Here is a 57,114-nt window from a genome sequence, read left to right as displayed (position 1 = left end):
TCGCGACCAGTTGCTCGGTGGCCTCCTCGGAGAGCTTCTTGGACTCACGGATGCCGGCCAGGATGTCGCTCTCGGAGGCCCGGATGTGGTCGAGGAATTCGGATTCGAACCGGGCGACGTCCTCGACCGGCACCGAGTCCAGGTGCCCCTCGGTACCCAGGAACACCGCGACCACCTGCTCCTCGACCGGCATCGGCGCGTACTGCGGCTGCTTGAGCAGCTCGACGAGCCGAGCACCGCGCTCCAGCTGCGCCTTGCTGGTGGCGTCCAGGTCGGAGGCGAAGGCGGCGAACGCCTCCAGCTCGCGGTACTGCGACAGGTCCAGACGCAGCGAGCCGGCCACCTCCTTCATCGCCTTGATCTGCGCGGCGCCACCGACGCGGGACACCGACACACCGACGTTGATGGCCGGCCGGACACCCTGGTTGAACAGGTCGCTCTCCAGGAAGCACTGGCCGTCGGTGATCGAGATGACGTTGGTCGGGATGTAGGCCGAGATGTCGTTGGCCTTGGTCTCGATGATCGGCAGACCGGTCAGCGAACCACCGCCGAGCTCATCGGAGAGCTTCGCGCAGCGCTCCAGCAGCCGGGAGTGCAGGTAGAACACGTCGCCGGGGTAGGCCTCACGGCCAGGCGGGCGGCGCAGCAGCAGCGAGATGGCGCGGTAGGCCTCGGCCTGCTTGGTCAGGTCGTCGAACACGATCAGCACGTGCTTGCCCTGGTACATCCAGTGCTGGGCGATCGCCGAACCGGTGTACGGGGCCAGCCACTTGAAGCCGGCCGAGTCCGACGCCGGGGCGGCGACGATCGTGGTGTAGTCCATGGCGCCGCCCTCTTCCAGCGCGCGGCGCACGCTGGCGATGGTGGTGCCCTTCTGGCCGATCGCGACGTATACGCAGCGGACCTGCTGGTTGGGGTCGCCGGTCTCCCAGTTCTGGCGCTGGTTGAGGATGGTGTCCACACACAGGGCGGTCTTGCCGGTCTTGCGGTCGCCGATGATGAGCTGACGCTGGCCACGGCCGATCGGAGTCATGGCGTCGACGGCCTTGATACCGGTCTGCAGCGGCTCACTAACGCTCTGACGCTGCACCACCGAGGGCGCCTGCATCTCCAGCGGACGCCGGGTCTCGGACTCGATCTCGCCCCGGGCGTCGATCGGCTGACCCAGCGGGTTGACCACGCGACCGAGGAAGCCGTCGCCGACCGGCACCGAAAGCACCTCACCGGTGCGCTTGACCTGCTGGCCCTCTTCGATGTTCTCGAAGTTGCCCAGGATCACCGTGCCGACGTTGTGCTCGTCGAGGTTCAGGGCCACGCCCAGCACCCCGCCGGGGAACTCCAGGAGTTCCTGGGTCATCACCGAAGGCAGGCCCTCGACGTGTGCGATGCCGTCGCCGGCGTCGATGACGGTGCCGACCTCCTCGCGCGCGGTGTCGGCGCTGAAGGAGCTCACGTACTCCTCGATCGCCCCCTGAATGTCGTCAGAGGAGATTGTCAACTCTGCCATGGCTTTTCGTCTTCCTGCCTTCGAAATTGGGTTGTGGGCTCTGGGACCGGGTAGGTCTTGGTCAGTCGGGCAAGTGCGTCTTCGCAGCGGCCAGGCGCGAGGACAGCGTCCCGTCGATCACCTCGTCGCCGACCGAGATCGTCAACCCGCCCAGCAGTGCCGGGTCGATGCCGACCTGCACCCGCACCGGGTGGCTGTAGATCCGGCTCAGCACGGTGTTCAGCCGGGTGCGCTGGGCGTCGCTGAGTTCGGCGGCCGCGCCGACGTGCGCCACCACCTCACCGCGGCGTGCCACGGCGAGCTGGGCCAGGTCGGTCACCGCCTGATGCGCGGATTGACCGCGCAGCAACCGGACCGTCTGCTCCAGCAGCGCCGTCGTGATCGCATTGGTACCGCCGGCGTTTCCGATGACGTTGCGCAGCAGCCCGGCCCGGCCGGCCGCCGGCATCGCGGTGTCGCTGAGCAGGGTGTCCAGCCGGGGTTGGGCGTCGAGGATGCGGGAGAACCGGAACAGCTGGTCCTCCACCTCATCGACCTTGCCCGCGCGCTCGGCAGACAGCAGCAGTGCCTGGCGGGCGACGTGTTCGACGGCGGCGACCAGGTCGGCACCGTTGGACCACCGGGCCGACGCGGCGTCGGTCACCAATGTCAGCGCCGGGGCGCCGATCTTGTCGGCGAACAACCGCTGCGCCAGGCGCTCCTTCGGGGCGGCGTCTTCGGTCGGAACGGTCAGGTGTCGAGTCACCACCGTCTCGCGCTCCAACACCTCGGCGACCGCGGTGAGGTCACCGGCCAGCGTGGTCAGCCCCTGCTCATCGAGATCGCCGGCCACCTCACCGAACTTGTCCAGCAGGCCGTTGAGCGCCTCCCGGCTGGCCGAACGCAACCGGGCCAGGATGGGCGATTCCACCTCGACCGACTTGGGAGCCATGGCGTCGAGTTCGTCGAGGAACCGATCCACCGTCGCCGACTGCCGTCCCGGGTCGCTGACGTGATCACGCACCATTTCGCCGGCCCGACGCACGGATTCGTCACCGAGGTCGGCACGAAGCTCACGAACGAGCTGCGCACGCAGCAGTTGCACCTGGGCGGCGCCCTGCACCTTGATGCGTTCCACCTCGGCGTCGGCCTGGGTGCGCAACTGCGCACCGATGCGTTCGGCGTCGGCGTGGGCTTCCTCGGTGACCCGCTGTGCCTCCGTCTTCGCCCGTGCCACCGCGTCGGCGTGGGCTTGGTCGGCGGTGGCCAGCCGCTCGGCCGCGGCCGCCGCCTCTGCCAGCTGCTGGCGCACCGACTCCTGCTGGGCCGCCATCAGTCTGCGCACCGGCGGCACGACGAAACGCACCAGCAGGAAGACGATCAGCCCGAAACCGACGAGCTGTCCGAGGAAAATGCCGTCCATTGCCAGCTACCGTCCTACCGTCGATACGTCCACGCCGAGAATCCGGCCCGCCAGGGTCGCCGACAGGTCCTCGGCTTTGGCACGCAATTCCGCCGCCATGGCCTCGCCGTCCCGCTTGAGCTGTTCGTCAGCACTCTGCAGGGTGGCGGCCACTTCAGTGTCCGCTCGCCCGCGCATGTCGTCCAAGACCGCCCGGCCCTGGGCCCGTGCCTCGTCACGCACCGCCGAGGCCTCCACCCGAGCCGCCGCCATCTGCTGCTCGTAGTCGGCCTCGGCGGCCGCGGCCTGCTCGGCCGCCTGCCTGCTGTCGGCGAGAGTCTTGGTGACCATGTTCTCGCGCTCTCGCAGCACCTTCATGATCGGCGGCACCACGAAGGTGCTGATCACGGCGAGCACGATCAGGAAGATCGCGAGCACGACGAAGAAGGTGCCGTCGGGGAGAAGGAAGCTCTTCTTCGAGCCTTCCTCAGCCGCCTGGCTCACGGCCAGCACGACAACGCTCATGTCACCCATCTCGTGCGTTACTGCTGCGCGGCGATCGGGGTCGCGAAGACGAACAACGCCATGAAGGCCAGGTTGATGAAGTAGGCCGCCTCAACCAGACCAACGGTGATGAAGAACGGCGTGAACAGCCGACCCTGGGCCTCGGGCTGCCGAGCGATACCGGCGATCAACGCGTTACCGGCGATACCGTCACCGATACCGGCGCCGATGGCGCCACCGCCCATGATGAGACCGCCGCCGATGAGGGCACCGAGTCCGATCAGATTGGGATCTGCCATTTCTATCCTCCTTGCTTAGCTGGTAGGGCTCTACCAGGTCTGATGTGGTCGTGCAGGTCGTACTAGTGGTGGTCTTCTTCGAGCTCCATGGCCTGACTGAAGTACAGGATGGTCAGCAGCGCGAAGATGAACGCCTGGATCAGTCCGACGAACAGGTCGAAGGACTTCCAGATCGCGTTCGGCGCCACCATGTAAACGGGCCCCAGCAACGCGATCAGGCTGACCAGGATGCCGCCGGCGAAGATGTTGCCGAACAGACGAAGGGAGAGCGAGACCGGCTTGGCGATCTCCTCGACCAGGTTGATCGGCGCCAGGATCGCCACGTGGCCCTTGAGCACCCGCAGCGGGTGGCCCACCAGGCCGCGACGCCAGAACCCGGCCAGGTGATAACCGACGAAGACCAGCAGCGCGAGCGCCAGGACGAAGTTGATGTCGGCCGCAGCGGAGCTGAGCAATTCGTGGACTTCGCCGTCTTTGGAGTACTGCACCGGCAGCACGGACAGCCAGTTGCAGGTGAGGATGAAGACGAAAATGGTGACTGCCAGCGGCAGCACGAACGGCGCGATCCGCATCCCGATGGCGCCCTCGATCTGGTTGCGCATCTGGATGGTGATCGCCTCGAAGAACAGCTGCACGCCGCCGGGAACCCCGGTCGAGGTGACCTTGGCGCGCAGGAACAGCGCCAGGGCGATCACGATCGCCGCGGCGATCGCGGTGGAGGTGATGGTGTCGATGTTGACCTCACCGACCAGCGGCCATACCGCGGTCTCGTGGTGGCCGACCTCGATGCCACCCTCAGCCAGGATCGACTCAGTCATTTTCCGTCCCTTCAGCGCCGGACTCTGACGCTTGCGCGCGGAGCTTTTTTACCACTGGCAGCATGCTCGTCAGCACCAGCACCACCTCGAACAGCGCCAACCCGAACAGCGCACCGAGTCCCTCGGGCCGGAACTGGTAGGCGATCGCCAGGCCGATGGCGCTGATGACCAGCAGGCGGGACGCCGAATTCAGCGCCATCTTCTTCTTCAGCGGGTGGTCCTGGGCGGTGATTCTCAGCGCGGACCGGCGGATCAGCAGCGCATTGCCCAACCCGAGCGCCAGGCCCAGCCCGAAAAACACGCCGAACAGCGGGCGACCGAATTGAGCGGCCACGGCGATCGCAACACCGGTCAACGCGATACAGATCAGCAGCAGCCGAATCGGTTGGAATACCACCGACGGCAACACCAACGGCGCATCCTGCGCTGGTGTCGTCACCGCCTCACCCCAATCTTGAATTGCGCTGTGTCACTGTCGTGAAGTTGCCCGCCGAGCGTATCGGATACCCGATCGCGTTGCGGAACCACCTACAGCACCATCCTAGACGGTGCTACTACCGCGCGTCGTAGGGGCTGTCTTCCAGGCCGTTCTCCCGCCGCAGCAGCGGGATCAGCGTAACGACGATCGCGACGAGCATCGCCCCCAGCATCACCGCCCCGGTATAGCGCGGATCGAAGAAGATGGTGCCGGCGGTGCCGAACGCGACGATCGCCACCCACAGATAGATCAGCAACACCACCCGGCGATGCGAGTGGCCGATCTGCAACAGCCGGTGGTGCAGGTGCATCTTGTCGGGGCTGAACGGGCTGCGGCCGGCCCGGGTGCGCCGGATGATCGCCAGCAGCATGTCCAGTGCGGGCACGCACACCACGGCCGCCACCAGCAGGAAGGGCGAGAGCAGGGCAAAGACGTCGCGGGCGCCGTACGCGCTCTGCGAGATCGGGCCCGCCGCGGTCGTGGAGGCGGCGGCCAGCATCAGCCCGATCAACATCGATCCGGAATCGCCCATGAAGATCTTGGCGGGATGGAAGTTGTGCGGCAGGAAGCCCAGGCACGCCCCGGCGAGCACCACCGAGATCAGCGCCGGCGGGTAGAACAGCACGTCGCCCCCGTGATCGGAGAGCAGGCCGACGGAGAACATGCAGATCGCCAGTGCCGTGATCAGGCCCAGCCCGGCCGCCAGTCCGTCGAGTCCGTCAACGAAGTTCATCGCGTTGACCACCGACACCGTCAGCGCCAGGGTGAGCAGGATCGACGACACCTGGTCGAGCACCACGGTGCCGACCCCGCCGATCGGGATGTAGAGCACGCTCCAGGCGACGCCCATCGTGACCAGAACGCTGGCCGCGGTGATCTGGCCGGCGAACTTGGTCAGCGCATCCAGGCCCCACTTGTCGTCGAGCAGGCCGATGCCCATGATCACCCCGCCGGCCAGCACCACCGCCGGCATGCCGGTGGAGTAGACGAAGCCGCGGGTGAGCGCGGGCAACTGCGATGCCAAAAAGATCGCGGCGACGATGCCGACATACATCGCCAGCCCGCCCATCCGCGGGGTCGGCTGCACGTGCACGTCGCGCTCCCGCGGGTAGGCGACCGCACCGAGTCGGGTGGCCAGCCAACGGACGGGCCCGGTGCTGAAATAGGTGATGATCGCGGCGGTCAACCCGACCAGCGCGAGCTCCCGCAGCGGCACACCGGCGCCACGGTCGGCAAGCGCGAGCAGGCTGGTCACGGCGCCCCCGTCAGCGTGGCCGCGTCCAGGCCCAGCACCGCACCGATCTGCTCGGCCGAGACCGGCCCGGTCCGGACGATGCGGGGCGCGGGTCCGGTCAGATCGACGATCGTCGAGGCCTTCCCCTGTTCGGCCGGGCCCGCGTCGAGGTAGACGTCGACGGCCTCGCCGAGTTGGCGGCGCGCCTCTGCGGCGTCGACGGCCGGGGCGCCTCCGGAGACGTTGGCGCTCGACACGGCCATCGGGCCCACGGCTTTGAGTACCTCGAGGGCCACCGGGTGCAGCGGCATGCGCACCATGACCGTGCCGCGAGCTTCGCCGAGGTCCCACTGCAGCGACGGCGCCTGAGTGACGATGATGCTGAGGGCACCCGGCCAGCACGCCCGGATCAGCTGACGAGCGGCATCGGGTACCACCAGGGCCAGCCCGTCGATGGAGTTCCACGACCCGACCAGCACGCCCACCGGCATGTCGCGGCCACGTCTTTTGGCTGCCAGCAGCGCGGCCACCCCGGCGGCATTGAACGCATCGGCGCCGAGGCCGTAGACGGTGTCGGTGGGCAGCACCGCCAATCGGCCGCCGCGTACCGCATCGATCGCCGCCGCGATCCCGGCCGCGCGCTGGTCGGCATCGGCGCAGTCGAAAAACTGTCTCATGGTTGATCGTTCCTGACCGCTGTCACGAACCGGGGCCGGCCGGCCAGGTCCGGTCGAGACACCACATCTTCGAAAGATCCAGTGTCGCGCACGGTTTGGACCGTGGCCGCCGCGGTGGTGTCGTCATGTTCGACGGCGAACAGGCCGCCGGGACGCAGCAGGCGTGCGGCCAGGGCCGCCAGCGGGGTGATCACCGACATGCCGTCCGGGCCGCCGAACAGTGCATGCGCCGGATCATGCTGGGCCACTTCGGGGTCCAGCTCTGCGCCGTCGGGGATGTAGGGCGGATTGCTGACCATCAGGTCGACTCGTCCGTCCAGCTCCGACAGCAGGCCGGGCGCGGTGACATCGGCACAGATCAATTCCACCGCCGTGGCCGCGCAGTTGCGGTGCGCATAGCGCAGTGCGGTTTCGGAGTCGTCCACGGCGAGCACCCGGGCGCCGGGAAGACGCTGGGCCATCGCGAGCGCCAGGGCACCGGAGCCGGTGCAGGCGTCGACGATCACCGCAGCACCGGGAAGCTGTTGCCTGAGGGCCCAATCCAGCATCGCCTCGGTCTCCGGTCGCGGGACGAACACTCCCGGACCGACGTGGAGCGTCGCCGGACCGAACGGCGCGGTCCCGATCAGATGCTGCAGCGGGACCCGGGATCGGCGCGCGGCGACCAATTCCCGGTAGCGCCCGAAGAAGACGTCGCCGGGCGGGTCCAGCAGCGCCAGCCGGCCACGTTCGGTGCCGGCGGCATGCGCGGCGAGTTCTTCGGCGTCGTATCGGGCCGAGTCGATTCCGGCATCGGCGAAGACCGCTGTGGCGGAGTCGATCGCGTCCCGGAGTCTGCTGTGCTTGATGGTCCGCCTCCTCCTCATCGCTTCGTCCCCCTCGGCGCTGCGCGCCTGGGGGCACCCCCACTGCATCGTCGCCGGTGGCTACGCGGTCCCCTGCAACCGGGATTCCTTGTCGGCAGCGGCCAGCGCATCGAACATCGCGTCGAGGTCTCCGTCGAGGACCTGGTCGAGGTTGTGCGCCTTGTAACCGATGCGGTGGTCGGTGATCCGGTTCTCCGGGAAGTTGTAGGTGCGGATGCGCTCGCTGCGGTCCACGGTGCGGATCTGGCTGGCGCGATCGGCGGAGGCGTCGGCCTGCGCCTGCTCCTCGGCGACGGCCTGCAGCCGGGCCGCCAGGACCTGCAGCGCACGGGCCTTGTTCTGCAGCTGGGACCGCTCGTTCTGGCAGGTGACCACGATCCCGGTCGGCAGGTGGGTGATGCGCACCGCGGAGTCGGTGGTGTTGACGCCCTGGCCGCCTTTGCCCGAGGACCGGTAGACGTCGATGCGCAGGTCCGATTCGTCGATCTGTACCTCGGCGACCTCTTCCGGCTCGGGGTAGACGAGCACGCCGGCGGCGGAGGTGTGCACCCGACCCTGCGATTCGGTCACCGGGACCCGCTGTACGCGGTGGACCCCACCCTCGAACTTCATCTTCGACCAGACGCCGTCGGCGCTGTCGCCTTTGCTGGCGATGGTGATCGTCGCGTCCTTGTAGCCGCCGAGGTCCGAGGTGGTCTCGTCGAGCACCGTCACCGACCAGCCGTGCCGTTCGGCGTAGCGGATGTACATCCGGGCCAGGTCGGCGGCGAACAGCGCAGACTCCTCACCGCCCTCACCGGATTTGACCTCAAGCACGATGTCGTCGGCATCATGCGGGTCGCGGGGCGCGAGCATGTCGGTGAGCGCGCCGTCCAGTTCGGCGACGCGGGCCTCCAGTTCGGGCACCTCCGCGGCGAAGGACGCGTCGTCGGCGGCAAGCTCCCGGGCGGCCTCCAGGTCACCGCGGGCGGACTCGAGCTTGCGGTGGGTGGCGACGATGGGCGCCAACTGGGCGAAGCGGCGTCCGACTCGGCGGGCCTCGACCGGATTGTTGTGCAGTTCAGGATCGGAGAGTTGAGTTTCCAGCGCGGCGTGTTCGGCCAGCAGAGCCTCGATCGTCTGCATGCTGTGGGTCATCTCACCTCCATCCCCGAACGCAAGCCGACGCCCGGGTGACGTGCGGACACGTTCCGGGCGTCGGTGAGGACGCTACTTGTCGGCGGCTTCGGCTGCGTCGGCTGCGGCGCCGGACTTGCGCTTGCCGTAGCGCTTCTCGAAGCGGGCGACCCGGCCGCCGCTGTCGAGGATCTTCTGCTTACCGGTGTAGAACGGGTGGCACTGCGAGCAGACCTCGACCACGATGTGGCCGCTCTCCTTGGTGCTGCGGGTGGTGAAGCTGTTGCCACAACCGCAGACCACGGTGGTCTCGCCGTAGGCGGGGTGAATGCCAGTTTTCATGATGTCCTCTTCGATCGTGGGTCGCCGGGTCGCCCGCCTGTGGGCTGGACGTGAACCGGAACCTGAGGTGTTCGAGTATGCCAGCTACGCTGTCGCTCCCAAAAAACGGGTTCATTCGGCGGTCCCAGCTTCGGCTCTCCTCCGTCGAGCCTCGCTGAACCACCGGGTTCATTCGGCGGTCCCAGCTTCGGCTCTCCTCCGTCGAGCCTCGCTGAACCACCGGGCCGATCAGTCGTTGTCCATTCCCGGCGTGGTTTTGGAGACCTGGACCAGGAACTCGTAGTTGTTCTTGGTCTTACGCAGCTGGCTCATCAACAGGTCGATGGCCTGGTGCGAATCCAGCCCCGAGAGCAGGCGCCGCAGCTTGTGCACGATCGCGAACTCGTCCGGCGAGAGCAGCAGCTCGTCCTTGCGGGTGCCCGACGGGTTGACGTCGACGGCCGGGAAGACCCGGCGCTCGGCGATCTTGCGGTCCAGCTTGAGCTCGGCGTTACCGGTGCCCTTGAACTCCTCGAAGATCACCGTGTCACCGGTGGACCCGGTTTCCACCATCGCGGTGGCGATGATGGTCAGTGAGCCGCCGTCCTCGATGTTGCGGGCCGCGCCCAGGAACCGCTTGGGCGGATACAGCGCGGTGGAGTCCACACCACCGGACAGGATGCGGCCCGACGCCGGCGAGGCGTTGTTGTAGGCCCGCCCCAGCCGGGTGATCGAGTCCAGCAGCACCACGACGTCCTTGCCCTGCTCGACCAGGCGCTTGGCCCGCTCGATGGCCAGCTCGGCGGCCTGAGTGTGATCCGACGGCGGCCGGTCGAAGGTGGAGGCGATGACCTCACCCTTGACCGAGCGCTGCATGTCGGTGACTTCCTCGGGCCGCTCGTCGACCAGCACCACCATCAGGTGGCATTCGGGGTTGTTGCGGGTGATCGCGTTGGCGATGTCCTGCATGATCGTGGTCTTACCGGCCTTGGGCGGCGACACGATCAGCGCCCGCTGGCCCTTGCCGATCGGCATGATCAGGTCGATGATCCGGGTGGTCAGCTTGTCGCCCGAGGTCTCCAGCCGCAGCCGCTGGTTGGGGTACAGCGGGGTCAGCTTGTTGAAGTCGGGACGGTTCTTGGCGTCCTCGACGGGCCCGCCGTTGACGGAGTCCAGCCGCACCAGCGGGTTGAACTTCTGCCGCTGGTTGGGCTGCTCGCCGTCGCGGGGCACCCGCACAGCGCCGGTCACCGCGTCGCCGCGGCGCAGCCCGTTCTTGCGAACCATGTTCATCGACACGTAGACGTCGTTGGGACCGGCCAGGTAGCCGGAGGTCCGCACGAACGCGTAGTTGTCCAGCACGTCGAGGATGCCGGCGACCGGCTGCACGACGTCGTCGTCGCGCAGTTCGGCGTCTCCGCCCTCACCGCCCCGTTCGCCACGGCGGCGCCGGTCCCGGAAGCGCCGGCCGCGCCGGCCCCCGCGCCCGTCGTCGTCGTCGGAGCTCTGCTGGCCGCCCTGCTGGCCCCGGTTCTGGTCCCCGCCTTGTTCGCTGCCCTTGGCCTGAGCCGATTCCTCGGACTTGCCGCCTTCGCGGCGGCCGCCGGACTGCTCGGCCTTCTCTTCGGGCTTGTCCTGTTTGTCCTGCTTGCGGGCCTCGCCCTTGTCCTGCTCGCCGCCGTCGCCGGCGGGTGCGCCGCTGTCGCGGCGGACGCTACGCCGTTCGCGACGAGGCGGTGCATCCGTGGCCTCGCCCTCGGTGGCTTTGGCCGGCGCGGACTCGCCTTGAGCAGGCTCGGTTTGGGCGGACGCGGCCGGGCCGGGCTCGGCGCCGTTGGCAGCGCCGTTCGCGGGGGCCTCGGTTTTTGCAGCCTCGGCGTTCGGGGCCGCGGCGCTGCCGCCGTTGCCACCACTGCCGCCGACCTCGCGGATCGCTGCGATCAGCTCGCTCTTGCGCATCCCTGAGGCGCCTTTGACGCCGACGCGATTGGCCAGCGCCCGCAACTCGGGCAAAACCATCGCCGACAACTCCGGTTTGGCTGTCGCGGCACCGTTGTCCGGTGCCGCAGCGGAGGTCGACTCGGCGGCGGCAGGGGCCGAGGAGGCTTGCGCGTCGGACGCCGCGGTCACGTCGCCGCCGGCACTGGAGGCCTCCGGAGCGCTCTGGCTCGGGGTCTCGGGAGTGCTCGGGGGGGTCGACGGCGCATCCTGTGCGGTGCTGCCTTCAGCCGTGAAGAGGTCCGTTTCGGTCACGGATTTCCTTTCTTCCCTCGTCGGTTTTGTCACGCGAGGGGTTGGGTGCATCCAGCGGAATCGCCGAGTGCGTGTCACCGTCGACTGTTTAAACGGTGATACCCGTATCGACGGCGTCAAATCGCAAACCGTCAACTACGAGAAGAATTTGGTGGCATCCCAGTGACATCGCAGTCTGGTCAGGTGCTGATGCCGCGAATGCGGGACGGGACCGAGGATAACGCGCTTCGGAGCCGGACGCAAGAAGTGACGCGCGGTGTGCCTCAACTGGGCACCACGACCCCGGTAGTCCATTTGACCGCGTCGCCGGCCCGCATCTCGGTCACAGTGAACCCACGCGCCGCCGGAGCCTCAAGCACCTCAGCGGGCAATTCGGGCGCGGTGCTCAGCGCGATCACCGCGGGCCCGGCGCCCGAGAGCACACCGGCGATGCCGTGCCGGCGCAGCAGTTGCAGGTACTGCGCCGATTCGGGCTGCGCGGCGGCGCGCTGCGGCTGGTGCAGCAGATCCTCGGTCGCCACCATCAGCAGGTCGGGCCGCTCGGTCAGCGCCACCACCAGCAGCGCGGCACGGCTGACGTTGAAGCGCGCATCGCAGTGGCTGACCTGCTCGGGCAGCAGCATGCGGGTCTCCGCGGTCGAGGATCGCAGTTGCGGTATCGCCGGGAACAGATGGATGTCGGGATGCAGCCGCAACGGCGCCGCTGAATAGTCGGCCCCGCCATCGGCCTTGCTCGCGGTCCAGGAGACCACCGCCCCGCCCAGCACGGCAGCGGCGGCGTTGTCGGGGTGACCCTCGAACTCCGAAGCCAGCTGGATCAATTGGGCTTCGGACAGCCGGGGCCGGTCGATCTGCGCGACAAGGCCGTTGACCGCAGCCAAGCCGCCGACTACCGCGGCCGCGGACGAGCCCAGTCCACGCTGGTGCGGGATGGCGTTGCGGCAGCGCACCACCATCCCGGGAACATCGACGCCGACTTCCCGGAGCCCTCGCCGGATACTTTGGACCACAAGGTGATCCGACGTCAGCGGGACCTGGCCGGCGCCCTCCCCCTCGACCTGCACCACCAGCCCGGAGTCGACCGTCTCGACGATGATTTCGTCGTAGAGGCCCAGCGCCAGGCCGAGGCTGTCGAAGCCGGGGCCCAGGTTGGCGCTCGACGCCGCCACCGCGACGCTAGCCGTCAACCCGGTCGGCAACAAGTGGACCACTAGGCCAGCCCCAATTCGGCGGCCACCGTGGCCGCGTCGACGGGAACAGCGGTGACCTCGGGCAGATCCCTCAGCGCGGTGTCGGGGTCCTTGAGCCCGTTTCCGGTCACGGTGCATACGACGGTCGAACCGCGTGGCACCCAGCCGTCTTCGACTGACTTGAGCAGCCCCGCGATGCTGGCTGCCGAGGCCGGCTCGACGAACACGCCCTCGGACTCCGCCACCAGGTGGTAAGCAGCCAGAATCTCGTCGTCGGTGGCGGCCAGGAACCGCCCACCCGAATCCACCTGCGCTTCGACGGCCTGCGTCCAGGAGGCCGGCGACCCGATGCGGATCGCGGTGGCGATGGTCTCCGGGTTCTTGACCGGCTCACCGCGCACCAGCGGCGCCGCCCCGGCGGCCTGGGTGCCCAGCATCTTCGGCAGCGTCTCGGTCAGACCGTCGGCGAAGTACTCGCGATAGCCCTTCCAGTACGCGGTGATGTTGCCGGCGTTGCCGACCGGCAGCGAGTGGATGTCGGGGGCGGTGCCCAGCGCGTCGACGATCTCGAACGCCGCGGTCTTCTGGCCTTCGATGCGCACCGGGTTCACCGAGTTCACCAGGGAGATGGTCGGGAAGTCGGTGGCCATCTTGCGGGCCAGCTCCAGGCAGTCGTCGAAGTTGCCGTCGATCTGGATGATCTTGGCGCCGTGCATGACCGCCTGCGCCAGCTTGCCCATCGCGATCTTGCCCTGCGGGATCAGCACCGCGCAGGTGATCCCGGCCCGCGCGGCGTAGGCCGCCGCCGAGGCCGAGGTGTTGCCGGTCGAGGCGCACAGCACCACTTCTTGACCGCGGGCGACCGCGTCGGTGACGGCCATCGTCATGCCGCGGTCCTTGAACGAACCGGTCGGGTTGAGCCCCTCCACCTTCAGGTGGACGGTGCAGCCGGTCTGTTCGGAGATCCGCTTGGCGTGGATCAGCGGGGTACCGCCCTCGTGCAAGGTGATCGGTGTCCAGTCGTCGCCGATGGGAAGCCGATCGCGGTAGGCGCCGATCAGGCCCGGCCACGGTTGATGGATCGGTGTCCGGGTGGCGCTCACTGGTCTGTTCCTTCCAGTCGTAGCACGCTGGCGACCTGCTGGACCGCATCCAGTTCGGCCAGCGCCGCAACGGTCTCCGACAGCGCAGATTCGGCGGCCCGGTGGGTGACCACCACGATCCGGGCACCGATCAGTTGGCCCTCTTCGTCGGTCACGCCTTCCTGGCGCACCTCGGCGATGCTGACCTCGTGGGCGGCGAATTCGGCTGCCACGGTGGACAACACACCCGGCTTGTCGGTGACGTCCATGCTCACGTAGTAGCGGGTCTGGACGTCGCCGATCGGTGCGATGGCCAGTTGGGCGTACTTGGACTCGCGCGGCCCGCGGCCACCCTGCACCCGGTTGCGGGCGGCCATCACCAGATCACCCATGACCGCCGAGGCGGTCGGCGCGCCGCCGGCGCCCTGCCCGTAGAACATCAACCGGCCGGCCGCCTCCGCCTCGACCACCACGGCGTTGAATGCGCCGTTGACGGTGGCCAGCGGGTGCTCCAGCGGCACCAGTGCCGGGTAGACCCGGGCCGAAACCCGCTGTTGGCCATCGCGGGTGGTGATGCGTTCACAGATGGCCAGCAGTTTGATCGTGCACCCCAACGCGCGTGCCGCGATGAAATCCTCCGGGGTGATGTTGGTGATGCCCTCGCGGTGGACGTCGTCGGCGGTCACCCGGGTGTGGAAGGCGATCGACGCCAGGATCGCCGCCTTGGCGGCGGCGTCGTAGCCCTCCACGTCGGCGGTGGGGTCGGCCTCGGCGTAGCCCAGCGCGCTCGCGTCGGCCAGCGCGCTGGCATAGTCGGCGCCGGTGGAGTCCATTTCGGACAGGATGTAGTTGGTGGTGCCGTTGACGATGCCGGCCACCCGCAGCACGGTGTCCCCGGCCAGTGACTGGGTTAGCGGCCGGATCACCGGGATCGCGCCGGCGACGCTGGCCTCGAAGTACATGTCCACCCGCGCGGTCTCGGCGGCCTCGGCCAACGCACCGGTGGACCGGGACAGCAACGCCTTGTTGGCGGTGACGACGGACTTGCCGTGCGTGATCGCCCCCAGAATCGCCTTACGGGCGGGCTCGACGGGGCCCATCAACTCCACGACGATGTCGACGTCGCTGCGCGATACCAGGCTGTCGATGTCGTCGGTGAGCAACTCGACCGGCACGCCGCGGTCAGCCGCCACCCGGCGCACGCCGATGCCGCGCAGCACCAGCGGAGCACCGATCCGGGCCGCCAGGTCATCAGCGCTGGCCTCGATGATGCGGACGACTTCACTGCCGACGTTGCCCAATCCGAGGACTGCGACGCCCACCGGACTCGCGGATTCGGACACGCTTACCTCACCTCCAGGCTGATCAGGTCATCGACGGTTTCCCGGCGCAGCATAAGGCGAGCCTTCCCGTCGCGCACCGCCACCACCGCGGGACGGGTGAGCAGGTTGTAGCGGCTCGACATCGAGTAGCAGTAGGCGCCGGTGGCGGCCACGGCGATCAGATCACCGGGAACCAGGTCTTCGGGTACCCAGGTGTCGCGGACGATGATGTCGCCGGTCTCGCAGTGCTTGCCGACGATGCGCGCCGGTACCGGGCCGGCGTTTCCGGTCCGCGAAACCAACCGCGCGTCGTAGTGCGCGTCATAGAGCGCGGGGCGGATGTTGTCGCTCATGCCGCCGTCGACGCTGACGTAGCGGCGATGCGCGGTGGCGCTGACGTCGACGTCCTTGACGGTGCCGACCTCATAGAGCGTGACCGTGCCCGGCCCGGCGATGGCGCGGCCGGGCTCGACGACCAGCCGCGGGGTGGGCAGACCCACCGCGGCCGACTCCTCGCGCACGATCGCGGTGAGTTTGGCGGCCAATTCGGCCATCGGCGGCGGGTCGTCCTGCGGCAGATAGGAAATGCCCAGTCCCCCGCCCAGGTCGATGACCGACAGCTGGGCGGTCTTGTCGACGCCGAACTCGGTGACCACCTCACGCAGCAGGCCGATGACCCGGTGGGCGGCCAGCTCGAAGCCGGCCACGTCGAAGATCTGCGACCCGATGTGGCTGTGCAGGCCGACCAGCCGCAGGTGCCCGGTGGCGAAGACCTTTCTGATGGCCTCCATCGCCGCACCGCTGGCCAGCGACAGGCCGAACTTCTGATCTTCGTGTGCGGTGGAGATGAATTCGTGGGTGTGGGCCTCCACGCCGACGGTGACCCGAACCAGCACATCTTGGGTGACACCGGCCTCAGCCGCCACCGCTTCAAGGCGTTCGATCTCGATCAGCGAGTCGAGCACGATGTGGCCCACACCGGCCTTGACCGCGGTTGTGAGTTCGGCGACCGATTTGTTGTTGCCGTGCAACGTGATCCGCTGGGCGGGGAAGCCGGCGTGCAGGGCGACGGCCAACTCGCCCCCGGTCGCCACATCCAAGCTCAGGCCCTCCTGGTCGATCCAGCGAGCGATCTCACTGCACAGGAAGGCCTTGGCGGCGTAGTGCACGTTGTCGCCGCCGCCGAACGCCTCGGCGATCTCGCGGCAGCGGCTACGGAAGTCGTCCTCGTCGATGACGAACAGCGGGGTGCCGTACTGCTCGGCTAGGTCGGTGACCTTCACTCCGGCGATGCTCACTTGGCCGTCGTCGCCGCGAACAGCGTTGCGCGGCCACACATTCGGCGCCAGTTCCAGCAGCTGCTGCGGGGTTTGCGGCCTCGGCGGCAGACCGTCGTGGTGGATCTCCTCGGCGTGGCGTGGCCCGGCGGGGTGGACGTTCACATCCGCTCCGGTGCGCTCACGCCCAGGATGCCCAGGCCGTTGGCGACGACCTGGCGGGCGGCCTGACACAACGCCAACCGCGCGGTGTGCAGATCGCTCGGCTGCTCGTCGCCCTGCGGCAGCACCCGGCAGCTGTCGTAGAACCGGTGGTAGTCACCGGCGAGGTCTTCCAGATACCGGCAGACCCGGTGCGGTTCCCTCAGTGCCGCAGCGGTTTTGAGCACCCGGGGGAACTCGCCCAGGCTGCGGATCAGCGCGCCCTCTTTCTCATGGCTGAGCAGCCCGAGGTTGGCGGTGTCGGCGGTCATGCCGAGTTCGGCGGCGTTGCGGGCCAGCGCCGAGAGTCGGGCGTGGGCGTATTGCACGTAGTAGACCGGGTTTTCGTTACTGGCCGAGGACCACAGCGCCAGGTCGATGTCGATCGGGCTGTCCACCGAGGAGCGGATCAGACTATAGCGGGCGGCGTCCACGCCGATGGCCTCGACCAGGTCGTCGAGGGTGATCACGGTGCCGGCGCGCTTGCTCATCTTGACCGGCTGACCGTCGCGCACCAGGTTGACCATCTGGCCGATCAGCACCTCGACTCCTGCCGGGTCGTCGCCGAAGGCGGCGGCGGCGGCCTTGAGCCGGGCGATGTAGCCGTGGTGGTCGGCGCCGAGCATGTAGATGCACAGGTTGAAGCCGCGCTCGCGCTTGTCCAGGTAGTAGGCCAGGTCGCCGGCGATGTAGGCGGGCTTGCCGTCGCTCTTGATCACGACACGGTCCTTGTCATCGCCGTAGGCGCTGGTGCGCAGCCAGGTGGCGCCGTCCTTTTCGTAGATGTTGCCGTTGGCGCGCAGCCGCTCGATGGCCTGCTCGACGCGGCCGGAGGTGTGCATCGAGTCTTCGTGGGTGTAGACGTCGAAGTCGGTGCCGAACTCGTGCAGCGACTCTTTGATGTGGGTGAACATCAGGTCCACACCGATCGAGCGGAACGTCTCCTGCGCGTCGGGGCCGTTCAGGGCGTCGGGAACCTTCGCCTGGATCTGTGCCGCGATGTCGGTGATGTAGGCCCCGGCGTAGCCGTCCTCGGGGGCCGGCTCGCCCTTGGCGGCGGCGATCAACGAGTTGGCGAACCGGTCGATCTGGGCGCCGTGGTCGTTGAAGTAGTACTCGCGGGTGACCGCGGCGCCCTGGGTGGACAGCAACCGGCCCAAGGCGTCACCGACGGCAGCCCAACGGGTGCCGCCGATATGGATGGGGCCGGTGGGGTTGGCCGAGACGAACTCCAGGTTGACGTTGAGCCCGTCGAACTCGTGGGAGTGGCCGTAGTTTGCACCGGTGTCCACGATGTTGGCCACGATGGTGCCTTGCGCCGAGGCGTCCAGGCGGATGTTGACGAAGCCGGGGCCCGCGGTCTCGGCCGAGGCGATCCCGTCGGCCTCGGCCAGCGCGGCGGCCAGCCAGCCGGCCAGCTCGCGGGGGTTGACGCCGACCTTCTTGCCCAGCTGAAGGGCCAGGTTGGTGGCGTAGTCGCCGTGCTCGGGGTTTCGGGGCCGCTCGACGGTGACCGCCGCGGGCAGTGCGGCGGGGTCCAGGTCGTGCTCGGCCAGCACCGCGGCGGCGGTGGTCTTGAGCAATTCGGCCAGATCGGCGGGGGTCACGGTGCCCCATCCTAGGGTCTTCCGTGGTCAGGACCCGAATCCGTCCGGTTCTTTGGCATACGTCGCGATGCGTTAGTCTGTCAAAGCCCACATGGCGCCCGTGGTACGTGCGCCCCCGTAGCTCAGGGGATAGAGCGTCTGCCTCCGGAGCAGAAGGCCGCAGGTTCGAATCCTGCCGGGGGCACTTTAGCTAGAATGACCTCCGTACCAGGTCGGAGCGGTTTTTCAAGCTTGCTACCGCGGTCGGCAAAATCGGCCTACCTATGCGCTACCTATCCGGTTGGCCGTGGTCAGGGCCGAAACTGTTTGCTGGACACGGCCCCACACCACCGCCCTGGCGGTTCGCGCAGTTAGCGCAATTGACTAGAAATTACTCAAGTGGCGTAGGTCACACTGGCCGGTAATGTCTCGCGCAGATCGGTAATATCGGTGATGTCGCTTAGCCCGCGACATTCGGCCCTACGTGAGCGCCGAATACTGTTCGCAAGTATTCAAGTCACGAACAAAATGCCAGAGGTAAAGGTCATCCCTCGTAAGTGCGTTGGCTATTCAATTGTCAACCGCAACAGAGGGATAGATACGATGCCTAGACGGCAACTAATCTCGACAACCAAGGCAGCCGAACGCCTGAACGTCTCGCCCAACACAATCCGACAGTTCATCGCTGACGGAAAGCTCAAGGGCTACAAGGTCGGTCGCTTGGTAAAAGTTGACGCCGCAGAAATTGAGGCATATCTAGACAAGGTGGCGACAGAATGACTACGCCAACGTATCTAGGTGACGGCCTGTACGTCACGCATGACGGTTACCAGGTTGAACTTTACGCACACAACGGCCTAGAGAAAACGAACAGCGTCTACCTGGCACCGGCGGAGATTCAGTCTTTCCTGAACTACCTCAAAAAGATAGGATTACATGATGCGCCTACTAGCTAGCTCAATGTTGTTGTGTGCCTTCGCGTTTGCGCCTACTGCACACGCTGACCCTGCGCCGTCGCCGTTTGACCCGCACGTACCCAACGTCAATGTGCAGAACTGCCCCGGCGGTAACGGTGGTTTTGTGTTCGGGTACTGCGATGGCGAAAGATACCCTGACGGTTCGTACTGGCATCAGGTTTTCACCGCCGGTAACTTTGCGCCGATCAGTTACACGTGCGTCATTGACGACGGTAGCCCTACGCCACCGCCTGCACCGCCTGGCGGCTGTGACGGCAAGGTTCAAGCACCGGCAGAGTAACCGCCCATATCATTCTTTAATGCGGATCGCGTTGTGAAACATGCTGAAATCCAAACGAACCGGATTCTTGAACGCCTTGCCGTTGCTGTCCTTGTAGGTGACTTGCCCTGATCCGATCGCGGTGTCCTTTAGCTCACGTAACCCTACCTGCGGTAAAAGATTACGAACGAACTCGTATTCTGACCGGCTAACGACGGAATCCCATACAGTGCGCCATTCCTGACCGGGTGCAAGCACAACGATTTTCGAAGGCAGGTACACCGTGCCGATTCCCTCGCTTGCACCAGTTTCAGATGTACGCTCTAGCGGTTCGACGTCGGGAATGATGTCGTAGGCCGGCGTTTGTCCAAAGTTTTTGATTACCAAGTCAACAAACTGCGGCTTGACTCGGTTGAAGTCTGCGAAAATGACGACGTTGGGTTGCGCCACCTCTTCGCGTGTCTTGCGAGCTTCGCCAACTTGGCGGTATGCGAACCATGCCGCACCGCCAGCGATGACCACAGTCACCCACTGGGCTATCGCGGCCCAAGTATCAGCATCGATCAATCCGCAGGCGCAGGTAGTCATCCGTTCAATCTGCCAGATTGAATCGCCCAACCGCGCTCAACACACCGCCCGCTGGTCTGGGCGTGACCCGCTGGGATAGCCGTAGACCCGCCTGTACGCCCCGCAGAGCGGCGAACATGCCCGCCCGGTGTCATTGCCCTGGCCGCGACCGCGCTGGCGTTCTCTAGAGAACGGTTCGCCGATTCAACAGACCAGGTTGAACCGTTGACCCCGGTAGAATGGAAGTAGGACAAACTACAGCTAGAAACGGACTGAAATGACCTCTCGTATTAAACCAAAAACTTATACGATTGCTGATGAGAAGAAAATTTTTGAAGCTGCCTTGAAAGATGCTGTGGAGCTTGGTCTTCGACCATCTCCAATGACAGTGCTGGGAAACAACATTCAGGACTGTTTGGCCGAGGTCGCCGCTGCCTACCCGCGCACCGACGCGCCCGCAGTCGCCAAGGCCCGCAAGGCATTTGCCGCCTACGCGGCGCGCTACAGGTCATGACCGGTACAGAATGGCACTCATAACCGTTCGGTCAATCATTACGATGCAAGAGCACACGCGAGAAATCGATGCTGACCCTGAATTGATTGATAGGTTCCGAAAGCGGTTGATACCAGGCTTAGTTCAGGACAACTTTCCTGATCTCTCGCCGGAAGATCGTGAATTCATTTTTACCGGCATCACGCCGGAAGAATGGAAAAAGTACATGGCACCGCCGTGGTATCGAAAGCTGCTCAAAAGTCGAAACCCGCGCTAACGGGTACATCGTAGTTGCTTGAAAGTTGTTCGACCACAGCGTTTCTCGCGTAGACTCTTTCCGCGGTGTAGCTCGCGCAAATCATCGAACCGATACGCGGCATGTCAGGGTCACGAACAAACGGCCCGATTACTGCGCCGAAACTGATAGCGGGTTCATACCAACCGCGATCCTTGATGTAGGCAAGCATGGATCGAATCTCATTGATGCCGGGTACAAAGTAGGCATTTTCTAGAACTCCGTTACGGGCCAGCTCTAGAGGGTACGGCGACAACGGCGACAACAACTTGCCACCTTGCACACGATACCAGCGCCAACCGTGCGTAAGATTATCAATGTCTGCCGGATAGCGAACCGTCATAACCCGATAATTTTCTCACTGGCCGGCGTTTTGCCGTGGTAATCCGTTGGATCGCAATAGGTTTCAGGCAAACCGAATTCGCTTGCTTGTTTTGAGCGTTCAAACGCTACGCCGATCTCATCACCTGACACGTAGCCGATGCCAACTTTGCCATCACCAGATATCATTTTTGAATCCTCTTGTCTACGAACGTACTTCGCGTACTTTTCCGCACCGCTGGCTTTAGATAGCGATAGTTGGCGTGGCGTAATTGCCGCTGGCTTTGATCTGCATGACACACGCTGCGCCACGGTGCCGCGTGCCGACGCCGATAGCCCTGGCCCAAAAAGATTCTTGGATCGGGTAGCCGGGAGTCTTGCCAGGAATCGAACGCAAACCCTGATAGGCCGTATTGACGTGCTGACGCACGCTTACCACGTTGTTGTCACTGTTAGCGCCATCGGTGGCGACAACGGCAAAGTAGCCCGACGGGATATATTGACTGCGAACGATCCACAGCGGGCCGTATGACCCGTCAATCTTCAATCCGTTGATTTCCTTTGGTGCAACCTCACCCACGATATTATCGGGTTGCAAATAGGCCGGTGCGCCTGCGCTGGGAATGTAATCATGATGTGCAACAACCGAATTCGTCTCAATTCCTGCCCGAAAGCAGGCGACGGTATCCGCCAGGGCGGGCGGCATGAAAGCCAGCAATCGAGACGTTGCCTCAACACCATAACCGTGCTCGGTTACGTGTTCGATGGCGCTTTCAAGGTCACCGGGGTCAATCGAATCATTGCCGCTCACAAGGTAGTGCGTGTGGTTGGACTCGAAAACTCTGCCCAAGTGCGGCGGCGGCGTCAAACCATCAGTGCCCGTCCACAATCCATAGCAATTGTGGTTGAACTCATTGTGTTCGATTGCCGGGTCGAACAACCTTTTTAGAATCAAACCGTTGGTCAGCTTATTATCGGCTGCCAGCGCGTAGTTGGTGACTGCGCGGACCTGCTCGGCTGTCGAGTCACGTAGGAAGCGCCAGCTAAAACGGCCCGCTTTGTCGTAGTCTTCCAAAGTGTTGCCGAGCAAAAGGGCAGTGCCTGGCGAGCGGATACCTTCAGGCTCACCGAATTCGCTTGCCCGATCAAAGCTTTCATCCTGCATTGCTTGCGGAACCGCATCAGCAGCATTGATAGTCAAACGCGACAACAACTGACCAATTGCCGATCTTTCGGCGTTCCAAACCGATAGCGCCTCTTGTACCTCTGACCACAAAACGTAAAGGGCAACGCCGTCTGCCGTTACATTGACCAAAGCATCAGATTCAGCCGCAATACCGCCCTCGGCGCCATAGGGCAAAATCGCCGGCCAATGTTGTTGATCACTCATCATTTTCAAGCCTTCCGCGTTTGTGTATGAAATCCGTCATATGCTCAAGAGTTTTAGGGAAAAGGTAGGACAAAACCCAAAACCCTTGAGCGACGGCGGTTCACACTCGCGCCTGCGGTGCGTTGACCTCGGGGAGACTTACGACGGCTGGCTACGCTGCCCGTATTCCCAGTGTGCCCGCCGATGGCGAGCCGGTCAAGAGCGAATAGGCAGCAACGCGCCGATAACCCGTTGCACGCCAGCACAATTCGACATACCCTTATGGTGGGCCGTCGCAATTCGGCCCGATCAAGGCCGAACCATTCTCTTGCTGAACAGTTAATTAGGCCGTAAACCCTTGAAAAAGTGAGGTTTTAAGCATGTCTAGGGTCACATCACCTACTTTGATACCTGACACGAAAATACTGCTAGACCGTGATGAAGCGGCAAAATATTTGACTGACAAAGGTAAACGAACGTCACGACACGGAATCTTGCGCCTACGGGAAAAAGGCTTGAGTCCCGTAGATATGAAAAAGACTGACGGTAAAGCCTACTGGCGTCGCTCTGACCTAGACGCATGGATTGAGTCACTGTGACCGATTATGACCCGTTCGCAGGTTTTGACGACAACCGCGAGCTGCACCAACGGCTAGAGCAAGTTGCTTCCCAATCAGGGCAACCGGCCATCTTGGATTATGACCAGATAGACCGCCTGGCCGATCAAATCGACCAGCTGGCTCAAACGCGCAACCATGACCTACGCCGATTGGCGGCTAAGACTGTAGACGAATACCGCTGGCATCTGCGCAATGATGGACCACTGACCGGCGTTACCGGGCCGTGTGTCCTACTAGGCTTTGACCCACGAGTCGCTTTTGATATGTCAGAATACACAAACGAAAAGCTTGCTGCCAAATACCTTGCCAGACACAACCGCTGCGGCGTTGGCGCGGTTCATGACCGGACAATCTTTGCAGGCAAGGCAGAACACGCCATCAAAGTTGTTTACGGCGAATACGTCTGCCTATACAAGGCTTGTGTTGATTGCCTTGTTTGGTGCAACGGTCTAGATGATACGCCAGAATGCCTTGATTTCTCGCTGACCAAACCTGTTGCCGCATCGATCTATTCGACCCACGTTGCTACCTGAAGACGCGAATACCGGCGAGGGATGGCCGTCTCGCCGGTATCGCTATGGCCTGACCCGCTGAGGATTTGAGGTTGACCAATGACCACTGTAGCAGCGACTCGCGCTGTGCCGCAATCGCTTTCACCAGATAAATGGTTGTCCTACGCCGACCATCTGGCTATGAACGGTTGGCATCCAATCCCTACGGGCCGCGTTCCCTCGGGTGATTTATCGCCGAGCTATAAAGTTCCCTGGTTGTCGGGCATCACCGGCGATGACGCTGATTTTCCTACCGCCGATCAATATCCGTTGTGGCTAGAGCGCATAGCAGAGATGAAACGCGATGGTGTACAGGGCATTTTGTCGATTGCAGCTAGATGTCCGCAGGATCGAATCGGCATCGATATCGACAACTACGCCAACAAGGTCGGCCTAGAATCACTCGCCGAACTTGAGCGCAAATTTGGACCACTGCCACCCGCCCCGGTTGTCACTGCTAGAGGTTTTGAGAGCGGCAGTGGTATACGGCTGTTTAGAATCAAACCCGGTTGGATCGGTCAACCTAACCCCGCTGACGGGATTGAACTTATCCAGTGGTGGCACCGTTATATCCAAGCGCCGCCATCGTGGCATCATTCGGGTCGAATTGTCCAGTGCTACGCCGAAAATGGTAAGCAGCTCAATATGCCGGCCAAATTGCCAATGTTACCCGATTCCTGGCATGACGGTCTACGCTACGAACGCAAAATCAACCAGGGCGGTGGTGCGTGTTCGGATGATGATTTCGAGCAACAGTATTCAGATGGCCCGCAACCCAACGTAATCGATGGCCTGATACAGGCAAAGTTGGGCGACGATTGCGACAATACGCATACGCCGACCTTTATTCTGCTCAATGTAGCGGCACGTGAGGCTAGAGGACATCGCTACGGTTGGGCCGTTGCGCGTGACAAAGTACGCGCCGCCAGTGAGCAAGCGTACAAGCGTCGCGGCAAGCGGTTTCCGGCCGAAGATTTTGAGCGCATGACCAAAGCTGCTATCGGCAACGCTCTAGCAATCAGTGAGCAAGCGTGTTACGACCGTTGGCAATCGGCTACACCTGACAGGCAACCCGAAACGTCACGTGACGACCAACTAGGCAAGTTGGTAGAGAAGAAACTACTTGAGCGCCAAGCTCTGCAAATCGTCAAAGAGCGCGAAGCGCAAAGCCTTTTGGCATCATCTGAGAACAAGGCACTTGATGGCCTGGCGTTTCTAGAGTCCCGTCAAGCGGGCGAGCCGATTTGGGGGAGCGGTTCTCATGTGCTTTGGGCCAAAGAGCAGGGATTGATGCTGTTTGGCAGCGATGGCACCGGGAAGTCAACACTCATTCAACAGATTGCGTTGGCACGGGCCGGATTACGCGCCCCTGACGTGCTCGGGTTCCCTGTCGCGCCCGATGACCGCGTGACCGTCTATCTTGCTCTAGACCGACCTGCGAACATCCATGAGTCAATTATGCGGATGGTCGATTTGAATGATCCTGCCATCCGAGACGGCTTGAAGCGTCGATTTGTGTTCTGGCCCGGTCCTGTGCCGTTCCAATGTGACGATGATCCAAAACTGTTCGCACAGTGGGTGTTACGTCTAGGTGGCGACAACGTCGGTATGGTGATCGTTGACAGTGTGAAAGACATGCTGTCGAATCCAAACGACAACGACGCCGGTATCGGCTTTAACGACGCCATGCAACGCGTGATTGGTGAAGGTGTCGAATTCGGTTGTTGTCATCACAACCGCAAAGCGCAGCAACAGAATTCCAAACCGCGCAACTTGTCAGATGTCTACGGTTCGCGGTTCCTGGTGGCTGGCCTTGGTTCGGTCTGCAATATTTGGGCCGATAATTCCTACGATTCCCTGCGCGAGCTGACGCAGCTCAAGGCACCGTATGGCAACCCGATTAGACCGCTTGAATACCGCGACGAGCTGCTTAGCGGAACGTCCAAGGCTGCGGCAGATTGGCGAGATTTGATCGTGTCGAAGCTGGCAGGCGCTGGCGTGGACGGCTTGACCGACGCAGAGATTGTATACGGCGTCTTTGAATCGACAGCGAAAGACGCTGGCTATGAGGCGAATCGACAAAAGATTACTCGCCAGCTCGCCAGATGGGTTAAAGACGGCTGCGCCTATGAACGCATTGGTTCCGAGCGCGGCAAGATATGGCGTCTTAAGTCTGATGACTACCCAACCGCCCGCAAACCCAACCGGCAAGCACTGGACAAGAGAACTAAGGCGCAACGCGAGCTTGCCGAGATTGATGCACGGCTCAAGGATTTGGACGATGGTACCGAATGACGAATCATTGTGTGCCCGACGGGATTTGTACGCGTACAAAGTACGCGAGCTTGTACGCGCTTGTACGCGGCACGTGGTCGGCGGCCATCGGCACAGGTCAGCGCGTTGTACGCGGGGTTGTACGGGGTTGTACGGCCTACTTGTACGCGCCCCTCTTACTAAGGGGCGTACAAACGTACAAATGGATTTTTGATTTTCGATGATTGAATAGAAAGGTAATAGAAGATGGCTTTACGCAAGAGCATGATTAAATGTTCTATCCGAACGCCGGATAACGGATTCAATGCTGATGCTGTGGTAGACCGTGATGAGATCGCTTTAGCATGGGAACAATCGAACTCTTACGGCGACTATGTGTTTGTTGTATTGAAGTCTGGACTTCAATTGACATTGCGGGCAATGAATCTGGACAAGCTTTGGCGCGGGTATACGTCGTGAGTATTCAAAGTGTGACGTACAGCGAAAGCGGTAGGCGAACGCTAGCGGTTGATTGTTCGCGGTGCGGTTGTGTCCATGATGTTGATTGGCCGGCTGGAGTACGTAGAGTCGAAACATGTTGCGGTATCGAGGTTGTCGTACCTGCGTGGTGCTTTGCACCCGGTAGTTACAGGAACCGCAAGGTTAAGGTTGGTAAATAGAATGAGTGTGCGAGTCAACGTAGTTGGGGAGCAACAGAAATGAGTACGTGGGAAGAGTATTCAAAATCTACGGTTGGTGAGAACGCGCAAAGAGCGCGTGCCGAGTACAAGCGGCGGCGAACGGTGGCGATCAAGAAACTTCGCGAAGCCGGCTTGAGTGAGGAAGAAATACAGGATGAATTAGCCAAGATTCGTGAACACTTGGGCATTAGTAGTGGGGAGGCTAAAGCACGTGATTCTGTTGCGAACTTACCGGCGGTCATTGATCCGGTAGACGGGCATGGACGTGCGCGACGCAAGAAAGAGGGCTACCCAAAGAAGCCGAACCGCGACGAACGCGGTAATTCTACGATCAAAGAAAATGTCGAATACTATGATTCGGTACTCGCTAATCACGCCGAAAGACGCTGCGTAGCAACAAATGCCAAAGGTGAGCGATGCCGACGTTTTGCGATACCTGGCGGTCGGGTCTGCAAGACGCACGGCGGTGCAACACGTCATGTTGTTAGCAAGGCGCGAGTACGGCTAGAGATGGCCGCAAATCGGTTGATAGGCAAGGAATTAGAGATAGCCTTTGATGACGACAGACCGTCGGCTGTACAGCTAGACGCCATCAAAGACTCACTCAACCGTGCTGGCTTGAAACCGCGTGAACAGGTTGAAATTGGACCGATCAAGCCATATGAAGAAATTTTTGACGACATCACGCACCAACGACCGGATAGCGTTGGTAGCGGCCATGATTCAGACGGTTTGTATGGCGGTGGTCAATATGACCAAATTAATTACGGCGTACCTGACCAGGCCGAACGCCCCCGCCCTGGTCGCGAGCACGTGAGCGGGTGCAGCTCGCGAGCGCATGGCGATTACGACCGCCCACGTGGCCCGCAGAGCCGTGACCAGGTGCCGCCGGATAGAAACTACCGGGACGGCTACCACGTGACCGGCGATGACGCCATACGGGCAGCCAACGCGGTCAACGCGGAGATTGGCGCGCTGCGCGCACTGCCGCCCGGTCGGTCAGGCTGCTAGCGCGAGGTCCGCAAATGGTAAACCTGCCGGGGTTAGACCGTTGACCTGGGTTGGTACGCTGACTGGTCGTTGGTCTACCCATCCATTACCTATGCCGCTAGACAAGTAGGTGAAAATGCTCCAAAGCTAGGCCGACGCCATCTTTCGCCAGTTGAGATAGGGCACCGCCAACGATGGCCGTTGTTACCCGTTCAAGTGCCCGCGAACGACGTTTGATCTTCTCGGGTTTCGGGTCACTCTCCGACACCGCCTCGTCAAAATCATCGATTGCTTGCTCGGCATCCGCTCGCTGTTCAGGATCGTTGATGTCTGCCAACGCTTCCCGCATTTTGATGATGACGTCAGTCAATTCCGTTGGGACAGTGTTGTTTTGAATCTGCGTCGATCCTGCACCCTGACCGATGACGCCCGTATTATCTCCGGCAACGTTGATGCTGTTGTTGTCGTTCGAATTGATGTGCACCTGTACCGCCGAATCTACTTTGGCCTTGCTCGGAAGGCTGTCTAGGGGAACATCTTTCGCCAGATCAATGACGATTTCGACCAACGTTGTTCTGACCGTGCTGACGATGCCAGCGACGGCTGACCTAGCAACCTTGTAATAGAGCGCCGTAATATCTTGGAACATTGGGAGCTTCGCGCTCCATTTTGCAGCAACCAGGGCAAATGTTCCGTAACCCATTGATTGATAGTCTTTTTCGCCTGTGGCAGTCTGGATTATCTCCTCAATCGGCTGCCTGAAGTCAATCGCCTCGGGGACTCCCCCAAGCAGTTCGTCCGGAATCTGCATCCGGCTAATTTGTTGATTCTTGGAATGGAATCGACCGCTTACGGTGTCAACGAACAACGGAGCGGTGATTGTCCGGTAGGTCGGTAGCGGCGCATCGTCGTCGTAGCCCTTTAATTCGTTCGTTGCCCAAGCGCGCAGATCGTCTGAGCCTGTGACAGCACCGAGGGCGAGGCACTTGCGGAGCAAGCTCACCAATGATTCTGACTCGTCTAGAACCTGCTCACGTAGGTCTCTCAAAATGTCCGCATCCGACATAGATGCGATGATCTCACACCGCGCCGTTCAATTCTGCCAAAGCCAGCACCGACAGGTCAGCAGCTAGTTTTTTGCCGCTATCGTCGTAATCGTGCTGATAGAGCAGCGATGCCTTAGCCGTCTTGTGTCCAAGGCGGCGCATGTTCTCTGTGAGCGTTGCGCCAGCTTGCGCGTTCTTTGAGCCGGCGAACCGTCGCAAGTCATGAGCTGACAAGTCTTCGCGGCCAACGTCTTTCGCTGCCTTTTGGAACACGTCTTTGTTGAACACGCGGTCATTGAGGTGACAGCCGCCCCGCGACGGTTTGAACAGCAGATCATCGGGATTGCTCGAAACATACTCTGCTAGATGATCTTTCACGTCTTGCTGGATGTGCGGCGGAATCTCCACCTTGCGCCGCTCCCCCGTCTTTGTCGGCCCAAGTATGCACTCGCCGTTTCGGTGCCCAACCGCCCGCGTGATCGAAACGACCGTGCAACCGGCATCGAAGTCTTTCCGGCGTAGTTCGGATACCTCGCCGTAGCGTAGTCCGCACCAACCGGCCAACAAAACCAGAGCTTTGAACTTCGCGTGATTCGGTTCAGCGCCGAGCTTGTCAGCGATTGCGTGTAGCTCTGTCGTCGTCGGAATCTTGACGTTGGCTTTTGCCTTGGTGTTCATCGCGCCTTGGATCATGCAAGGGTTGCGTTGCAACAGACCATCTTTCACGGCGGTATTGCAGATCATGTTAAGAACGCCGTAGGCATGGCTGTTACGACGTTCCTTAGTTGCGTCAAGTGACGAAAACCAAGCACGTACCGCCGTAGGGTTCATATCGGCTACTGGCACCTTGCCGAACGTCGGTTCGATGAGCTGTGCCCACTTGGCCTCATACTCAATGCGAGTACGTTGCGACAACTTGCGCTGATCTATCACTTGCTTGCCGTAGACGCCGAACAGTAGAACCTCTGCTTTTTTCTCGGTTGCGCGTTCCGCTGGCGGTTTCCACTGCTCGCCGCTACCGGCGCAGCGGTCCCGGTAGTCACGTTCACGCACTAGCCAAGCTTCGGCGTTCATCTTCGATGAAAACGTGTGCGGTGCGTAGTGCCGGCATAGGTCAGGGCCGATGAAACTGGCCTGATAGCTCGGCGTCTTCGTGCGCTGCTTTTTGATGTGACCCCATGCCCGGTGACCTGATTTACCGGCCATGATTCAAACCGCCCCGATGATTGGCAAACATTCAATTCCTTACCTTGTTCCTGCCGACTAGGCCGGTGAGCAGCGGGGTAGCTGGCGCGTACCTATCCGTTACCCATGCGAGTACATACTACCCGCGTGGACTGCGCGAGGTTAGCGAACGCGGTGGGCCGGAAAGCCGTTGTGCGGCAACATCCTTGCAGTCCAGAACGGTGGTTTGCTCAAACCGCCCCGGCAAATTCGAATCCTGCCGGGGGCACCAGGTCAAATATCCGGCCATCGTGTCATGCATTGCCTCTGGACTGTGGGGAATTTCGCTGGCCGTGATCCTCTAATACAGTTCCCCCATGACTTCCCCCGGCCTACGGGTGACCCCGGCCAGTCTGCGTGAGTTGGCTCGGCGCTGCGGAACGCTCGCGGATGGGATCGCACCGCCTGTGCCGGCGGTGAGCGCGTCGGCCTGGCAGGCCAGCGGCGCGGCGGCCGGCAGCATCAATGCCGGCAGTAGCAACGCCTCGGCGGCGATGCGCGGGCGGATGGCGGCGAGCTCGCGCAGGCTCACAATCGCCGCCCACGAGTACGAGGCGATGGACAACGGCGGCGCCGCCGCCCTGGCCGCAGTCCCCCAGGGCGGAGCTGGCATCACCCCCATGGCCCCGCGCGGATCGGGCGCCGACGGCGGTACTGCCGGCGGATTCGGGATACCGAGGTAGCCCGCGATGACTTTCCCGACGCTGACGCAGATCGAGGACGCGAACGGGACTACCTCAAAACGAACGCCACCGCCTGGACCTCCCTAGCCGACGCTTGGGAAGCCGCATTCACCGAAATCCGCGACGCCTCGGTGAGCCCCGGCGGAGCCCCGTGGACCGGCTCCGGCGCCGAAGCCTTCCAACACTGCACCGCCGCCGATGTGGTGAAAGTCCATGACCCCGCCGACATGCTGCGCAACGCCGCCGGGATCGCCACCCGCGGCGCCGAGGCGCAGGTAGCCAACAAAGGACTGGTGCTGTCTGCCGTCGACGCCGCCGAACGCGAAGACTTCCGGGTCGGTGACGACTACTCAGTCACCGACACCTACACCTACTACAGCTCCGCCGCAGAGCAGGCGGAGCGTGAACAAGCCGCCCAAGGCCACTCCAGCTTCATCAAATCCCGCGCCACCAGCCTGGTCGACAACGAACATGAGATCGCCCGCCAACTCACCACCGCCACCGCAGGACTGCACGAGTTCGGATTCCCTGACGAAGGGGCCGCCGACGGCGGGGGCGGGAACGGCGAGCAACCGCGGGCCAGTACCGATTTCGTTGATGCGGCACGGCAACGTGATCAGGCGATTGCCAATGATCCCGACGCGGACCCAACCGCGCGGCAGCTAGCGCAGGAGCGTCTTGACGACTTGCGGAACTCTCAGTTCATCGGTCCGCTGCCAACCGACCCGGTTCTCGGAGGCGACGCGCGTAGCCGCGCCCAAGCCAGACGTCAGTTTCAGGATTTCTTCGAATCCGGGCAAGCCTTTCCAGACCGGCCACCTCTATCACCGGATCACGCTACCGAGATGCTCGACAGGTTTGAGGCCCAGGGCCGGGAACTGATTCTTCGCGGTTTCGCCGACCAGTTGAACGCGGCAGGCGTGTCGCCGCCGGGGATCCAGCGTGCGCTCGGAGAAATTCAAAGCGGAAAGTCGCCCGGGCAGGTAATCCACGAGGCGGCAGCCGGAATCGCCGGCTGGGGCGGCGCATTGGGCGGCGGCGCCGAGTCCCATGGCGCGGCGCTGCCAAACGGCAGGCATTGGGGCGGCACTCCGGTGTGGTCGAAGGCGGATGCCCAAGCCCTTGAGGTTTTCGGCCGAAGGCTTGGCTACGCCGGCATCGGTCTCGACGCTCTCTTGACGTACGACAACATCGCGCATGGGTCGCCGAAAGGCGAAGAGATAGCCAAGCTTGGTGGACGCAGCCTCGGTGGAATCGCTGACGGGTTTGCTGCCGGGGCGGCGTGGGGCTCGCTGGTAGGACCGGAGGGTACGTTGATCGTCGGGCTTCTGGGTGCGGTCGCAGGCGGTATTGGCGGGGAGAAGCTGGTGACGTTGGGCCTAGGCGGTTAGTGATGAGCGATTTGCTTTTCTGGGTTGTGGCCCTGTGTTTCGTTGCCGGATTTATGCTGTCATTCCTCAAGATCAGCAGGAGTGCCCAGCGGCGCCTCTACTGGACTTGTGCTTGCGTCGCGGGAGTGTCTGGCGCCCTGTCGACGTATCCGACGTGGGACGGCGCAGCGGCGCTGGGCATTCTGCCCGTGGCGGCGATGGTGGTGATGGGGTATGTGGCCACGCCCTATATCAAGATCGGCGGAAAGATCTATTCACTGACAGTTGGTGCCCGACGCCCCGACCCTGATGATGTGCGCGACGCTGAAAGCGTTTCCGCGAATCAAGGATCCGGTTCCACTCACGACTCCTACAGCGGGCTCCTCACCGCCGCAACGATGTGGTGGATGCTCGTGGTGATAGCGGTAATCAGCGCCGGAAACGTATGTGGTCTCGTCGTCGGAAAAGGGGATGCTTGGGCTGCAGTCGCGGCGGCCACGCTTCTTGCACTGTTGGCGATCGGCACCGGATACGGAGACGCTAGTTGGTGTCATCGCGTAGCCCGCGGACAGTATGTACAGTTCGGTGTCGCGACGGCGCTCACGGCGGGCGGCTTCGCCCTGGTGTACTTGACCGCCTTCTACATCGCCCAGCGCCGACCCTTGAGACACAAGCAGTCAATGGAACACCGGGCACACCCGCGCCATTGAAAGAGTGGGCCTTACAAGCTTCCTCGTGATCCACGCTTCCTCACCGGGACAACTTCAAGTGAGCGAACACGGGTGCGGTAACCGGAATAGAGGTCATTGGCGTTGATCACCTGCGTTTTGTCTCGTAACGCAGGAGGACCGTGCCACCGGGAAAGGTCCGATTCTCCAACAGTCGCAGCGAGATCCACGACGGCAGGGTCGGAAAGAACGGGGTGCCACCGCCCACGACGGTAGGCGCGACCACGATCCGGTATTCGTCCACCAGTCCCGCCTGCACGATCGGTGCGGCCAGCGGCGCGCTGGCCACTTCCAGGTTGCCGTCGGTTTCGGCCTTCAGCCTCGTCACCACCTCGACCGGGTCGCCGCGTTCCAGGCGGAGTTCCAGTCGACCGACTCCAGGGTGTGCGAGAAAATAACCTCGGGCATCGCGCACCAGATGCGGGCGAAGTCAATGATCAACGAGGTGGCATCCGGGGCCTTGTCGGCGGTCGGCCAGTATGCGGACATCAGTTCGTAGAGTCGCCGCCCGTAGAGCGACAGCGCGGTCTCCCGCTCGAAGTTGTTCCAGTACTGCTGCAGTTCGTCGCTCGGTTCGCTCCAGTCGATGTTGCCGTGGGCGTCGGCGATGTACCCATCCACCGACAGGTTGAAGCCATAGATCAGTTTGCCCATGTGGATGAGACCCCGAGAATTTCGCTTAACGCGAAGCGTAATCGCCGGGTATGAGCTCCCACGCCCCTTAGGCTCAACCGAGTGACGATTCGCCTTGGCTTCCAGATCCCCAACTTCTCCTACGGCACCGACGTTTCGGAGCTGTTCCCCACCGTCATCGCCCAGGCCAAAGAGGCCGAGGCCGCCGGGTTCGACGCGGTGTTCGTGATGGACCACTTCTACCAACTGCCCATGCTGGGCTCCCCCGACCAGCCCATGCTCGAGGCCTACACGACCCTCGGCGCGCTGGCCACCGCCACCGAACGCGTCCAGCTGGGTACGCTGGTCACCGGCAACACCTACCGCAACCCGACCCTGCTGGCCAAGATCATCACCACGCTGGATGTCGTCAGCGCCGGCCGCGCGATTCTGGGTATCGGCACCGGGTGGTTCGAGCTCGAACACGACCAGCTGGGTTTTGAGTTCGGCACCTTCACCGACCGGTTCAACCGGCTCGACGAGGCGCTGCAGATCATCCTGCCGATGCTCAAAGGTGAACGGCCGACCTTCGAGGGCAAGTGGTATCGCGCCCGCGAGGCGATGGCCGAACCCCGCTTCCGCGACCACATTCCGCTGCTGATCGGCGGCAGCGGCGAGAAGAAGACGATCCCATTGGCGGCGCGCCACTTCGATCACCTCAACATCATCGCCGGATTCGACGAGCTACCCGCGAAGGTGGCCGCGGTGCAGCGCAGCTGCGAGGAGATTGGCCGCGATCCGGCCACCCTCGAGACCAGCCACTTGCTCACCGTGCTGGCCGGCCCCAACGTCACCGCCGATCAGATCCCCGCCGAGATGAGCCAGCGCATGGTGGCCGGCAGCACCGAATCGATCGCCGAGCAGGTCAAGACCAAGGTGCTCGATGCCGGAGTCGGCGGCGTGATCATCAACATGCCCGCCTACACCCCCGGGATTGTCGCCGAAACCGGTGCGGCGTTGCGGACGGTGCTCGACAGCTGAGCCGGGCCTCAGCCCAGCACGGTGCGCATCAGCATCACGTCGTAGGCGTTCCACAGCGACAACGTGAAGTACACCTCTTTGCCCGTCGACCAGGGATGCATGTACGGCGCGTAGATGCCGCCGGGAATCTGGCCGGTGGGAATCAGCGTCTGCTCGGCGCTCCACGGGCCCTGCGGCGCGGGAGCGGTTCGGGCTACGACGTCATTGCCGCCGTTACCGTACAGCGCCAAATACTGCCGCAGATAGGTGTTGTACTGCACCGACATCTCGCCCACTGGTCCGGGGATCACCGGCGTGGCCGCAGCCGGGTTGTTGGGCACCCACGATCCGCTGTCGCCATTCCAGTACTGGTACTGCGCGACGTCGGGAATGGCGCGCTCGGGCACCCGCGACAGGTACGCCGAGCCGCCGCGGCCCGATGGGGTTCCGTAGGAGTACAGGTAGCCATCGCCCCCACGCAGGAACGCGCCCATCTGGAAATTCTCGTTACCGGGGACGAAGCGCGCCCGGGGAACGTTCTCCGGCGACGTCGAACGCACGGTGCCCGGATAGACGCCCCACGTTTCGCCGTTGTCGTTGGAGACCGCGATCGCCGAGTAGTTGGTGGACCATTCGCCGTCGCGGCCCCACTGCTTGATGGACATGAAGTTCATGTACTGGCTGCCGGCGATCCCGATGGCGGCGGTGGGGATCATGCCCTCCTGGTGCCGTGCCAGTCGGACGGCGGGCAGGATCTGCTTGGAGAAGTTCGCTTGGCGCAGTGGCGAACCCGAGTACTTGTTGCCGACGGCTCCAGGGCCCACCGTGATGCCGTCGGCCAGGTTGTTGTCCGGACTGCGGAACAGCACGTTCTGCCGCCACTGCTTGCCTTGGATGCGGCAGTAGCCGAAGGTGTCGCCGAACGCGTAGAGGACTTGGCGGTTGGCGGGATCGCCGTTGTCCCAAGGGATTCCGAGGTCGGTGCCGGAGATACCGAAGCGTTGCAGGGTTTGGTTGGGGCTGTTGGGCCCGGTCATCCACTCCACCAGCGACGTCTGCGAACCCGCGATCGCCCCGGCGGCGTCGGCGGTCGACAGGCCTGGATCTGCGCCGGCGTTGGGAACGGGCTGAACCGGTTGGGCGGCGTTCGGCGCGACCTGACCATCCGGGGACGGCGCCGGGGGCACCACCGCGGCCTGCTGCTTGATGGTTCCGTTGGGGTTGATCAGGGCGGCGATCAGCGGTCCCAGTTTGGGAAGTGGCGCTTGGTCATTGGTGCCGCGGGGCCGCCGCCCACTGGGCATCTGACCGGCTCCGGTCGAGGGCGAACCCGGCGGCGGGTCGATATTGGCCTCGGGGGCATTGCAGGTCGCCGCCATCGCCGGCGGCGCGAACTCGGTGGCGAGAATCATCCCGAGCACGACCGCCGGCACCATCGCTGCCGAGACGATTCGACGCGTCGCCGACATGTCACACCTTTCCGGGACCGCTCCGGGCCTCGCCTGCTGTGACGATAGTTGCCGGTGAGGCGGTTGTGACCAGCGAGTTGTTGATAGAGACGCTTCCGTAACCGTGTCGCAACGGCTGTTAGCGGCGATAGCTGGGCTTCAGCGGCGAAACTCGGCGACCACCTCCGCGGCGCGCCGCAGCTGGTCACGGTCGGAACTCGTTGGAATCAGGTGGATCTCGTCGGCACCCACCGCCTGGAAGCTGCGCAGCACCTCAAGGAGTTCGTCCTCGCTGCCGGCCCAGCCGGTGGTCGGGGCCATCGCCTCGACGTACTCGGCGGGAATCCAGTTCATGTAGCGCAGCAGATGCTCGCGCACCTGGTTGCGCGCGGCGTCGCGCTCACCCAGCGCGAACCAGAACGACGTCGCCAGATAGGGCTCGGCCTTGCCGGCCTGCCGCCAGGCCTGCCGGGCGACGTCGAACAACTCGTTCTGCTTGGCTACGTCGAGGTCCATCGTGATGCCGGCCAGGCCTTCGGCCCACGTCGCCGCACTGCGCAGGGTTTTCGGGCCGATGGTGCCGACCACCAGTGGCGGCCCGCCGGGTTGGGTCGGCGGCGGCCCGACCGGCAGCACCGACTCGGTGAGCTTCTCCCCCGCCCAGACCCGCTTCATGATCGCGATCCGCTCGGCCATCTCCCGCATCGTCTGCGACGCCGGATCAGCGCCCACGGCGCAGTAGTCCTCATGGCGGCCCCCCACCCCGATGCCGACGGTCAGCCGCCCGCCGCTGAGCAGGTCCGCGGTAACCAGCGCCTTGGCCAGCATGACCGGATCGTGCAGTTGGGGGACGATGACCGTCGTCACCAGCCGCACCCGCTCGGTCCACGCCGACAACGCGCCCAACAGCGTCAGGCTGTCGGGGTTGGTGAAGGCGATCCGCTCGCCCCAGCTCAGCGACGAGAACGGCCCCTCGTCTACCGCGCGCGCCCAATCCCGCAGCAGCGTTGCATCCAGATCCGGCTCCATCACCGGCATCGTCATTCCGACCTGCATGTCGGCGATTGTGGCATGAGCGCCGAGCGCGGCCGACACTTGGGGAATGAGTATTTCCTTCAATCACACGATCGTCGCCGCCCGCGACAAACAGGCCTCCGCGGCGTTTCTGGCGGAGCTGTTCGGCCTGCCTGATCCGCAGCCGTTCGGCCCTTTCATGGTCGTCGGGCTCGACCACGACGCCAGCCTCGATTACGCCGACGTGCCGCCTACCGAGGAGATCCGGCCCCAGCACTACGCGTTCTTGGTGTCCGAGGAGGACTTCGACGCCATCTACGGCAAGATCTCCGCGCGCGGCATCCAGCATTGGGCCGACCCGCGCGCCGAACGCCCCGGCGAGATCAACCACCGCGACGGCGGCCGCGGCGTGTATTTCCGCGATCCCGACGGTCATGCCATGGAGATCCTCACCCGGCCCTACGGCTCGGGTTCCTAACACTCAGCCCCGGCGGTTAGCGAGGCTCGACGAAGGAGAGCCGAAGCTGGACCACCGAATCAGCTGCCGTGGCCGCGCTGGCGTTCCTGGGTGCGGTAGTCGGTGGCAAACTCGGCGACATGCGCGGGCAATTCACCGGAGGCCACGTCGGCCAGGCTGGTCTGCTCGAGCACCGACCGCATGCTGGCCCGCAACGCCCGCCACACGTCGGTCAGCGCGGCAGTCGGGCCCGCATAGGGCAGATCACCCAGGCCGATGTCACGGACGCTGGCCAGCGGGCCGTCGATGCTGCGCAGCACGTCGGCGACGCTGATCTCGGTGGCCGCGCGGGCCAGTTCGTAGCCGCCGTCACGGCCGCGCTGGCTGCGCACCAGCCGGTCGGTGCGCAGATCCGACAGGATGTCGACCAGGAACTGCGCCGGGATGCCCTGAGCAGCGGCAATGTCGTCGGTCTTGACCAAGGTGCCCGGCTCGGCGGTGGCGAGTTGGACCATCGCCCGCACCGCGTACTCCGCCTTGGCCGACATCCGCATCATGGCGATTCTGCCATCTGCGCCCGGCGACGATGCAGACCGAAGCGATGAGGAGAAGGCGGGCGGTCGATTTTCCGGCGCCCTCAGCCGATCGCGGCGAGCACTGCTTGGGCGTATTCGGGGCGGCAGACCACCAGGTCGGGCAGCAGCGGATCGGGCCGGTTGTAGGCCAGCGGCGAGCCGTCGATGCGCGAGGTGTGCAGGCCGGCGGCCCGGGCGACGGCCACCGGCGCGGCCGAGTCCCACTCGTACTGCCCGCCGGCGTGGACGTAGACATCAGCGGCGCCCTGCACGACGGCGGCGACCTTGACCCCTGCCGAGCCCATCGGCACCAGGACACCGTCGAGGCGCTCACGCACGGTTTCGGCGATCGCCGGCGGGCGGCTGCGCGACACCGCGATCCGAGGCTGGCCGGTATACGCGGAGGGAGCGGTGACGGTCGGAGTGGCCAGGGTGATGCCGCGCGCGGGCATTGCCACCGCCCCGGCGGCCAACTCTCCGGCCTGCCACAGCGCGACGTGCACAGCCCAGTCGTCACGGTCCAGCTCGGAGAATTCCCGGGTGCCGTCCAGGGGGTCGACGATCCACACCCGCTCGGTGTTGAGCCGGACGGGGTTGTCCGCGCCCTCCTCCGACAGCACCGCGTCGTCGGGGCGTTCGGCGGCCAGCGCCGTCATCAAATAATCGTGAGAGCGCTTGTCTCCGGCGGCTTTCCGCTCGGCTGGTGGGGCATCGGCCAGTTCCTCGCGGACTGCCAGCAGCAGCCGGCCCGCGTCGGCGGCGAGCTGGGCGGCCAGCTGGTGGTCGTTCACTTGCGGCCGTCGATCGCGGCGATGACCTGGCGGGCCTGCTCGTCGACGCTGTTCTGCGAGCTCAACCGCACGTCGGGGTTGCGCGGGCGCTGATACGGGCTGTCGATGCCAGTGAAGTGGGTGATCAGCCCCGCTCGCGCTTTCGCGTACAGCCCCTTGGGGTCGCGCTGCTCGCACTCTTCGAGCGGGGTATCGCAGAACACTTCGATGAAATCGAAACCGGCGTCGGTGTGCACCTGACGGGCCAGCTGGCGGTGTTCGATCAGCGGACTGATCGCCGGCACCAGCACGATCTGCCCGGAATCGGCCAGCAGGGTCGCCACGTGCGCCAGCCGTCGCAGGTTCTCGGCGCGGTCGGCCATCGAGAAGCCGAGGTCGGCGTTGAGCCCGTGCCGCAGGTTGTCGCCGTCGAGAACGTAGGCGGGCGTTCCCCTTTCGAGCAGCAGCTGCTCGACGCGCATGGCGACCGACGACTTACCGGCGCCGGACAGCCCGGTCAACCACACCGTGCGGCCCTTCGACAACCGGTCGGCCGCGGTGACCAGCGAGTCGTGGCGCACCGTGTTGGGGCTGGCGGCACGGCCCGACACGTCACGCAGCACCATGCCGGCCGCCACCGTTCCATTGGTGACCTGGTCGATGAGGATGAACGATCCGGTGGCGTCGTTGTGGCTGAATTCGTCCAGCATCAGCGGAACTTGGGCGCGCAACGAGACACGACCGAGTTCGTTGAGCTGCAACGCGTTCGCTTCCTTGTCCCGGTGCAGGGTGTTGACGTCGAGGCGGTAGTCCAGCGCCATCACCTTCACCCGGGTGGTGCGGGTGGTGTGCTTGATGATGTAGTCGTTGCCCGGCTGCAACGTCGCGCCGTCGGCCATCCAGCACACCGTGGCGTCGAAGTCCTGGGCGATGCGCGGCTGGTTGTTGGTGCGGGCGATCATGTCGCCGCGGGAGATGTCGATGTCGTCGGTGAGGCTGACCGAGACCGCCATCGGCGGAAACGCTTCGGCCACCGCGCCATTGGGGCCCTCGATCGCCGCGACGCGGGTCGGTTTGCCCGACGGCAGCACCACCACGTCGTCACCGGGACGCAGCACACCGCTGGCTACCGTGCCGGCGTAGCTGCGGTGATCGGCGTGTTCATGGGTCTGAGGGCGGATCACGTACTGCACCGGGAAGCGCACGTCGACCAGGTTGCGGTCACCGGCGATGTAGACGTCCTCCAGGTGCGACAGCAGTGCCGGGCCGTCGTAGTAGGGAGTCTTGTCGGACTTGGTCACCACGTTGTCGCCGAGCAGGGCTGAGATCGGGATGGTCGTCACGTCGTGCACGTCCAGGCGGGTGGCGAACGAGTGGAAGTCGTCGCGGATCGCCTCGAATCGTTCGGCGTCCCAGTCGATCAGGTCCATCTTGTTCACGGCGAGCACGATGTGCCGGATTCCCAGCAGCGACGCCAGGAAGGTGTGCCGGCGAGACTGCTCCTGCAAACCGTGGCGCGCGTCGACCAGCACGATCGCCAGCTGGGCGGTCGAGGCACCGGTGACCATGTTGCGGGTGTACTGGATGTGCCCGGGTGTGTCGGCGATGATGAATTTCCGCTTGGGCGTGGCGAAGTAGCGGTAGGCGACGTCGATGGTGATGCCCTGCTCGCGCTCGGCGCGCAAGCCGTCGGTGACCAGCGCCAGGTCGGTGTAGTCGTGACCGCGCTCGCGCGAGGTGCGCTCGACCGAGGCCAGCTGGTCCTCCATCACGGCCTTGGAGTCGAATAGCAGCCGCCCGATCAGGGTGGACTTGCCGTCGTCGACCGAGCCGGCCGTCGCGATACGAAGCAGCGTGGTTGCCGCGCTCATCAGAAATACCCCTGCCTCTTGCGGTCTTCCATGCCGGCTTCGGAGATCCGGTCGTCGGCGCGGGTGGCCCCGCGCTCGGTCAGCCGCGACACCGCGGTCTCGGCGATCACCGCCTCCACGGTGTCCGCCGTCGACTCCACGCACCCGGTGCAGGTGACGTCGCCGACGGTACGGAAGCGCACCGAGGTCTCGAACACCTCTTCACCGTCGACGGGCCGCAGGAATTCGTGGTCGGCCAGCAGCATCCCGTCGCGCTGGAACACCTTGCGCTGATGCGCGAAATAGATTGACGGCAGGGTGATTTCCTCGGCGCCGATGTAGGACCAGATGTCGAACTCGGTCCAGTTCGACAGCGGGAAGACCCGGATGTGCTCGCCGGCGCGGTGCCTGCCGTTGTAGAGGTTCCACAGCTCGGGACGTTGCGCCTTGGGGTCCCACTGGCCGAACTCGTCGCGGAAGCTGAACACCCGCTCCTTGGCGCGGGCCTTCTCCTCGTCGCGGCGGGCACCGCCGAACGCCGCGTCGAACTTGTTCTCCCGGATGGCCCGCAGCAAGGTGACGGTCTGCAGCGGGTTGCGCGATGGCCCGTCGTCAATCACCCGTCCGGCGTCGATATCGTCCTGCACGCTGGCGACCACCAGTCGCACGCCGGTCCGCTCGACCAACTCGTCGCGGGCGGCGATGACCTCGTCGAAGTTGTGGCCGGTGTCGACGTGCATCACCGGGAACGGCAACCGGCCCGGCGCGAACGCCTTGACCGCCAGGTGCAGCATGACGATGGAGTCCTTGCCGCCGGAGAACAGCAGCACCGGCCGCTCGAACTCCGCGGCCACCTCCCGGATGATGTGGATGGCCTCGGCCTCCAGCGTGCGCAGATGCGTCAGCTGATAGTGGCCGGCCGTGGTTGGCGCGGTGACGTTGCTGGTCATGAGTCCTCGGCTGCTTCCCGATAATCTTGGTGAGACTTACCAGATTTATTGGTTATAGGCGGTTATGTAACCAGCCCGGCCAGCCGGCTGTCAACGTGATCTGGGCCCTCCCCGCGGGATTCTTCCCCGACGAGGGTGCGCACCTGTACGCAATTCGACGGCGTGTCGCGTACCGACACGCACCCTCGCGAAACCAGGCGGGGCTAGACGGTGATTTCGTCGAGCTTGCCGGTGGCGACGTCGAAGACGAACCCGCGCAGCGACGTGGTCTGGGTAATGAACGGGCTGGCCTTGACCCTGCGCAACGACTGCTTGACGTCTTCGGCCGGGTCGGGGAATGCCTCGGCCGCCCAGCCGGGCCGGATGCCGGTCTCCTCCAGAATGGAGCGCTTGAACTCGTCGTCGGTGAAGGTGAGCATCCCGCAGTCGGTGTGGTGAATCAGGATGATCTCGCGGGTGCCCAACAGACGCTGGCTGATCGCCAGCGACCGGATCGCGTCGTCGGAGATGACGCCGCCGGCGTTGCGGATCGCGTGCGCTTCGCCTTCATTGATACCCAGCACGCGATACACGTCCAGCCGGGCGTCCATGCAGGCGACGATCGCGACGTGTTTGCTCGGCGGCATGGGCAGCGGACCCTTGAAGGTCTTCGCATACTCCGCGTTGTTGGCCAGGTAGTCGTCGGTAACGGTCACAGGGTTTCTCCATCTGTCGCAGTCCGCATGCCGAGCCTAATAAAAGTCCCCCGGGAATCCACGGATAAAAATCATTGGAATCAAAGCGTTGTGCGCAGCGGCTCCCCCGGCTCACCCAGACGACAGCGCCCACCCTCTACCCTGTGCTGATGCCGCACGTCTGGGAGGCCGCGCCGTGATGCGGTTCCTGGCCGGCCGGGCGCTGAACTACCTGGTGCTGCTGGGCCTCGCATCGTTCCTGACGTTCTGCCTGACCTCGCTGGCGTTCGCCCCGCTGGACAGCCTGATGCAGCGCAACCCGCGCCCGCCGCAGGCCGTCATCGACGCCAAGGCCGCGGAACTGGGCCTGGACAAGCCCATTCCGCTGCGCTACGCCCACTGGGCCTCACACGCCGTCCGCGGCGATTTCGGCGTCACGGTCACCGGCCAGCCGGTCTCGGGGGAATTGGGCCGGCGCATCGGGGTCAGCCTGCGCCTGCTGGTCGTCGGCTCCCTGGCCGGCACCGTCATCGGGGTGGTGGCCGGCGCCTGGGGAGCGGTGCGCCAGTATCGGTTCTCCGACCGGGTCATCACCATGGCGGCACTGCTGGTGCTGTCGGTGCCTACCTTCGTGCTGGCCAACCTGGTGATTTTGAGCGCGCTGCGGGTGAACTGGGCGCTGGGGGCGCAGCTGTTCGACTACACCGGGGAGACGTCGCCCGGGCTGGTCACCGGCTTCTGGCCGGGGCTGGCCGATCGGCTGCAGCACCTGGTGTTGCCGTCGCTGACGCTGGCGCTGGGCGCCGCGGCCGGCTTCAGCCGCTACCAGCGCAACGCGATGCTCGACGTACTGGGCCAGGACTTCATCCGCACCGCCCGCGCCAAGGGCCTGACCCGGCGACGCGCCCTGTTCAAACACGGGCTGCGTACCGCGTTGATCCCGATGGCCACCCTGTTCGCCTACGGGGTGGCCGGGCTGGTCACCGGGGCGGTGTTCGTGGAGAAGATCTTCGGCTGGCACGGCATGGGCGAATGGGTGGTGCAGGGGGTGGCGACCCAGGACACCAACATCGTCGCGGCGATCACGGTGTTCTCCGGTGCGGTGGTGCTGGCCGCCGGGCTGCTCTCCGACGTCATCTACGCGCTGCTCGATCCCCGGGTGCGGGTGTCATGACCACCGAGATCGAGTTCGCCTCCCGGCGCACCCTGGTGCTGCGCCGCTTTCTGCGCAGCCGCACCGCGGTGGGCGCGCTGGCGCTGCTGGCAGTGATGTTCGTCGGTTGCTACGCGCTGCCCCAGCTGCTGCCCTACTCCTACACCGACCTGGACTACGACGCACTGCTGGTCCCGCCGGGCGCCCGGCATTGGTTGGGCACCAACGCCCTCGGCCAGGACCTGCTGGCCCAAATCCTGCGCGGCATGCAGAAGTCGATGCTGATCGGCGTGTGCGTGGCGCTGATCTCCACGGTGATCGCCGCGACGGTGGGGGCGATCTCGGGATACTTCGGCGGGTGGCGTGACCGGATGCTGATGTGGTTGGTGGATCTGCTGCTGGTGGTGCCGGCGTTCATTCTGATCGCGATCATCACCCCGCGTACCAAGAACAGCGGCAACATCGCGCTGCTGGTGCTGCTACTGGCCGGGTTCAGCTGGATGATTAGCGCCCGCATGGTGCGCGGGCTGACGATGAGCCTGCGGGAACGTGAATTCATCCGCGCCGCGCGGTATATGGGCGTCTCCAGCCGGCGCATCATCATCGACCACATCGTGCCGAACGTGGCGTCGATCCTGATCATCGACACCGCACTCAACGTCGCGGTGGCGATCCTGGCCGAAACCGGTTTGAGCTACCTGGGTTTCGGCATTCAGCCACCGGATGTCTCGCTGGGCACCTTGATCGCCGACGGCACCGCCTCGGCGATCACCTTCCCGTGGGTCTTCCTGTTCCCGGCCGGGGTGCTGATCACGATCCTGGTCTGCGCCAACCTCGCCGGCGACGGCCTGCGCGACGCCCTGGACCCCGACGCCGCGAGTCTGCGGAGCCGCGGATGAGTGCCCTGCTGGAAGTGACCGACCTGGCCGTGACGTTCGGCGCCGGTGCGGATGCGGTGCGGGCGGTGCGCGGCATCAGCTATCGGGTCGACCCGGGCGAAGTGGTGGCGATGGTCGGCGAATCCGGCTCCGGCAAATCCGCGGCGGCCATGGCGGTCATGGGCCTGCTGCCCGAGCATGCCCGGGTGTCCGGGTCGGTGCGCCTTTCTGGCACCGAACTGATCGGCCTGGGCGACACCGCGATGTCGAAGGTCCGCGGTGCCTCCATCGGAATGGTGTTCCAGGACCCGATGTCGGCGCTCACGCCGGTCTACACCGTCGGGGATCAGATCGCCGAGGCCATCGAGGTGCACAATCCCCAGATCGGGCGGGCCGCGGCCCGGCGCCGAGCCGTGGAACTGCTGGAGCTGGTAGGGATCTCCCGGCCGCAGGAGCGGGCGCGGGCGTTCCCGCACGAGCTTTCCGGCGGGGAACGCCAGCGGGTGGTGATCGCGATCGCCATCTCGTGCGACCCCGACCTCCTGATTTGCGACGAGCCCACCACCGCACTGGACGTCACCGTGCAGGCCCAGATCCTCGAGGTGCTCAAGACCGCGCGCGACGTGACCGGCGCTGGGGTGCTGATCATCACCCACGACCTCGGGGTGGTCGCCGAGTTCGCCGACCGGGCACTGGTGATGTACGCCGGGCGGGTGGTGGAAGCCGCGCCGGTCGAGGCCCTTTACCGACGACGCAAAATGCCTTACACGGTGGGGCTTTTGGGGTCGGTGCCGCGGCTGGACGCTGCGCAGGGCACCCGGCTGGTGCCGATCCCGGGGGCGCCGCCGTCGCTGGCCGGAATCGAGCCCGGCTGCCCCTTTGCCCCGCGCTGCCCGCTGGTCACCGATGAGTGCCGGGCACAGGAGCCGGAGCTGCTGATCGTCGGGCCGGAGCAGTCCGCCGCTTGCATTCACACCGATCAGGTGGGCGGGCGCAGCGCGGCCGACATCTATCGCGTCCCCACCGCCGTCGCGGTATCCCAGCCCGGTGACTCCCCCACCGTGGTGCGGGTGTGTGACCTGGTCAAGACCTACCCGCTGACCAAGGGCGTGTTTCGCCGCAGTGTGGGCGAGGTCCGCGCGGTCTCTGGCGTGAATATCGAGTTGCAACAGGGCCGCACGCTGGCGATCGTCGGCGAGTCCGGCTCGGGCAAATCCACCACGTTGCACCAGATTCTGGAACTGACTGCGCCGCAGTCGGGGTCGATCGAGGTGCTCGGCACCGACGTCGCGACCCTCAAGCGCGGCGGCCGCCGGGCTCTGCGTCGCGACCTGCAGGTGGTGTTCCAGGATCCGGTGGCCTCCCTGGACCCGCGCCTGCCAGTTTTCGACGTACTGGCCGAACCGTTGCGCGCCAACGGCTCCGACAAGGCGTCCACGCATCTGCGAGTGGCCGAGCTTTTGGAGCTGGTCGGGCTGCGGCGCGGCGACGCGGCCCGGTACCCCTCGGAGTTCTCCGGCGGACAGAAGCAGCGGATCGGCATCGCCCGCGCACTGGCGCTGCAACCGAAGATCCTCGCGCTCGATGAGCCGGTGTCGGCGCTGGATGTGTCGATTCAAGCCGGAATCATCAACCTGCTGCTGGATTTACAGGAGCAGTTCGGCCTGTCGTATCTGTTCGTGTCGCATGATCTGTCGGTGGTCAAGCATCTGGCGCACACCGTGGCGGTGATGCTCGCCGGGGAGGTTGTGGAACAGGGCGAGGCGGATCAGGTTTTCGGTGACCCGCAACACGACTACACGCGTCGGTTGCTGGCCGCCGTCCCGCACCCGGAGCCGGTCCCATGACCACAACCACGTTGACTCTGCGCTCACCACGAAGTTTTGCGAGAAGAGCGCCTGGTGGACGCAGAGTCAACGGGTTGGCGATGCTGGCGACGCTGGTGCTGGCGCTGAGCGGCTGCGCCGCCGTGGACATCACCGCCCCGGAGGGCGTCTCCGCGGTGGGCAGCGCCAGCGACATCAACCCGCAGGACCCGGCCACCCTGCGCGACGGCGGCAACCTGCGGCTGTCGATGAACCAGTTCCCGCCGAACTTCAACCCGCTGCACATCGACGGCAACCTCGCCGAGAACGCCGCCATGCTCAAGGCCACCATGCCGCGGGCCTTCATCATCGGCCCCGACGGCTCGGCGGCGGTGGACACCGACTACTTCACCAGCGTCGAGTTGACCGGCACCAACCCGCAGGTCGTCACCTACACCATCAACCCGAAGGCGACCTGGTCCGACGGCACCCCACTGTCGTGGCACGACATCGCCAGCCAGATCCATGCCACCAGCGGCGCCGACGGCGGGTTCGCGATCGCGTCCACCAACGGCGCCGAGCGGGTCGCCTCGGTGACCAGAGGCGTCGACGACCGGCAGGCCGTGGTCCGCTTCGCCAAGCCCTACGCCGAATGGCGGGGCATGTTCGCCGGCAACTCGATGCTGCTGCCGCACAGCATGACCGCCGACCCGGACACTTTCAACAAGGCGCAGCTGCGGCGGCCGGGACCCTCGGCCGGGCCGTTCATGCTCTCGACACTGGATCGCACCAGCCAGCGAATCACCTTGACCCGCAACCCCCACTGGTGGGGCAAGCCGCCGAAACTGGACACCATCACCTACCTGGTGCTCGATGAGTCCGCCCGGATGCCGGCGTTGCAGAACCACACCATCGACGCCACCGGGGTGGCCACCCTGGATCAGCTGACGATCGCGCGGCGCACCGAGGGCATCGCGATCCGCCGGGCGCCGACCCCGGCCTGGAATCACTTCACCTTCAACGGCGCGCCGGGGGCGATCCTGTCCGACAAGGCGCTGCGGCTGGCGGTGATGCGCGGCATCGACCGGACCACGATCGCGAAGGTGACCCAGCGCGGGCTGACCGCCGACCCGGTGCCGCTGAACAATCACATCTACGTCGCCGGCCAGGAGGGCTACCAGGACAACAGCAAAGTGGTGGCCTACGACCCGGAGCGCGCCACACGTGAACTCGACGCGCTGGGTTGGAAACTGCACGGGAAGTTCCGGGAGAAGGATGGCCAGCCGCTGGTGATCCGGCACCTGTTCTACGACGCGTCGAGCACCCGGCAGTTCGCCCAGGTGGCCCAGCACAATCTGGCTCAGATCGGGGTGAAGCTGCAGCTGGATTCGAAGGCCGGTGGTGGTTTCTTCACCGATTACGTCAACGTCGGCGACTTCGACATCGCCCAGTTCAGTTGGGTCGGTGACGCTTTTCCGCTGGCGGGGTTGAACCAGATCTCCGCGTCCTACGGGGAGGCCAACTTCGGCAAGATCGGCAGCCCGGAGATCGACGCCAAAATCGAGGAGACGCTGCAGGCGCTGGACCCGGCGTTGGCCCGCGCGCGGGCCAACGAGGTCGACGCGCTGCTGTGGGCCGAGGGGTTCAGCCTGCCGCTGATCCAGACCACCGGCAATGTGGCGGTGCGCAGTTCCCTGGCGAACTTCGGGGCGCCGGGCTTGGCCGATCTGGACTACACCGCTATAGGTTTCATGAAGCAGTGATGACCGCTCAGGCACTCAAGTCGATACGGTGCGCGTCCTTGACGCTGCCGTAGCGGTCGGGGCTGCAAGTCAACACGATCACCTGGCCCTGGGCGCCGACTGCGTCGAACACCGCGCCCATCTTCTCCAGCCGATCCGGGTCGGTGAAGCCGAGCGCGTCGTCGATCACCACCGGGACGCTGTCCTCCTTGGCCACCAGCGCGGCCCCAGCCAGGCGGGTCAGAATGCCGAGCTGTTCTTTGGCCCCGCCCGACAGCGACTCATACGGCACGGTGCGGCCGTCGAGGGTGCGGGCGCAGATCTTCAGGTCGGTGTCGATGTCGACTTCGAAGTCGGCACCGAACACCTTTGCGCCGAGTCGCTGGATCTCGGCACGGAACGGTTCGACGTAGCGGCGGCGGGTGTCATCGCGATGGCGGTTCATCGTGGATCGCAACAGCTGCACTGCGCGGGCCCGCTGCCCGATCCGATCGTGTTCGGCCGCAGCGTGTTCGCGCTTGGTCTGCGCGGCGTCGAGCTGGCCGCGCCGACCTTGGGCGCCGAACACCGACAGTTCGACATCGACCTCGTGTTGCGCGCGGGCGGTCTCGACGTGGGCGGTGCGCAGCGTCTGCGCCGCCGCCTGCGCCTCGGCGAGTTCGGTGTCGACCGCATCGGGGGCGGCGGCACCGAGCTGCTCCGATAACTCCGTGACTCGCTGCTGGGCGGTGGCTACGGCGTGCCGAGTGGATTCGGCGGCGGCCGCTAGGTTTTGGTCGCTGACCGATGCCCGGTCGGCGGTGAGGCGCTGCGTGACGGTATCGAGCTCGGCGCGCTGCGTAGCGAGGTTGTTCTGTAGCAGGGTCACGCGCGTCGACGCCTCGGTGCGCCGGGTGGTCGCGTCCAGGGCGGCTTGGCGCCGGGTCTCGCAGTCGGTGTCGGCCTGCGTGCGCAGCGCCTCGGCGGCGTCACGTTCGGCACGGGCGTCGTCGGGCGTGATCCCGGTGACCGCCTCGTCGTGGTCGCTGCGCAGCGCTGCCAGTTGAGCACGCAGTGCCGGTATTTCGTCATCGCCGCGCAACGCCGTCAGGGCGGCGGACAACTGGTCGCGGGTGCCCTGCAGTTCGCGGCGCCGCTGGTCGGCCCGCCGTGCCTGCGCCAGGTCAGTTACGCCGGCTGCCGCCAGCGCGTCGGCCAGCTCACCTTGCGCTGCGGTGTGTGTCGCAGCGGCTTCACGGGCGCTGTCCCCCGGCCTGACCCGTACGGTCAACAGACCGGGTACGTCTATTGCGGTGCCGTCGCTGACGGTCGCCGACCAGCTCTGGCCGGCCGGCAGCGCGGTGTGCTCTCCGGCGATCACCAGGTCGACGTCGGCGGCGGCGGTGACCTCCAGCGTCGCCGAGATCGCGGCCAAGGAGGCCTGTGCCCGGTCGAGCGCTGCTGCCGCGTCCTCGATCCGGCGCAGCACCGGCTCGGTCACGACGATGCCGGCCAGTTCAGCGACCACCTGCGCGAGGTCGCGTTCGGCCGCGTCGATCCGGTCGATTCGGGCGGCCAACCGGTCGGCCGTGTCCCGAGCGGCGAGCTGGTCGACGACCCGGCGAGTGGTCTCGACGTGTCGGGTGGCGGCGGCCAGGACCGCTGCGGCTTGGGCCACCGCGGCCTCGGCGGCCTCGGCGGCGGCGTCCGCGCCAGCCTGCGCGTGAACAGCCTCGGCGACTTCGGCGTCCAGGGCGGTAACCGCCAGCGTGCGGGATTCGAGTTCGGCGCAGAGCCGCTCCCGCTCGGTGTGGGCGGACTGCGCCGCGGCGCCGGTGGCCTCAGCGGCCGTGGCCACCAGCTGGGCGTCGCGCAGTTGGTCGCGCAGCGTGTTGATCCTGGCACTGGCGGCCTGGGCGGCGCTGTGCCGGGTGTCGGCGGCGGCCTGCTCTGCGGCCAGCCGGGCGAGTTCCTGGGTCAGCTCGGCGTGCCGGAGCACTCGGTCGTCGACCTCGGCCAGCAGTGCGGTGCATCGCGCCACCTCGGCGTCGGCGTCGGCCAGCGCGGCCATGGCGGCGGCCCACTCCCCGGTCGGGCGTCCGGTCGGGGTGAAGTAGCGCGCGTATTCGGCGTCGATGCGTTCGATGAGCACCGGTTCGGTTCCGCTGAGGGTGGCGGTGTCACCGGCGGCGACGTCCAGCGCCCGGGACAGCGCGTCGCATCCGGAAAGGTCCACTGCCGCGGTCGATGCCGCCTGCAGTACCCGTTGCGCCTGCCACAGTCCGGTGTCCATCGTCTCGGCCAGCATGGCGCGGACCCGCTCGTGCGCTTCGTCGCCGGTGAGCTGCTCGCGGCGCGGAGTCTGGACGGTCAGGGTCGTCTGGGGCGATTTATGAAAACGCTTGTGGTAGACGAAACGGTAAGGACCGGTGCTGATTTCAGCCGTGACCTCGGCACCGACGTCGGCGTGGGTGGGCTTGACCTCTTTGACGCCCTTCTTGGCGGAGCGGTCCTTGGACTCCAGCAGCAGATCCAGCGCCTCGATCATCGAGGACTTGCCGATCTCGTTGGCGCCGCACACCACGACCACGCCGTGATTGGGAAAGTCGATCTCGCGGTGGGCCACGCCGCGATAGTTGGTCAGGACCAGCCGGTGCAGTCTCATGCCGCACCCCGGTCGACGAGCCGCAGCAGTAGCGCCAGCGCGGCGTTCGCGTCGCCGGAGGTGCCGGTGTCCTCGCTGCGTGCCGCGGCGACCAGTTCCTCGACCGCGTCGGCGGCGAAACCACCGATGCCGAGGCCGGTGAACTCACCGTCGGCAGGGACCACCACCAGGTCGGTGTGGCGTTTCCAGGTGCCCACCCAGGCGAAGAGCCGCGAATATCGGTCCAGGCAGGCATCGAGTGCGGCCCGGTCGGTGACGCTCAGTGCGCCGGTCAGCGCCAGCCGGACCACCGTGCGTCCCTTGTCGGGCAACTGGTCGAGGTTGATGTCCAGATCGGTGACGTCACGGCCGGTGTCGAGCTGGCGGTGCAGCGTCAGGAACCGCCACCTGCCGATGCGGCGGGAGTCGACGGTGACAGCGCCGTCGGTTTCGTCGACATCGACCAGCAGGACATGGCCGGGATCGGGTTCGATGTCGTCGAAGTTGGTGACCTCCGGCGAGCCCGAATACCAGATGCGGCCCGTAGTGCCCACTTCGGTGCGGGAATGCTTGTCCCCCAACGCGACATACTGGATCGCGCCGCGACCCAGTGCGTCTTCGAGGGCTGCGAGCCGGATCAGCGCCGGGTTACCCGGGTTGGGGTCCAGCACGTCGACGCCGCCGTGGGCGACCAGAATCCGGGTGGCGCCGTCCGCGGGCAGGCCATCGAGCACAGCGCTCGCCAGGTCGGTGGTGGGCCGCTTCGACCGCCAGGGGGCGGCGACGATGTCCAGGCCGGGGCGCACCGGATGCACGCCGGCGGTGTCGAGGACGACGACGTTGTCGGGGCGCTCGGCGGTGAACAAGGTGCTGGTGTAGACCGATGCGGCGTCCAGCGGGTCATGGTTTCCGGGTAGTAGATACACCGGAATCCCGATGGTGCGCATGGCTTCCAGGGACTGGCTGATGACTTCCGGGGCGAGCTGGTTGTCCTCGAACACGTCGCCGGCGACGACGACGAACTCCGCGCCCGTCTCGGCCGCGAGCGCACCGAGGCCGGCCACCGCGTCGCGCCGGGCCGCCGAATAGCGGGGCTGAGCATCACCGGCGAGGCGGTGCCGAATCATGCCGAGCTGCCAGTCGGCGGTGTGCACGAATCGCATGTCCCTCGTCCTTCCACCCGGCCGTGAGCCGAGGCAACGCGAGTGTATGGCCGCCCACCGACAAGTCCGCGGACCTCGCTCGGCAGGTCCGGACGGCCGGGTGATCGCGTGCTCTCATGCGTCACATCAGCCACATCGGCACCGCGAGGGGAAGGGTGACATGAGTTCAAAACGGATGTCACATGCGCTATCACACCGGTCTTGGCCGGCGGCTGCTATCGCCAGCGCTATCCGATCCGGAAAGATCTATACCCCGCCGTTGCGCGGCGGATGCGGCGCATGTTCTACACGTGGCAGCGGGACGCGTTCCCGGACGGGGCCTAGCCTTGGCTGCATGAGCGATGAACACCGGACCCTGATCCTGCTGCGGCATGCGAAATCCGACTACCCGCCCAGGGCCGTTGATCACAGCAGACCGCTGGCGCCGCGCGGTATTCGGGAGGCAGCGCTGGCCGGCGACTGGCTGCGCGCCAACGTGCCCGCCATCGACGAAGTGCTCTGCTCAACGGCAACCCGGACCCGGGAAACCCTGGAGCGCACCGGAATTCAATCGCCGACGCGCTTCCGTGACGAACTCTACGATGCTGCCCCGGGTAGTGTCATCGCCGTGATCAACGACGTCGACGACGCGATCCGCACCCTGCTGGTGATCGGGCACGAACCGGCGATGTCGAGCGTCGCACTCGGCTTGGCCGGCGCACCGGGGACCGACGCCGCTGTCGCCCAACAGATTTCCGAGAAGTTTCCCACGTCGAGCATCGCGGTGCTGCACGTCAGCGGCAGCTGGGCGGCGGTGGAGCTAGGTTCAGCGCGGTTGGTCGAGTTCCACGTGCCGCGCTAGCGCGGCCCGGCAGCTACGAGTTCGTCGCGAGCGTCAGCTCCATCAGCTTGATCGCCTGCTCGCACGCGTCGATCCCCGGCGCCTGCGGATTCACCCACCAGCCGACCACGCCGGCGGCGTCGCTGGCCACCCCGCACGAGCCGTTCGGGTCCCCGGGGCGCATCACGATCGACGGCACGCCCACGATGGTCTTGTTCTCGATCTGATACTTCAGGAACTCGGCGATTTTGCGCTCGTTGTCCAGGCTGCCCTGCTCGAACCAGAACCGGGTGATGTCGATCAGCCCGGCCGGGTTGGCCGCCTGCCAGCGGCAGATCGCGCCGACGAACGTGCTCTGGATGTCCAGCGGGTCCGCCCCCACCGTCTTGGCCAAGATGTCGGTGGTCAGCACCTCGCACTCCTTGAGCAGATTGGGGTACTGCCGCTCGGAGTTGTTGTTGCGCTGGGTGTCGCCGGAGCCCGCCTTGACCGCGGTGCCGCCCACCTCGCGGGAACAGCCCGTCGGAGCGATCAGCAGCCCGAGCACCGCGAGCGCGGCCAGAATCCGGCGGCTCATTTGGCGTTCGCAATCGACTGGCGGGTCAGCTCTTTGGCGACGTCGCAGGGATCCGGGAACGGCTTCTGGGCGAAACTCACCGACCACTCGATGAAGTCGTCCTTGAACTGGATGCCGATCTCACACAGGTTGTCGCCCATGGTCGGGGCGGTGCCGATCGCGATGAAACCGCTGTGGCCGTCGATGTTGATGTCCTCGACCGACGTGCGCGACACCTCCTCGGTCTTGCGTTCGCGCCCGATCGGGCTGCCGCGGTACCAGGAGAAGGAGAAGTGCGGGCCCATGATCCCGCCGCGGGCCAGCCACTGGCAGCCCACCGAGTTCTGCGCGGTGTTGATCAGCCCGGACACCCGGGTCAGATTGGTGACGGTCTCGTCGCTGATGCCCCCGCACTGCGGGAATGACGGCCCGTGACTGCTCTGGTCGGAGCTGGTCGCCGAGGACTCGCCGGACTGGGCTTCGGTCGAGCCGGAGTCAGAACACCCGGCGAGCATCGGAATCACGGTAGCGACCGCCAGGGCCGGGACCGTCAGTTTGAGCCGCACACGATGCACTGTAGCGGCACCACCGCCGGGCAACCACGACACACCGGGTGACCAGTTGGTTTGTGTCGCCCCAGCACTGTCACCACCGCATGCAGCCCGCACGGATGTGCGACAGTAACCCCATGCTCCTGGCGCTGCTGCGCTGCTACATCAGGCCGTACCGGTGGCCGGTCGCGGCGGTGATGACCCTGCAGCTGATCAGCACCCTGGCCTCCTTGTACCTGCCGACCGTCAACGCCTCGATCATCGACGACGGCGTCATCCGCGGCGACACCGCCGTCATCACCCGGCTGGGCGGGGTGATGCTCGGCGTCACTGTCCTGCAGGTGCTGTGCGCGGTCGCGGCGGTCTACTACGGCGCGCGCACCGGAACGGGCTTCGGCCGCGACCTGCGCCGGGCGGTGTTCAGCCGGGTGATCGGGTTCTCCGAGCGGGAGACCACCCGGTTCGGCACGCCGACGCTGCTGACCCGCACCACCAACGACGTCCGCCAGATCCAGCTGGTGGTGCAGCTGGGCGCCACCGTGCTGGTCGCCGCGCCGATCATGAGCATCGGCGGGCTGCTGATGGCGCTGCACCAGGACGTCGGCCTGTCCTGGCTGTTGGCGGTGGCCGTTCCGGTACTGGCGGGGGCCAACTACGCGATCGTGGTGCGGATGTTGCCGCTGTTCCGCCGCATGCAGATGCTGATCGACAACATCAACCGGGTGCTGCGCGATCAGCTCACCGGCATCCGGGTCATCCGTGCGTTCGCCCGCGAACCCGTCGAACGCGATCGGTTCGCTCGCGCCAACCTGGCGCTGTCGGAGACCTCGATGACCGTCGGCAACCTGCAGGCGCTGATGCTGCCCGCGACCACACTGACCATCAACGCCTCCAGCGTCGCGCTGATCTGGTTCGGCGGACTGCGCATTGACGCCGGGCAGATGCAGGTCGGTTCGCTGATCGCATTCCTGTCCTATTTCATGCAGATCCTGATGGCGGTGTTGATGGCCACCATGGTCGTGGCGATTCTGCCGCGCGCCTCGGTGTGTGCCGAGCGGATCACCGAGGTGCTGTCCACCGAGCCGACGCTGAGCACGCCGGTGCAGCCGGTGACACCTGCGGCCATCACGGGCGAGGTCCGACTGGCCGGGGTCGGCTTCGCCTATCCCGGCGCCGACCGGGCGGTGCTACACGAGGTGTCGCTGACGGCGCGGCCCGGCACCACCACCGCGGTGGTCGGCTCCACCGGATCGGGCAAATCCACCCTGGTGTCGCTGATCTGCCGGCTGCGCGACGTCACCGACGGTGCGGTGCTCGTCGACGGCGTCGACGTGCGCGACCGCGACCCCGAAGAGCTGTGGTCGGGTATCGGGCTGGTGCCGCAGCGCGGCTACCTGTTCTCCGGGACCGTCGCCGACAACCTGCGCTACGGCGCCCCAGCCGGCGCCCAGGTCAGCGACGAGCAAATGTGGGAGGCGTTGCGGGTGGCCGCCGCCGATGATTTCGTGGCGGCGCACCCCCAGGGATTGGCGATGCCGGTGGCCCAGGGCGGGATCAACTTGTCCGGCGGACAGCGGCAGCGACTGGCGATCGCCCGGGCGGTGATCCGGCGACCGTCGATCTATCTGTTCGACGACGCGTTCTCCGCGCTGGACACCCACACCGATGCTGCCGTGCGCGCCGCGCTGCGCGAGGTGGCCGGGCAGGCCACGGTGATCATTGTGGCGCAGCGAATCTCGACAGTGGTGCAGGCCGATCAGGTGATCGTGATCGACGACGGGCGGGTGGTCGGCACGGGAACCCACCAGCAGCTGCTGGCCGAGTGCCCCACCTACGCCGAGTTCGCCGAATCCCAGTCGGTGCTGGCCGGTGAACTGCCGTGAGCGCGCCGGCGACCGATCCCGCCGCGCGGGCCGCTGATTTCTCGGCCACCGCAATGCGTCTGGTGCGGCGGCTGGGCCCGCAGCGCCGGTGGATCGCCGCGGTGATCACGCTGTCGCTGGGCGGCATCGCGATCGGAGTGGCCGGCCCGCGGATCCTCGGTCACGCCACCGATCTGGTGTTCAACGGGGTGATCGGCCGCGGCCTGACGTCGGGCATGAGCAAGCAGCAAGCCGTCGAGGCCGCCCGTGCCGCCGGCCGGGGCACCTACGCCGACATGCTGTCCGGGATGGATGTGGTGCCCGGCGCCGGCGTCGACTTCGGCGCGGTCGCGCGCACGCTGACCCTGGCGATGGGACTGTATCTCGTTGCGGCGCTGATGGTCTGGACCCAGGCGCGGCTGCTCAACGTGATCCTGCAGCGCACGCTGCGGACGCTGCGCCGCGACGTCGAGGACAAAATGCATCGGCTTCCGCTGCGCTACTTCGATACTCAGCGCCGCGGTGAGCTGCTGAGCCGGGTCACCAACGACGTCGACAACACCGCGACGTCGGTATCGATGACGGTCAGCCAACTGTTCAGCTCGGTGCTGACCGTGGTGGTGGTACTGACGATGATGCTGTCGATCTCGCCGCTGCTGGCGGCGATCACGCTGCTCGGCGTGCCGGTGTCACTGCTGGCGGTGCGGGCGATCACCCGGCGCTCGCAGCGGCTGTTCGCCGCGCAGTGGGCGGCCACCGGGCGGCTCAACGCCCACCTGGAGGAGACCTACAGCGGCTTCACCCTGGTCCGCACGTTCGGCCACCGGGACTGGGCGCAGCAGCGTTTCGACGAGTGCAACGACGAGCTGTACCGGGTCGGGTTCGGCGCTCAGTTTCTCTCCGGGCTGGTGGCGCCGGCGACGGGGCTGATCGCCAACCTGGGCTATGTCGCGGTCGCGGTGATCGGCGGCTTTCAGGTGGCCACCGGGCAGATCACTCTGGGCAGCATCCAGGCGTTCATCGCCTACGTCCGGCAGTTCAACCAGCCGCTGGGCAACCTCGCCGGGATGTACAACACCCTGCAATCCGGGGCGGCCAGCGCCGAGCGGGTGTTCGCATTCCTCGACGAGCCCGAGGAGCCGCCGTCGCCGGCGGTTCCACTGCCGCTCAACGGTTCCGGGCCGAGCGGGCGAGTGGAATTCCGCGACGTCAGCTTCGGCTACCGGCCCGGGATTCCGGTGATCGAAGACCTGTCGCTGATCGTCGAACCGGGCAGCACGGTGGCGATCGTCGGGCCAACCGGAGCGGGCAAGACGACCTTGGTCAACCTGCTGATGCGGTTCTATGACGTGGACGGTGGCCAGATCCTGATCGACGGTGTCGACATCACCACGGTCGACCGCTCGGCACTGCGGTCCTCGATCGGGATGGTGCTGCAAGACACCTGGCTGTTCACCGGGACGATCGCCGACAACATCCGCTACGGACGCCCCGACGCCGGCGAAGATGACGTGCTGCGGGCCGCCCGCGCCGCGCACGTCGACCGCTTCGCCGAGGCGCTGCCGAGCGGTTACGCCACCCGGGTCAGCGACGACGCGGCCGGGATCAGCGCCGGAGAGAAGCAGCTGATCACCATCGCCCGGGCGTTCCTGGCCCGCCCGCAACTGCTCATCCTCGACGAGGCGACCAGTTCAGTGGACACCCGTACCGAACTGTTGATCCAGCGGGCGACGCGCGAACTACGCCGGGACCGCACCAGTTTCATCATCGCCCACCGGCTTTCGACGATCCGCGACGCGGATCTGATCCTGGTGATGCAAGCCGGCCGGATCGTGGAACAGGGCACCCACACCGAGCTGCTGGCCCGCCGCGGGGCGTACTGGGCGCTGGCCGAGGGCAATTGATCTTGCGATCCTCGGGTTAGGGATCTTCGTCGTCGTCGCGGTCGGCGAGCAGTTTTTCGGGGTGGTGGTAGTGGTTGGTGCGGGGTTGGCCGTGGTCGTGGTGGGGTGGGGGCAGGGTTTCGGTGGTG

At 65.3% G+C, this 57,114-nt stretch carries 53 protein-coding genes, 1 tRNA gene and 1 pseudogene (1 of these 55 only partly in view); 20 read left to right on the top strand and 35 right to left on the bottom strand.

All coding sequences use genetic code 11. From position 1 onward, the window contains the following. From atpA to argS, 17 genes are all read right to left on the bottom strand, one after another. Positions 1-1,507, bottom strand: the 5' portion of a protein-coding gene (gene atpA, locus A5771_RS03200) for a F0F1 ATP synthase subunit alpha (RefSeq protein ID WP_064853751.1). Its footprint begins 143 nt before the window's first position; only the first 1,507 of its 1,650 coding nucleotides appear in the window; the start codon lies at positions 1,505-1,507; its stop codon lies off the left edge, out of view. Between the two features lie 61 nt (positions 1,508-1,568). Continuing rightward, complete coding sequence (locus A5771_RS03195; protein WP_064853750.1) at positions 1,569-2,909, bottom strand: F0F1 ATP synthase subunit B/delta; 1,341 nt, start codon at positions 2,907-2,909, stop codon at positions 1,569-1,571. A 6-nt stretch (positions 2,910-2,915) separates the two neighbouring features. Then, positions 2,916-3,422, bottom strand: a complete 507-nt coding sequence (locus A5771_RS03190; protein WP_064853749.1) for a F0F1 ATP synthase subunit B — start codon at positions 3,420-3,422, stop codon at positions 2,916-2,918. Between the two features lie 8 nt (positions 3,423-3,430). After that, positions 3,431-3,691 carry a F0F1 ATP synthase subunit C gene (locus tag A5771_RS03185; RefSeq protein WP_019735417.1) on the bottom strand — a complete coding sequence of 87 codons (261 nt, stop codon included), beginning with the start codon at positions 3,689-3,691 and terminating at the stop codon, positions 3,431-3,433. A gap of 62 nt (positions 3,692-3,753) precedes the next feature. Then, positions 3,754-4,509 carry a F0F1 ATP synthase subunit A gene (atpB, locus tag A5771_RS03180; RefSeq protein ID WP_064853748.1) on the bottom strand — a complete coding sequence of 252 codons (756 nt, stop codon included), beginning with the start codon at positions 4,507-4,509 and terminating at the stop codon, positions 3,754-3,756. Continuing rightward, a complete protein-coding gene (locus tag A5771_RS03175; RefSeq protein ID WP_064853747.1) occupies positions 4,502-4,948 on the bottom strand; it encodes an ATP synthase subunit I in 447 nt (148 codons plus the stop codon). Before A5771_RS03175 ends, atpB begins: the two co-directional genes overlap by 8 nt. Positions 4,949-5,063: 115 nt before the next feature. Continuing rightward, the gene (locus A5771_RS03170) at positions 5,064-6,242 is read right to left on the bottom strand and encodes a glycosyltransferase family 4 protein (RefSeq protein WP_207545378.1); all 1,179 of its coding nucleotides are present in this window, start codon (positions 6,240-6,242) and stop codon (positions 5,064-5,066) included. Further along, complete coding sequence (locus tag A5771_RS03165; protein ID WP_064853746.1) at positions 6,239-6,898, bottom strand: L-threonylcarbamoyladenylate synthase; 660 nt, start codon at positions 6,896-6,898, stop codon at positions 6,239-6,241. The genes A5771_RS03170 and A5771_RS03165 overlap by 4 nt, the downstream gene beginning before the upstream one ends. After that, positions 6,895-7,764: a peptide chain release factor N(5)-glutamine methyltransferase gene (gene prmC / locus A5771_RS03160; protein ID WP_064853745.1), complete on the bottom strand. Its 870-nt coding sequence runs from the start codon at positions 7,762-7,764 to the stop codon at positions 6,895-6,897. Before prmC ends, A5771_RS03165 begins: the two co-directional genes overlap by 4 nt. 60 nt (positions 7,765-7,824) lie before the next feature. Then, positions 7,825-8,901 (bottom strand): peptide chain release factor 1, encoded by a 1,077-nt coding sequence (gene prfA / locus A5771_RS03155; protein WP_064853744.1) that lies wholly within the window; start codon positions 8,899-8,901, stop codon positions 7,825-7,827. A gap of 72 nt (positions 8,902-8,973) precedes the next feature. Continuing rightward, on the bottom strand, positions 8,974-9,222 hold the full coding sequence (rpmE, locus tag A5771_RS03150) for a 50S ribosomal protein L31 (protein ID WP_064853743.1): 249 nt from the start codon (positions 9,220-9,222) through the stop codon (positions 8,974-8,976). A 228-nt stretch (positions 9,223-9,450) separates the two neighbouring features. Then, positions 9,451-11,454, bottom strand: coding sequence for a transcription termination factor Rho (rho, locus tag A5771_RS03145; protein WP_082947028.1), 2,004 nt, complete (start codon positions 11,452-11,454; stop codon positions 9,451-9,453). Positions 11,455-11,717: 263 nt separating this feature from the next. Then, positions 11,718-12,665: a homoserine kinase gene (thrB, locus tag A5771_RS03140; RefSeq protein ID WP_064853742.1), complete on the bottom strand. Its 948-nt coding sequence runs from the start codon at positions 12,663-12,665 to the stop codon at positions 11,718-11,720. Next, the gene (gene thrC, locus A5771_RS03135; protein WP_064853741.1) at positions 12,665-13,747 is read right to left on the bottom strand and encodes a threonine synthase; all 1,083 of its coding nucleotides are present in this window, start codon (positions 13,745-13,747) and stop codon (positions 12,665-12,667) included. Before thrC ends, thrB begins: the two co-directional genes overlap by 1 nt. Beyond that, positions 13,744-15,069 (bottom strand): homoserine dehydrogenase, encoded by a 1,326-nt coding sequence (locus A5771_RS03130; RefSeq protein WP_064853740.1) that lies wholly within the window; start codon positions 15,067-15,069, stop codon positions 13,744-13,746. Before A5771_RS03130 ends, thrC begins: the two co-directional genes overlap by 4 nt. Before the next feature lie 2 nt (positions 15,070-15,071). Beyond that, the gene (gene lysA, locus A5771_RS03125) at positions 15,072-16,490 is read right to left on the bottom strand and encodes a diaminopimelate decarboxylase (RefSeq protein WP_064853739.1); all 1,419 of its coding nucleotides are present in this window, start codon (positions 16,488-16,490) and stop codon (positions 15,072-15,074) included. Then, a complete protein-coding gene (argS, locus tag A5771_RS03120) occupies positions 16,487-18,133 on the bottom strand; it encodes an arginine--tRNA ligase (RefSeq protein WP_064853738.1) in 1,647 nt (548 codons plus the stop codon). The genes lysA and argS overlap by 4 nt, the downstream gene beginning before the upstream one ends. Before the next feature lie 111 nt (positions 18,134-18,244). On the opposite strand from argS, the gene A5771_RS03115 reads away from it, so the two are divergent. Beyond that, positions 18,245-18,317 (top strand) — tRNA-Arg (locus A5771_RS03115). Positions 18,318-18,565: 248 nt separating this feature from the next. After that, entirely contained in the window at positions 18,566-18,892 is a 327-nt protein-coding gene (locus tag A5771_RS24515) for a helix-turn-helix domain-containing protein (protein ID WP_342707851.1), read from the top strand. Between the two features lie 486 nt (positions 18,893-19,378). Here the strand turns inward: A5771_RS24515 and A5771_RS22965 are convergent, their stop codons facing one another. Beyond that, on the bottom strand, positions 19,379-19,966 hold the full coding sequence (locus tag A5771_RS22965) for a hypothetical protein (RefSeq protein WP_131808886.1): 588 nt from the start codon (positions 19,964-19,966) through the stop codon (positions 19,379-19,381). Between the two features lie 226 nt (positions 19,967-20,192). Here A5771_RS22965 and A5771_RS22960 point away from each other — a divergent pair, with 226 nt between their 5' ends. Both A5771_RS22960 and A5771_RS23240 read left to right on the top strand, forming a co-directional pair. Further along, positions 20,193-20,429 (top strand): hypothetical protein, encoded by a 237-nt coding sequence (locus tag A5771_RS22960; protein WP_131808885.1) that lies wholly within the window; start codon positions 20,193-20,195, stop codon positions 20,427-20,429. Positions 20,430-20,472: 43 nt separating this feature from the next. After that, the gene (locus tag A5771_RS23240; RefSeq protein WP_131809379.1) at positions 20,473-20,685 is read left to right on the top strand and encodes a hypothetical protein; all 213 of its coding nucleotides are present in this window, start codon (positions 20,473-20,475) and stop codon (positions 20,683-20,685) included. Here the strand turns inward: A5771_RS23240 and A5771_RS22955 are convergent. Genes A5771_RS22955 through A5771_RS03100 form a run of 3 tightly spaced genes read right to left on the bottom strand, consistent with a single transcriptional unit; the run spans position 20,663 to position 22,417 of the window. Next, the gene (locus A5771_RS22955; protein ID WP_131808884.1) at positions 20,663-21,046 is read right to left on the bottom strand and encodes a hypothetical protein; all 384 of its coding nucleotides are present in this window, start codon (positions 21,044-21,046) and stop codon (positions 20,663-20,665) included. The two genes, A5771_RS23240 and A5771_RS22955, sit on opposite strands and share 23 nt — an antisense overlap. Then, positions 21,043-21,213, bottom strand: coding sequence for a hypothetical protein (locus A5771_RS23235; RefSeq protein WP_165606096.1), 171 nt, complete (start codon positions 21,211-21,213; stop codon positions 21,043-21,045). The genes A5771_RS22955 and A5771_RS23235 overlap by 4 nt, the downstream gene beginning before the upstream one ends. Positions 21,214-21,268: 55 nt before the next feature. Continuing rightward, positions 21,269-22,417 (bottom strand): hypothetical protein, encoded by a 1,149-nt coding sequence (locus A5771_RS03100; protein WP_082947025.1) that lies wholly within the window; start codon positions 22,415-22,417, stop codon positions 21,269-21,271. A gap of 571 nt (positions 22,418-22,988) precedes the next feature. On the opposite strand from A5771_RS03100, the gene A5771_RS22950 reads away from it, so the two are divergent. From A5771_RS22950 to A5771_RS22940, 4 genes are all read left to right on the top strand, one after another. Beyond that, positions 22,989-23,546 (top strand): hypothetical protein, encoded by a 558-nt coding sequence (locus A5771_RS22950; protein ID WP_131808883.1) that lies wholly within the window; start codon positions 22,989-22,991, stop codon positions 23,544-23,546. A gap of 78 nt (positions 23,547-23,624) precedes the next feature. Next, positions 23,625-25,859 carry an AAA family ATPase gene (locus tag A5771_RS21600; protein ID WP_082947024.1) on the top strand — a complete coding sequence of 745 codons (2,235 nt, stop codon included), beginning with the start codon at positions 23,625-23,627 and terminating at the stop codon, positions 25,857-25,859. Positions 25,860-26,084: 225 nt separating this feature from the next. Beyond that, on the top strand, positions 26,085-26,297 hold the full coding sequence (locus tag A5771_RS22945; RefSeq protein WP_131808882.1) for a hypothetical protein: 213 nt from the start codon (positions 26,085-26,087) through the stop codon (positions 26,295-26,297). Positions 26,298-26,536: 239 nt separating this feature from the next. Then, on the top strand, positions 26,537-27,529 hold the full coding sequence (locus A5771_RS22940) for a hypothetical protein (protein ID WP_131808881.1): 993 nt from the start codon (positions 26,537-26,539) through the stop codon (positions 27,527-27,529). A gap of 97 nt (positions 27,530-27,626) precedes the next feature. Here the strand turns inward: A5771_RS22940 and A5771_RS03085 are convergent, their stop codons facing one another. Next, positions 27,627-28,574 carry a hypothetical protein gene (locus A5771_RS03085; protein ID WP_064853734.1) on the bottom strand — a complete coding sequence of 316 codons (948 nt, stop codon included), beginning with the start codon at positions 28,572-28,574 and terminating at the stop codon, positions 27,627-27,629. Positions 28,575-28,587: 13 nt separating this feature from the next. Beyond that, positions 28,588-29,760 (bottom strand): tyrosine-type recombinase/integrase, encoded by a 1,173-nt coding sequence (locus A5771_RS03080; RefSeq protein WP_064853733.1) that lies wholly within the window; start codon positions 29,758-29,760, stop codon positions 28,588-28,590. 335 nt (positions 29,761-30,095) lie between these two features. On the opposite strand from A5771_RS03080, the gene A5771_RS03075 reads away from it, so the two are divergent. From A5771_RS03075 to A5771_RS03065, 3 genes are all read left to right on the top strand, one after another. Next, entirely contained in the window at positions 30,096-30,461 is a 366-nt protein-coding gene (locus tag A5771_RS03075) for a type VII secretion target (RefSeq protein WP_082947023.1), read from the top strand. Between the two features lie 131 nt (positions 30,462-30,592). Continuing rightward, positions 30,593-31,852: a hypothetical protein gene (locus A5771_RS03070; RefSeq protein WP_064853731.1), complete on the top strand. Its 1,260-nt coding sequence runs from the start codon at positions 30,593-30,595 to the stop codon at positions 31,850-31,852. Positions 31,853-31,854: 2 nt separating this feature from the next. After that, a complete protein-coding gene (locus A5771_RS03065; RefSeq protein ID WP_131808880.1) occupies positions 31,855-32,541 on the top strand; it encodes a hypothetical protein in 687 nt (228 codons plus the stop codon). A gap of 106 nt (positions 32,542-32,647) precedes the next feature. Here the strand turns inward: A5771_RS03065 and A5771_RS03060 are convergent. Then, a pseudogene (locus tag A5771_RS03060) lies at positions 32,648-33,213 on the bottom strand (dihydrofolate reductase family protein). An 81-nt stretch (positions 33,214-33,294) separates the two neighbouring features. Between A5771_RS03060 and A5771_RS03055 the strand changes: the two are divergent. After that, positions 33,295-34,212: an LLM class F420-dependent oxidoreductase gene (locus A5771_RS03055; protein ID WP_064853730.1), complete on the top strand. Its 918-nt coding sequence runs from the start codon at positions 33,295-33,297 to the stop codon at positions 34,210-34,212. 8 nt (positions 34,213-34,220) lie between these two features. Here the strand turns inward: A5771_RS03055 and A5771_RS03050 are convergent, their stop codons facing one another. Together A5771_RS03050 and A5771_RS03045 are read right to left on the bottom strand one after the other, a co-directional pair. After that, on the bottom strand, positions 34,221-35,660 hold the full coding sequence (locus A5771_RS03050; protein ID WP_064853729.1) for a DUF4185 domain-containing protein: 1,440 nt from the start codon (positions 35,658-35,660) through the stop codon (positions 34,221-34,223). A gap of 138 nt (positions 35,661-35,798) precedes the next feature. Further along, positions 35,799-36,695 (bottom strand): LLM class flavin-dependent oxidoreductase, encoded by an 897-nt coding sequence (locus A5771_RS03045; protein WP_064853760.1) that lies wholly within the window; start codon positions 36,693-36,695, stop codon positions 35,799-35,801. A 46-nt stretch (positions 36,696-36,741) separates the two neighbouring features. Here A5771_RS03045 and A5771_RS03040 point away from each other — a divergent pair, with 46 nt between their 5' ends. Continuing rightward, positions 36,742-37,131 (top strand): VOC family protein, encoded by a 390-nt coding sequence (locus tag A5771_RS03040; protein WP_064853728.1) that lies wholly within the window; start codon positions 36,742-36,744, stop codon positions 37,129-37,131. Positions 37,132-37,190: 59 nt separating this feature from the next. Here the strand turns inward: A5771_RS03040 and A5771_RS03035 are convergent, their stop codons facing one another. From A5771_RS03035 to A5771_RS03015, 5 genes are all read right to left on the bottom strand, one after another. Then, complete coding sequence (locus A5771_RS03035) at positions 37,191-37,664, bottom strand: Rrf2 family transcriptional regulator (RefSeq protein ID WP_064853759.1); 474 nt, start codon at positions 37,662-37,664, stop codon at positions 37,191-37,193. An 83-nt stretch (positions 37,665-37,747) separates the two neighbouring features. Then, positions 37,748-38,476 carry a 3'(2'),5'-bisphosphate nucleotidase CysQ gene (locus A5771_RS03030; RefSeq protein WP_064853727.1) on the bottom strand — a complete coding sequence of 243 codons (729 nt, stop codon included), beginning with the start codon at positions 38,474-38,476 and terminating at the stop codon, positions 37,748-37,750. Further along, positions 38,473-40,326, bottom strand: a complete 1,854-nt coding sequence (cysC, locus tag A5771_RS03025; protein WP_064853726.1) for an adenylyl-sulfate kinase — start codon at positions 40,324-40,326, stop codon at positions 38,473-38,475. Before cysC ends, A5771_RS03030 begins: the two co-directional genes overlap by 4 nt. Continuing rightward, the gene (cysD, locus tag A5771_RS03020) at positions 40,326-41,255 is read right to left on the bottom strand and encodes a sulfate adenylyltransferase subunit CysD (RefSeq protein WP_064853725.1); all 930 of its coding nucleotides are present in this window, start codon (positions 41,253-41,255) and stop codon (positions 40,326-40,328) included. Before cysD ends, cysC begins: the two co-directional genes overlap by 1 nt. A 203-nt stretch (positions 41,256-41,458) precedes the next feature. Then, positions 41,459-41,950 carry a beta-class carbonic anhydrase gene (locus A5771_RS03015; RefSeq protein ID WP_064853724.1) on the bottom strand — a complete coding sequence of 164 codons (492 nt, stop codon included), beginning with the start codon at positions 41,948-41,950 and terminating at the stop codon, positions 41,459-41,461. A gap of 175 nt (positions 41,951-42,125) precedes the next feature. Here A5771_RS03015 and A5771_RS03010 point away from each other — a divergent pair, with 175 nt between their 5' ends. The 4 genes from A5771_RS03010 (at position 42,126) to A5771_RS02995 (ending at position 47,528) form a co-directional block, all read left to right on the top strand. Next, complete coding sequence (locus tag A5771_RS03010) at positions 42,126-43,103, top strand: ABC transporter permease (RefSeq protein ID WP_064853723.1); 978 nt, start codon at positions 42,126-42,128, stop codon at positions 43,101-43,103. Then, positions 43,100-43,981 carry an ABC transporter permease gene (locus A5771_RS03005; RefSeq protein WP_064853722.1) on the top strand — a complete coding sequence of 294 codons (882 nt, stop codon included), beginning with the start codon at positions 43,100-43,102 and terminating at the stop codon, positions 43,979-43,981. The genes A5771_RS03010 and A5771_RS03005 overlap by 4 nt, the downstream gene beginning before the upstream one ends. Then, the gene (locus A5771_RS03000; RefSeq protein WP_064853721.1) at positions 43,978-45,807 is read left to right on the top strand and encodes a dipeptide ABC transporter ATP-binding protein; all 1,830 of its coding nucleotides are present in this window, start codon (positions 43,978-43,980) and stop codon (positions 45,805-45,807) included. Before A5771_RS03005 ends, A5771_RS03000 begins: the two co-directional genes overlap by 4 nt. 80 nt (positions 45,808-45,887) lie before the next feature. Beyond that, positions 45,888-47,528, top strand: coding sequence for an ABC transporter family substrate-binding protein (locus A5771_RS02995; protein WP_064853720.1), 1,641 nt, complete (start codon positions 45,888-45,890; stop codon positions 47,526-47,528). A 7-nt stretch (positions 47,529-47,535) separates the two neighbouring features. On the opposite strand, the gene A5771_RS02990 is transcribed toward A5771_RS02995, so the two are convergent. After that, positions 47,536-50,151 carry an AAA family ATPase gene (locus A5771_RS02990; RefSeq protein WP_064853719.1) on the bottom strand — a complete coding sequence of 872 codons (2,616 nt, stop codon included), beginning with the start codon at positions 50,149-50,151 and terminating at the stop codon, positions 47,536-47,538. Then, positions 50,148-51,293 (bottom strand): metallophosphoesterase family protein, encoded by a 1,146-nt coding sequence (locus tag A5771_RS02985; protein WP_064853718.1) that lies wholly within the window; start codon positions 51,291-51,293, stop codon positions 50,148-50,150. Before A5771_RS02985 ends, A5771_RS02990 begins: the two co-directional genes overlap by 4 nt. A 334-nt stretch (positions 51,294-51,627) precedes the next feature. On the opposite strand from A5771_RS02985, the gene A5771_RS02980 reads away from it, so the two are divergent. Next, positions 51,628-52,134 carry a SixA phosphatase family protein gene (locus A5771_RS02980; protein ID WP_064853717.1) on the top strand — a complete coding sequence of 169 codons (507 nt, stop codon included), beginning with the start codon at positions 51,628-51,630 and terminating at the stop codon, positions 52,132-52,134. Positions 52,135-52,147: 13 nt separating this feature from the next. Here A5771_RS02980 and A5771_RS02975 read toward each other — a convergent pair whose 3' ends face one another. Beyond that, positions 52,148-52,690 carry a DUF3558 domain-containing protein gene (locus A5771_RS02975; RefSeq protein ID WP_064853716.1) on the bottom strand — a complete coding sequence of 181 codons (543 nt, stop codon included), beginning with the start codon at positions 52,688-52,690 and terminating at the stop codon, positions 52,148-52,150. Beyond that, positions 52,687-53,184, bottom strand: coding sequence for a DUF3558 domain-containing protein (locus tag A5771_RS02970; RefSeq protein ID WP_064853758.1), 498 nt, complete (start codon positions 53,182-53,184; stop codon positions 52,687-52,689). The genes A5771_RS02975 and A5771_RS02970 overlap by 4 nt, the downstream gene beginning before the upstream one ends. A gap of 173 nt (positions 53,185-53,357) precedes the next feature. On the opposite strand from A5771_RS02970, the gene A5771_RS02965 reads away from it, so the two are divergent. Together A5771_RS02965 and A5771_RS02960 are read left to right on the top strand one after the other, a co-directional pair. Further along, complete coding sequence (locus A5771_RS02965) at positions 53,358-55,103, top strand: ABC transporter ATP-binding protein (protein WP_207545377.1); 1,746 nt, start codon at positions 53,358-53,360, stop codon at positions 55,101-55,103. 53 nt (positions 55,104-55,156) lie between these two features. Continuing rightward, positions 55,157-56,986, top strand: coding sequence for an ABC transporter ATP-binding protein (locus tag A5771_RS02960; RefSeq protein WP_234782923.1), 1,830 nt, complete (start codon positions 55,157-55,159; stop codon positions 56,984-56,986). Positions 56,987-57,114: the final 128 nt, after the last annotated feature.

It is taken from the genome of Mycolicibacter sinensis, from assembly GCF_001667375.1.
GTDB lineage: Bacteria > Actinomycetota > Actinomycetes > Mycobacteriales > Mycobacteriaceae > Mycobacterium > Mycobacterium sinense_A.
The sequence above is the reverse complement of the archived record's forward strand: the minus strand, read 5'-3'. Positions and strand labels throughout refer to the sequence as shown.

Bases quoted from the DNA above. Each gene is read 5' to 3' on its own strand.
- A5771_RS03040 (WP_064853728.1), top strand. From the start codon at position 36,742: ATGAGTATTTCCTTCAATCACACGATCGTCGCCGCCCGCGACAAACAG.
- A5771_RS22945 (WP_131808882.1), top strand. From the start codon at position 26,085: ATGGCTTTACGCAAGAGCATGATTAAATGTTCTATCCGAACGCCGGAT.
- A5771_RS02965 (WP_207545377.1), top strand. From the start codon at position 53,358: ATGCTCCTGGCGCTGCTGCGCTGCTACATCAGGCCGTACCGGTGGCCG.
- A5771_RS03000 (WP_064853721.1), top strand. From the start codon at position 43,978: ATGAGTGCCCTGCTGGAAGTGACCGACCTGGCCGTGACGTTCGGCGCC.
- A5771_RS02985 (WP_064853718.1), bottom strand. From the start codon at position 51,293: ATGCGATTCGTGCACACCGCCGACTGGCAGCTCGGCATGATTCGGCAC.
- A5771_RS02960 (WP_234782923.1), top strand. From the start codon at position 55,157: ATGCGTCTGGTGCGGCGGCTGGGCCCGCAGCGCCGGTGGATCGCCGCG.
- A5771_RS02990 (WP_064853719.1), bottom strand. From the start codon at position 50,151: ATGAGACTGCACCGGCTGGTCCTGACCAACTATCGCGGCGTGGCCCAC.
- cysC (WP_064853726.1), bottom strand. From the start codon at position 40,326: ATGAGCGCGGCAACCACGCTGCTTCGTATCGCGACGGCCGGCTCGGTC.
- A5771_RS03045 (WP_064853760.1), bottom strand. From the start codon at position 36,695: ATGCAGGTCGGAATGACGATGCCGGTGATGGAGCCGGATCTGGATGCA.
- A5771_RS03100 (WP_082947025.1), bottom strand. From the start codon at position 22,417: ATGATGAGTGATCAACAACATTGGCCGGCGATTTTGCCCTATGGCGCC.
- A5771_RS03035 (WP_064853759.1), bottom strand. From the start codon at position 37,664: ATGCGGATGTCGGCCAAGGCGGAGTACGCGGTGCGGGCGATGGTCCAA.
- A5771_RS22940 (WP_131808881.1), top strand. From the start codon at position 26,537: ATGAGTACGTGGGAAGAGTATTCAAAATCTACGGTTGGTGAGAACGCG.
- A5771_RS02975 (WP_064853716.1), bottom strand. From the start codon at position 52,690: ATGAGCCGCCGGATTCTGGCCGCGCTCGCGGTGCTCGGGCTGCTGATC.
- A5771_RS02970 (WP_064853758.1), bottom strand. From the start codon at position 53,184: ATGCTCGCCGGGTGTTCTGACTCCGGCTCGACCGAAGCCCAGTCCGGC.
- A5771_RS03050 (WP_064853729.1), bottom strand. From the start codon at position 35,660: ATGTCGGCGACGCGTCGAATCGTCTCGGCAGCGATGGTGCCGGCGGTC.
- A5771_RS02995 (WP_064853720.1), top strand. From the start codon at position 45,888: ATGCTGGCGACGCTGGTGCTGGCGCTGAGCGGCTGCGCCGCCGTGGAC.
- A5771_RS03065 (WP_131808880.1), top strand. From the start codon at position 31,855: ATGAGCGATTTGCTTTTCTGGGTTGTGGCCCTGTGTTTCGTTGCCGGA.
- prmC (WP_064853745.1), bottom strand. From the start codon at position 7,764: ATGAGGAGGAGGCGGACCATCAAGCACAGCAGACTCCGGGACGCGATC.
- rpmE (WP_064853743.1), bottom strand. From the start codon at position 9,222: ATGAAAACTGGCATTCACCCCGCCTACGGCGAGACCACCGTGGTCTGC.
- A5771_RS03085 (WP_064853734.1), bottom strand. From the start codon at position 28,574: ATGTCGGATGCGGACATTTTGAGAGACCTACGTGAGCAGGTTCTAGAC.
- A5771_RS03080 (WP_064853733.1), bottom strand. From the start codon at position 29,760: ATGGCCGGTAAATCAGGTCACCGGGCATGGGGTCACATCAAAAAGCAG.
- A5771_RS03195 (WP_064853750.1), bottom strand. From the start codon at position 2,909: ATGGACGGCATTTTCCTCGGACAGCTCGTCGGTTTCGGGCTGATCGTC.
- A5771_RS23235 (WP_165606096.1), bottom strand. From the start codon at position 21,213: ATGATATCTGGTGATGGCAAAGTTGGCATCGGCTACGTGTCAGGTGAT.
- A5771_RS21600 (WP_082947024.1), top strand. From the start codon at position 23,625: ATGACCACTGTAGCAGCGACTCGCGCTGTGCCGCAATCGCTTTCACCA.
- A5771_RS22955 (WP_131808884.1), bottom strand. From the start codon at position 21,046: ATGACGGTTCGCTATCCGGCAGACATTGATAATCTTACGCACGGTTGG.
- A5771_RS03190 (WP_064853749.1), bottom strand. From the start codon at position 3,422: ATGGGTGACATGAGCGTTGTCGTGCTGGCCGTGAGCCAGGCGGCTGAG.
- A5771_RS03075 (WP_082947023.1), top strand. From the start codon at position 30,096: ATGACTTCCCCCGGCCTACGGGTGACCCCGGCCAGTCTGCGTGAGTTG.
- A5771_RS03165 (WP_064853746.1), bottom strand. From the start codon at position 6,898: ATGAGACAGTTTTTCGACTGCGCCGATGCCGACCAGCGCGCGGCCGGG.
- A5771_RS03185 (WP_019735417.1), bottom strand. From the start codon at position 3,691: ATGGCAGATCCCAATCTGATCGGACTCGGTGCCCTCATCGGCGGCGGT.
- A5771_RS24515 (WP_342707851.1), top strand. From the start codon at position 18,566: ATGTCGCTTAGCCCGCGACATTCGGCCCTACGTGAGCGCCGAATACTG.
- A5771_RS22960 (WP_131808885.1), top strand. From the start codon at position 20,193: ATGACCTCTCGTATTAAACCAAAAACTTATACGATTGCTGATGAGAAG.
- A5771_RS03005 (WP_064853722.1), top strand. From the start codon at position 43,100: ATGACCACCGAGATCGAGTTCGCCTCCCGGCGCACCCTGGTGCTGCGC.
- A5771_RS23240 (WP_131809379.1), top strand. From the start codon at position 20,473: ATGCAAGAGCACACGCGAGAAATCGATGCTGACCCTGAATTGATTGAT.
- A5771_RS02980 (WP_064853717.1), top strand. From the start codon at position 51,628: ATGAGCGATGAACACCGGACCCTGATCCTGCTGCGGCATGCGAAATCC.
- atpB (WP_064853748.1), bottom strand. From the start codon at position 4,509: ATGACTGAGTCGATCCTGGCTGAGGGTGGCATCGAGGTCGGCCACCAC.
- prfA (WP_064853744.1), bottom strand. From the start codon at position 8,901: ATGACCCACAGCATGCAGACGATCGAGGCTCTGCTGGCCGAACACGCC.
- cysD (WP_064853725.1), bottom strand. From the start codon at position 41,255: ATGACCAGCAACGTCACCGCGCCAACCACGGCCGGCCACTATCAGCTG.